Annotated in this window: 56 protein-coding genes and 12 pseudogenes (1 of these 68 only partly in view); 21 read left to right on the top strand and 47 right to left on the bottom strand. The window is 55.9% G+C overall.

Going from position 1 to position 55,587, the window contains the following annotated elements:
* From FHS21_RS30900 to FHS21_RS23795, 5 genes and pseudogenes are all read right to left on the bottom strand, one after another.
* On the bottom strand, positions 1-341 hold the 5' portion of the coding sequence (locus tag FHS21_RS30900) for an ATP-binding cassette domain-containing protein (RefSeq protein ID WP_246411183.1). It extends 109 nt beyond the left edge of the window; the window shows 341 of its 450 coding nt (coding positions 1-341); the start codon lies at positions 339-341; its stop codon lies off the left edge, out of view.
* Between the two features lie 45 nt (positions 342-386).
* Positions 387-578: pseudogene (locus tag FHS21_RS30895) on the bottom strand (ABC transporter ATP-binding protein); the annotation flags it as partial.
* Positions 579-619: 41 nt separating this feature from the next.
* Positions 620-1,036: a glycine betaine ABC transporter substrate-binding protein gene (locus tag FHS21_RS30890; RefSeq protein WP_312879924.1), complete on the bottom strand. Its 417-nt coding sequence runs from the start codon at positions 1,034-1,036 to the stop codon at positions 620-622.
* Positions 1,037-1,266: 230 nt separating this feature from the next.
* Positions 1,267-2,205 (bottom strand): LysR family transcriptional regulator, encoded by a 939-nt coding sequence (locus tag FHS21_RS23800; protein ID WP_183664387.1) that lies wholly within the window; start codon positions 2,203-2,205, stop codon positions 1,267-1,269.
* A gap of 448 nt (positions 2,206-2,653) precedes the next feature.
* Complete coding sequence (locus FHS21_RS23795) at positions 2,654-3,505, bottom strand: alpha/beta fold hydrolase (protein ID WP_183664385.1); 852 nt, start codon at positions 3,503-3,505, stop codon at positions 2,654-2,656.
* A gap of 238 nt (positions 3,506-3,743) precedes the next feature.
* Between FHS21_RS23795 and FHS21_RS23790 the strand changes: the two genes are divergently transcribed.
* Positions 3,744-4,301 (top strand): MOSC domain-containing protein, encoded by a 558-nt coding sequence (locus FHS21_RS23790; protein WP_312879922.1) that lies wholly within the window; start codon positions 3,744-3,746, stop codon positions 4,299-4,301.
* Positions 4,302-4,462: 161 nt separating this feature from the next.
* Here FHS21_RS23790 and FHS21_RS23785 read toward each other — a convergent pair whose 3' ends face one another.
* On the bottom strand, positions 4,463-5,494 hold the full coding sequence (locus FHS21_RS23785; protein WP_183664477.1) for an IS110 family RNA-guided transposase: 1,032 nt from the start codon (positions 5,492-5,494) through the stop codon (positions 4,463-4,465).
* A gap of 49 nt (positions 5,495-5,543) precedes the next feature.
* Between FHS21_RS23785 and FHS21_RS23780 the strand changes: the two genes are divergently transcribed.
* Positions 5,544-6,863: an FAD-binding oxidoreductase gene (locus FHS21_RS23780; RefSeq protein WP_183664381.1), complete on the top strand. Its 1,320-nt coding sequence runs from the start codon at positions 5,544-5,546 to the stop codon at positions 6,861-6,863.
* Positions 6,864-6,959: 96 nt separating this feature from the next.
* The gene (locus FHS21_RS23775; protein ID WP_246411173.1) at positions 6,960-7,607 is read left to right on the top strand and encodes a flavin reductase family protein; all 648 of its coding nucleotides are present in this window, start codon (positions 6,960-6,962) and stop codon (positions 7,605-7,607) included.
* Between the two features lie 421 nt (positions 7,608-8,028).
* Here the strand turns inward: FHS21_RS23775 and FHS21_RS23770 are convergent, their stop codons facing one another.
* Positions 8,029-8,646: a CGNR zinc finger domain-containing protein gene (locus tag FHS21_RS23770; protein ID WP_183664379.1), complete on the bottom strand. Its 618-nt coding sequence runs from the start codon at positions 8,644-8,646 to the stop codon at positions 8,029-8,031.
* A gap of 138 nt (positions 8,647-8,784) precedes the next feature.
* On the opposite strand from FHS21_RS23770, the gene FHS21_RS23765 reads away from it, so the two are divergent.
* From FHS21_RS23765 to FHS21_RS23745, 5 genes are all read left to right on the top strand, one after another.
* Positions 8,785-9,369 carry a TMEM175 family protein gene (locus tag FHS21_RS23765; protein ID WP_183664377.1) on the top strand — a complete coding sequence of 195 codons (585 nt, stop codon included), beginning with the start codon at positions 8,785-8,787 and terminating at the stop codon, positions 9,367-9,369.
* 79 nt (positions 9,370-9,448) lie between these two features.
* On the top strand, positions 9,449-10,147 hold the full coding sequence (locus FHS21_RS23760) for an alpha/beta hydrolase (protein ID WP_183664375.1): 699 nt from the start codon (positions 9,449-9,451) through the stop codon (positions 10,145-10,147).
* 111 nt (positions 10,148-10,258) lie between these two features.
* Positions 10,259-11,146, top strand: coding sequence for an alpha/beta fold hydrolase (locus FHS21_RS23755; protein ID WP_183664373.1), 888 nt, complete (start codon positions 10,259-10,261; stop codon positions 11,144-11,146).
* Entirely contained in the window at positions 11,067-12,503 is a 1,437-nt protein-coding gene (locus tag FHS21_RS23750; RefSeq protein WP_246411172.1) for an LLM class flavin-dependent oxidoreductase, read from the top strand. Before FHS21_RS23755 ends, FHS21_RS23750 begins: the two co-directional genes overlap by 80 nt.
* Before the next feature lie 74 nt (positions 12,504-12,577).
* The gene (locus FHS21_RS23745) at positions 12,578-13,474 is read left to right on the top strand and encodes a LysR family transcriptional regulator (protein ID WP_183664371.1); all 897 of its coding nucleotides are present in this window, start codon (positions 12,578-12,580) and stop codon (positions 13,472-13,474) included.
* Positions 13,475-13,599: 125 nt separating this feature from the next.
* Here the strand turns inward: FHS21_RS23745 and FHS21_RS23740 are convergent.
* The 5 genes and pseudogenes from FHS21_RS23740 to nthA form a co-directional block, all read right to left on the bottom strand.
* Positions 13,600-14,038: pseudogene (locus FHS21_RS23740) on the bottom strand (LysR family transcriptional regulator); the annotation flags it as partial.
* A gap of 171 nt (positions 14,039-14,209) precedes the next feature.
* Positions 14,210-15,352 carry an MFS transporter gene (locus tag FHS21_RS23735; RefSeq protein WP_183664369.1) on the bottom strand — a complete coding sequence of 381 codons (1,143 nt, stop codon included), beginning with the start codon at positions 15,350-15,352 and terminating at the stop codon, positions 14,210-14,212.
* 248 nt (positions 15,353-15,600) lie between these two features.
* Positions 15,601-15,906, bottom strand: a complete 306-nt coding sequence (locus tag FHS21_RS23730) for a hypothetical protein (protein ID WP_183664367.1) — start codon at positions 15,904-15,906, stop codon at positions 15,601-15,603.
* Positions 15,907-16,045: 139 nt separating this feature from the next.
* Positions 16,046-16,708, bottom strand: a complete 663-nt coding sequence (nthB, locus tag FHS21_RS23725; protein WP_183664365.1) for a nitrile hydratase subunit beta — start codon at positions 16,706-16,708, stop codon at positions 16,046-16,048.
* Positions 16,705-17,355 (bottom strand): nitrile hydratase subunit alpha, encoded by a 651-nt coding sequence (nthA, locus tag FHS21_RS23720; protein WP_183664363.1) that lies wholly within the window; start codon positions 17,353-17,355, stop codon positions 16,705-16,707. Before nthA ends, nthB begins: the two co-directional genes overlap by 4 nt.
* Before the next feature lie 218 nt (positions 17,356-17,573).
* Here nthA and FHS21_RS23715 point away from each other — a divergent pair, with 218 nt between their 5' ends.
* The 3 genes from FHS21_RS23715 (at position 17,574) to FHS21_RS23705 (ending at position 21,263) form a co-directional block, all read left to right on the top strand.
* Positions 17,574-18,344 carry an SDR family oxidoreductase gene (locus tag FHS21_RS23715; protein WP_183664361.1) on the top strand — a complete coding sequence of 257 codons (771 nt, stop codon included), beginning with the start codon at positions 17,574-17,576 and terminating at the stop codon, positions 18,342-18,344.
* 78 nt (positions 18,345-18,422) lie between these two features.
* Positions 18,423-19,817 carry an FAD-dependent oxidoreductase gene (locus FHS21_RS23710; protein ID WP_183664359.1) on the top strand — a complete coding sequence of 465 codons (1,395 nt, stop codon included), beginning with the start codon at positions 18,423-18,425 and terminating at the stop codon, positions 19,815-19,817.
* Between the two features lie 627 nt (positions 19,818-20,444).
* Complete coding sequence (locus FHS21_RS23705; RefSeq protein ID WP_183664357.1) at positions 20,445-21,263, top strand: AraC family transcriptional regulator; 819 nt, start codon at positions 20,445-20,447, stop codon at positions 21,261-21,263.
* Here FHS21_RS23705 and FHS21_RS23700 read toward each other — a convergent pair.
* The 4 genes and pseudogenes from FHS21_RS23700 to FHS21_RS23685 form a co-directional block, all read right to left on the bottom strand.
* Complete coding sequence (locus FHS21_RS23700; RefSeq protein WP_312879920.1) at positions 21,256-21,696, bottom strand: DUF2000 domain-containing protein; 441 nt, start codon at positions 21,694-21,696, stop codon at positions 21,256-21,258. The genes FHS21_RS23705 and FHS21_RS23700 overlap by 8 nt on opposite strands.
* Positions 21,697-21,709: 13 nt before the next feature.
* Positions 21,710-22,942: an MFS transporter gene (locus FHS21_RS23695; RefSeq protein WP_183664353.1), complete on the bottom strand. Its 1,233-nt coding sequence runs from the start codon at positions 22,940-22,942 to the stop codon at positions 21,710-21,712.
* 485 nt (positions 22,943-23,427) lie between these two features.
* Positions 23,428-23,583: a hypothetical protein gene (locus FHS21_RS23690; RefSeq protein ID WP_183664351.1), complete on the bottom strand. Its 156-nt coding sequence runs from the start codon at positions 23,581-23,583 to the stop codon at positions 23,428-23,430.
* Positions 23,584-23,624: 41 nt separating this feature from the next.
* Positions 23,625-25,438 (bottom strand): annotated as a pseudogene (locus tag FHS21_RS23685) (helix-hairpin-helix domain-containing protein); the annotation flags it as partial.
* A 53-nt stretch (positions 25,439-25,491) separates the two neighbouring features.
* Here FHS21_RS23685 and FHS21_RS23680 point away from each other — a divergent pair.
* A pseudogene (locus tag FHS21_RS23680) lies at positions 25,492-25,902 on the top strand (LysR substrate-binding domain-containing protein); the annotation flags it as partial.
* A 127-nt stretch (positions 25,903-26,029) separates the two neighbouring features.
* Here FHS21_RS23680 and FHS21_RS23675 read toward each other — a convergent pair.
* Complete coding sequence (locus tag FHS21_RS23675; RefSeq protein ID WP_183664349.1) at positions 26,030-26,179, bottom strand: hypothetical protein; 150 nt, start codon at positions 26,177-26,179, stop codon at positions 26,030-26,032.
* A 407-nt stretch (positions 26,180-26,586) separates the two neighbouring features.
* On the opposite strand from FHS21_RS23675, the gene FHS21_RS23670 reads away from it, so the two are divergent.
* On the top strand, positions 26,587-27,159 hold the full coding sequence (locus tag FHS21_RS23670) for a hypothetical protein (RefSeq protein WP_183664346.1): 573 nt from the start codon (positions 26,587-26,589) through the stop codon (positions 27,157-27,159).
* A 105-nt stretch (positions 27,160-27,264) separates the two neighbouring features.
* The gene (locus FHS21_RS23665; protein ID WP_246411171.1) at positions 27,265-27,708 is read left to right on the top strand and encodes a hypothetical protein; all 444 of its coding nucleotides are present in this window, start codon (positions 27,265-27,267) and stop codon (positions 27,706-27,708) included.
* A 147-nt stretch (positions 27,709-27,855) separates the two neighbouring features.
* On the opposite strand, the gene FHS21_RS23660 is transcribed toward FHS21_RS23665, so the two are convergent.
* The gene (locus FHS21_RS23660; RefSeq protein WP_183664344.1) at positions 27,856-28,350 is read right to left on the bottom strand and encodes a ferredoxin reductase domain-containing protein; all 495 of its coding nucleotides are present in this window, start codon (positions 28,348-28,350) and stop codon (positions 27,856-27,858) included.
* A 32-nt stretch (positions 28,351-28,382) separates the two neighbouring features.
* Here FHS21_RS23660 and FHS21_RS23655 point away from each other — a divergent pair.
* Positions 28,383-28,529 (top strand): annotated as a pseudogene (locus FHS21_RS23655) (Lrp/AsnC ligand binding domain-containing protein); the annotation flags it as partial.
* Between the two features lie 437 nt (positions 28,530-28,966).
* On the opposite strand, the gene FHS21_RS31240 reads toward FHS21_RS23655, so the two are convergent.
* From FHS21_RS31240 to FHS21_RS23615, 7 genes and pseudogenes are all read right to left on the bottom strand, one after another.
* The gene (locus tag FHS21_RS31240; RefSeq protein WP_281386146.1) at positions 28,967-29,089 is read right to left on the bottom strand and encodes a hypothetical protein; all 123 of its coding nucleotides are present in this window, start codon (positions 29,087-29,089) and stop codon (positions 28,967-28,969) included.
* Between the two features lie 245 nt (positions 29,090-29,334).
* The gene (locus tag FHS21_RS31645; RefSeq protein ID WP_376772196.1) at positions 29,335-29,619 is read right to left on the bottom strand and encodes an NrsF family protein; all 285 of its coding nucleotides are present in this window, start codon (positions 29,617-29,619) and stop codon (positions 29,335-29,337) included.
* Positions 29,517-29,888, bottom strand: a pseudogene (locus FHS21_RS31640) (NrsF family protein); the annotation flags it as partial. The pseudogene FHS21_RS31640 and the gene FHS21_RS31645, both read right to left, overlap by 103 nt.
* 150 nt (positions 29,889-30,038) lie before the next feature.
* Positions 30,039-30,194 carry a hypothetical protein gene (locus tag FHS21_RS23630; protein ID WP_183664487.1) on the bottom strand — a complete coding sequence of 52 codons (156 nt, stop codon included), beginning with the start codon at positions 30,192-30,194 and terminating at the stop codon, positions 30,039-30,041.
* A complete protein-coding gene (locus FHS21_RS31635) occupies positions 30,130-30,489 on the bottom strand; it encodes a sigma factor (protein WP_376772199.1) in 360 nt (119 codons plus the stop codon). Before FHS21_RS31635 ends, FHS21_RS23630 begins: the two co-directional genes overlap by 65 nt.
* A gap of 157 nt (positions 30,490-30,646) precedes the next feature.
* A complete protein-coding gene (locus FHS21_RS23620; RefSeq protein WP_183664334.1) occupies positions 30,647-31,558 on the bottom strand; it encodes a haloalkane dehalogenase in 912 nt (303 codons plus the stop codon).
* 1 nt (position 31,559) lies between these two features.
* A complete protein-coding gene (locus FHS21_RS23615) occupies positions 31,560-32,462 on the bottom strand; it encodes an alpha/beta fold hydrolase (RefSeq protein ID WP_183664332.1) in 903 nt (300 codons plus the stop codon).
* Between the two features lie 362 nt (positions 32,463-32,824).
* Between FHS21_RS23615 and FHS21_RS23610 the strand changes: the two genes are divergently transcribed.
* Positions 32,825-33,103 carry an MOSC domain-containing protein gene (locus FHS21_RS23610; protein ID WP_246411169.1) on the top strand — a complete coding sequence of 93 codons (279 nt, stop codon included), beginning with the start codon at positions 32,825-32,827 and terminating at the stop codon, positions 33,101-33,103.
* Between the two features lie 374 nt (positions 33,104-33,477).
* Here FHS21_RS23610 and FHS21_RS23605 read toward each other — a convergent pair whose 3' ends face one another.
* Positions 33,478-33,771, bottom strand: coding sequence for a ScoMcrA-related endonuclease (locus FHS21_RS23605; protein ID WP_183664328.1), 294 nt, complete (start codon positions 33,769-33,771; stop codon positions 33,478-33,480).
* A 428-nt stretch (positions 33,772-34,199) separates the two neighbouring features.
* A complete protein-coding gene (locus FHS21_RS31630) occupies positions 34,200-34,346 on the bottom strand; it encodes a DUF3037 domain-containing protein (protein WP_183664326.1) in 147 nt (48 codons plus the stop codon).
* Positions 34,347-34,493: 147 nt separating this feature from the next.
* On the opposite strand from FHS21_RS31630, the gene FHS21_RS23595 reads away from it, so the two are divergent.
* On the top strand, positions 34,494-34,805 hold the full coding sequence (locus tag FHS21_RS23595; protein WP_183664324.1) for a carboxymuconolactone decarboxylase family protein: 312 nt from the start codon (positions 34,494-34,496) through the stop codon (positions 34,803-34,805).
* Positions 34,806-34,947: 142 nt separating this feature from the next.
* Here the strand turns inward: FHS21_RS23595 and FHS21_RS23590 are convergent, their stop codons facing one another.
* The 4 genes and pseudogenes from FHS21_RS23590 to FHS21_RS23575 form a co-directional block, all read right to left on the bottom strand.
* Positions 34,948-35,172: a DUF2798 domain-containing protein gene (locus FHS21_RS23590; RefSeq protein ID WP_183664322.1), complete on the bottom strand. Its 225-nt coding sequence runs from the start codon at positions 35,170-35,172 to the stop codon at positions 34,948-34,950.
* A gap of 86 nt (positions 35,173-35,258) precedes the next feature.
* Positions 35,259-36,227 (bottom strand): annotated as a pseudogene (locus FHS21_RS23585) (D-2-hydroxyacid dehydrogenase); the annotation flags it as partial.
* The gene (locus FHS21_RS23580; RefSeq protein ID WP_246411168.1) at positions 36,220-37,572 is read right to left on the bottom strand and encodes an MFS transporter; all 1,353 of its coding nucleotides are present in this window, start codon (positions 37,570-37,572) and stop codon (positions 36,220-36,222) included. The gene FHS21_RS23580 and the pseudogene FHS21_RS23585, both read right to left, overlap by 8 nt.
* 61 nt (positions 37,573-37,633) lie before the next feature.
* Positions 37,634-38,539 carry a halocarboxylic acid dehydrogenase DehI family protein gene (locus FHS21_RS23575; RefSeq protein ID WP_183664318.1) on the bottom strand — a complete coding sequence of 302 codons (906 nt, stop codon included), beginning with the start codon at positions 38,537-38,539 and terminating at the stop codon, positions 37,634-37,636.
* A 133-nt stretch (positions 38,540-38,672) separates the two neighbouring features.
* Here FHS21_RS23575 and FHS21_RS23570 point away from each other — a divergent pair, with 133 nt between their 5' ends.
* Positions 38,673-39,290, top strand: a complete 618-nt coding sequence (locus FHS21_RS23570; RefSeq protein ID WP_183664316.1) for a TetR/AcrR family transcriptional regulator — start codon at positions 38,673-38,675, stop codon at positions 39,288-39,290.
* Positions 39,291-39,373: 83 nt separating this feature from the next.
* On the opposite strand, the gene FHS21_RS23565 is transcribed toward FHS21_RS23570, so the two are convergent.
* Positions 39,374-39,697, bottom strand: a complete 324-nt coding sequence (locus FHS21_RS23565) for a hypothetical protein (RefSeq protein WP_183664314.1) — start codon at positions 39,695-39,697, stop codon at positions 39,374-39,376.
* Between the two features lie 88 nt (positions 39,698-39,785).
* Between FHS21_RS23565 and FHS21_RS23560 the strand changes: the two are divergent.
* Positions 39,786-40,062: pseudogene (locus FHS21_RS23560) on the top strand (transposase); the annotation flags it as partial.
* A gap of 142 nt (positions 40,063-40,204) precedes the next feature.
* Here FHS21_RS23560 and FHS21_RS30880 read toward each other — a convergent pair.
* Positions 40,205-40,627: pseudogene (locus FHS21_RS30880) on the bottom strand (autotransporter outer membrane beta-barrel domain-containing protein); the annotation flags it as partial.
* A gap of 35 nt (positions 40,628-40,662) precedes the next feature.
* On the opposite strand from FHS21_RS30880, the pseudogene FHS21_RS23550 reads away from it, so the two are divergent.
* A pseudogene (locus FHS21_RS23550) lies at positions 40,663-40,770 on the top strand (IS6 family transposase); the annotation flags it as partial.
* A gap of 279 nt (positions 40,771-41,049) precedes the next feature.
* On the opposite strand, the gene FHS21_RS23545 reads toward FHS21_RS23550, so the two are convergent.
* The 13 genes from FHS21_RS23545 to FHS21_RS23485 form a co-directional block, all read right to left on the bottom strand.
* A complete protein-coding gene (locus tag FHS21_RS23545; RefSeq protein WP_183664312.1) occupies positions 41,050-42,642 on the bottom strand; it encodes a gamma-glutamyltransferase family protein in 1,593 nt (530 codons plus the stop codon).
* Between the two features lie 12 nt (positions 42,643-42,654).
* Complete coding sequence (locus tag FHS21_RS23540; protein WP_183664310.1) at positions 42,655-43,773, bottom strand: PLP-dependent cysteine synthase family protein; 1,119 nt, start codon at positions 43,771-43,773, stop codon at positions 42,655-42,657.
* A 56-nt stretch (positions 43,774-43,829) separates the two neighbouring features.
* Complete coding sequence (locus FHS21_RS23535) at positions 43,830-45,353, bottom strand: class I adenylate-forming enzyme family protein (protein ID WP_183664308.1); 1,524 nt, start codon at positions 45,351-45,353, stop codon at positions 43,830-43,832.
* Positions 45,350-46,135 carry a VOC family protein gene (locus FHS21_RS23530; protein WP_183664306.1) on the bottom strand — a complete coding sequence of 262 codons (786 nt, stop codon included), beginning with the start codon at positions 46,133-46,135 and terminating at the stop codon, positions 45,350-45,352. The genes FHS21_RS23535 and FHS21_RS23530 overlap by 4 nt, the downstream gene beginning before the upstream one ends.
* Before the next feature lie 7 nt (positions 46,136-46,142).
* Entirely contained in the window at positions 46,143-46,550 is a 408-nt protein-coding gene (locus tag FHS21_RS23525) for a PaaI family thioesterase (RefSeq protein ID WP_183664304.1), read from the bottom strand.
* A 14-nt stretch (positions 46,551-46,564) separates the two neighbouring features.
* The gene (locus FHS21_RS23520; protein ID WP_210283607.1) at positions 46,565-47,569 is read right to left on the bottom strand and encodes a quinone oxidoreductase family protein; all 1,005 of its coding nucleotides are present in this window, start codon (positions 47,567-47,569) and stop codon (positions 46,565-46,567) included.
* Between the two features lie 260 nt (positions 47,570-47,829).
* On the bottom strand, positions 47,830-48,579 hold the full coding sequence (locus FHS21_RS23515; RefSeq protein WP_246411167.1) for a GntR family transcriptional regulator: 750 nt from the start codon (positions 48,577-48,579) through the stop codon (positions 47,830-47,832).
* A gap of 34 nt (positions 48,580-48,613) precedes the next feature.
* On the bottom strand, positions 48,614-49,237 hold the full coding sequence (locus tag FHS21_RS23510) for a UbiX family flavin prenyltransferase (protein ID WP_183664300.1): 624 nt from the start codon (positions 49,235-49,237) through the stop codon (positions 48,614-48,616).
* 1 nt (position 49,238) lies between these two features.
* Positions 49,239-49,826 carry a TIGR02444 family protein gene (locus tag FHS21_RS23505; RefSeq protein WP_183664298.1) on the bottom strand — a complete coding sequence of 196 codons (588 nt, stop codon included), beginning with the start codon at positions 49,824-49,826 and terminating at the stop codon, positions 49,239-49,241.
* A 12-nt stretch (positions 49,827-49,838) separates the two neighbouring features.
* The gene (locus tag FHS21_RS23500; protein ID WP_246411166.1) at positions 49,839-50,669 is read right to left on the bottom strand and encodes an ABC transporter ATP-binding protein; all 831 of its coding nucleotides are present in this window, start codon (positions 50,667-50,669) and stop codon (positions 49,839-49,841) included.
* A complete protein-coding gene (locus FHS21_RS23495; RefSeq protein ID WP_183664297.1) occupies positions 50,660-51,463 on the bottom strand; it encodes an ABC transporter permease in 804 nt (267 codons plus the stop codon). The genes FHS21_RS23500 and FHS21_RS23495 overlap by 10 nt, the downstream gene beginning before the upstream one ends.
* Before the next feature lie 11 nt (positions 51,464-51,474).
* Positions 51,475-52,440, bottom strand: coding sequence for an ABC transporter substrate-binding protein (locus FHS21_RS23490; protein WP_183664295.1), 966 nt, complete (start codon positions 52,438-52,440; stop codon positions 51,475-51,477).
* A 154-nt stretch (positions 52,441-52,594) separates the two neighbouring features.
* Positions 52,595-54,205 (bottom strand): UbiD family decarboxylase, encoded by a 1,611-nt coding sequence (locus FHS21_RS23485; protein WP_183664293.1) that lies wholly within the window; start codon positions 54,203-54,205, stop codon positions 52,595-52,597.
* A 283-nt stretch (positions 54,206-54,488) separates the two neighbouring features.
* Between FHS21_RS23485 and FHS21_RS23480 the strand changes: the two are divergent.
* Positions 54,489-55,159, top strand: a pseudogene (locus FHS21_RS23480) (IS6 family transposase).
* 227 nt (positions 55,160-55,386) lie between these two features.
* On the opposite strand, the pseudogene FHS21_RS23475 reads toward FHS21_RS23480, so the two are convergent.
* Positions 55,387-55,587: pseudogene (locus tag FHS21_RS23475) on the bottom strand (hypothetical protein); the annotation flags it as partial.

Genomic DNA, 55,587 nt, shown 5'->3' with positions numbered 1-55,587 from the left:
AGGCTCTCATTGATGGGGATTTCACGGCTGGTGAGTAGGCCTTGTGACGCTACCATTACATCCTCAACCGTGAAGAGTTCGAGTCTCCGGAGAGCACGGACATCGCCAATAAAATCAGCGACAAATTTGTTGGCAGGATTCTGAAGGATAGTGTTAGGGCTGTCTTTCTGGCTGATCTTGCCGTCACGCATAACAGCTACGTTGCTACCAAGCTTGAGAGCTTCGTCAATATCGTGCGTGACAATCACAACGGTTTTGCGGACCTTTTTTAGGATAAGTTTCAACTCATTCTGCAGTCGGTGGCGGGCGATTGGGTCGATCGCTCCAAAAGGCTCATCCATCAGTAGGATCGGGGGATCGGCTGCTAGTGCGCGGGCTACTCCTACTCTCTGCCATTGCCCGTCAGACAGGTGTTTAGGATATCGTCTCGAGAACTCTCCAGCATCAATACCCACAAGCTCCAAGAGCTCGCCAGTTCTGGACCGAATTCTCGCCTCTGCCCAACCCAAAAGCCTTGGCACTAAAGCGATATTCTCTGTCACTGTAAGGTGTGGGAAAAGTCCGACATTTTGGATCACATAGCCAATCTGTCGTCTGAGTGCGATCGGATCGCTTTCCGCTATATCGATGTTGTTGCCAAGAAGTGCGCTATACCGGAAATTAGGACTAGCGAATTCTTGAACTCTTTAAATACGATCCGGTAAACCCGCTTTAGAGCCGGCAGACCATCCGTCCTGTCCGAGTAGCCAGCCTCGGCGCCAAAAATTAGCTCCTTCGAAATCGCGCTCAGGTCCGTCAATATTGCAAGCTTGTATTTTTCTGCGAGCTCAGGCTTAACAAGCATGGCATAGCCATTGTTGATGTTTGAGGGCTTCAGCCAAGTCAGTTGAAACTTCTGTTCGTAGAATTGTTTTACATCATCATAAATCTTATTCGCTGAGCCCGACAGATCGCCTTTGACAACCGACGCCATTGCGGTTCCGGTATACTCCGGATAAAAATCTATATCGCCGTGAATCAATGCTGCCTGAGCGATGGCCGTGGCGCCCAGATTGAGATGGCGTTCGACTGTGAAACCCGCCTTTTCGCTTAGGCATAGATTTCTGCCACAACAAACTGCTCAGTAAAGTTCTTGCTCCCGATTTTCACGTTCTCCGCAAGAGCCTTGGTGGTGGCGCTTGCGTTCAGAAACAGCGTTGCAGCTACCAAGAGCCCTAGTTGAACTTTCGCGATTATTGTCCTTGCTCCGATTTTTCAAATTCGCTGTTACGCTGCGTTTGCTTTAGAGGCGCCGGCGTAGGCATTCGCGAGATCCTGCGCGATGGCCTGAACCACCGGTAGATTCTTCGACTTCGTGCGGAACACGACGTAGGTCGACGTTTCGATGAAGGGTTGCTCCACCGGGACGCGGACCATTTTCCCGTTTTGCACCCATGGGTCTGCGGTATGCTCTGTAAGCACACCTACAAATTGGCCACTCAAGATTAATTGCACAGTTGCCTCTTGATCGTTCGCGACCGCGGAAGACCGCCAACCGAGACCAAGCAAAGAATGTTCTCTTCGCTGATAAGCTCGCGTGACAATATCAAGATCGTCGATTTCACTGAGGGCAGTTCCCGGTCGAATAGAGGCGAGCCGGTGGCTTGTGGCCGCGTATAATGCTGAGCGGTGCACCGCAAGCGCCTTATACGTTAATCCCGGCAGACCACTATTTGACGATGTCACTGCTACATTGGCAAGTCTCGCCGAAACCGCTTCTTCCGCTTCTCCAGGACCAGCCGTTGAAACATTCAACGTGACTCCATGCGACCTTTGAGAAAACTTCTTCAATGCGGTGGCCACCGGATTTCCGCGCTCCAGGTGGAGGTTGTCCATCAAGCACAAATCTGCAGCGCCAGTCAGAACACCTTTGGCGGCAGAAACCTGCGCTCGAAATTGATCTAACGCGTCCAACAGCTCGATGGTGGCACGGTAGACAGTTTCGCCATAAGGAGTGATGCTAAATCCCGAACGCCCTCTCTCGCAAAGACGTACCATCAATCGTGCTTCAAGGTCCGATAGATGCTTGCTTATCGCGGACCGACCCACCCCAAGTGTATACTCGGCCGCCGAAAGGCCGCCGCATTCGACTACAGATTTGAAAATACGCAGAAGCCGTATATCAACATCATGTATCGGTGGAATGTTCTGCTTTGGAACATTCATGACTGCCTCCATCAGCCATCCCCAAGACTAGTCTTTATGGCAATCCCCATATCGCAATGACTGTCAGTGATGTCGTTGGATCTGGGAGCGGCAGAGAACATCGGGATCGCCATAAGTCCTACATTCATTCCGAATCACGTTTCGCCGTTGTGTTCGAACCAGACCGCTACAATGAAGACCGCAAAGACTGGAGAGCCGCCTTAAAATCGAAACACCACCGAGCACAGAGGCCGCCGCCCGACAACATACTCCACGCACACGAGCGCCGTCTTGTATCCTATTGCACATCCCACTTTCTCCGGATCCTAGTGGCTCGAAGGTATCCGCGTCGGAACAAATTTCTTGTGAGTGGCCTCGCTCTTGCTGGACCTCAAAGGTCAAAGCCGACCCTGACGTGCTGCCTTCGGAACGGGATCAGCAGAGTGTGCTGACCCCGTAACGGCTATAGTCAAGCGAAGACAGACTTAATGGCCGCTGCAATCTCGTCGGCATGGGTTTCAAGCGCGAAATGCCCTGTGTCAAAGAACCTGATATCTGCATCTGGGATATCGCGCTTAAAAGCCTCCGCACCTGGCGGCAAGAAAAACGGATCGTTCTTTCCCCAGACTGCAAGGAAACGTGGTTTGTTGCTTCGGAAATAAGCTTGGAACTCCGGATAAAGCGCCACGTTGCTCTTATAATCGCCGAAGAGGTCCAACTGCGCCTCAGTGGCGCCCTCGCGAGCCAGGTAATAATTGTCTAATGAGTAGCCATCCGGCGAAATCAAAGACTTATCTGGCACACCATGAGTATATTGCCAAATTGTTGTCTCGGGTGCCAGGAACCCTCTCACAGCGTTCCGGTTGGCTTCAGACGCATCATTCCAATAAGCCTTGATCGGATCCCAGCCATCGCTCAGCCCTTCGACGTAAGCGTTGCCGTTCTGAGAAATTATCCCAGTGACGCGCTCCGGATGCCAGGCTGCGATTCGGAAGCCCGTTGGAGCTCCGTAGTCGAATACGTATATCGCAAACCTGTTAAGGCCTATCACTTCTGTGAAGCGATCAATAACCCTCGCGATATTCTCAAATGAATGAGTGAATTCGTCACGGCCACGGAACTCGGTCTGGCCGAAACCCGGGAGATCCGGAGCGATCAAATGAAAATCCTCAGAGAGTGCCGGAATTAGGTCGCGAAACATATGACTTGAGCTCGGGAATCCATGAAGCAGCAAAAGCGCCGGTTTCTGGGCATCTCCCGCTTCGCGATAAAAAACGCTCAGTCCATCCACACTCACTCTATTGAAACGTACTTTGGTCATCTGCGTTCTCCGTAACCTACAAGAAAGTTCAATAATGGTTACGGCGATTACCGTAACCTGTCAACACCTTTTTTAAAGGTTACGCCGATGCGCGCGTTCCCATGCGCAGAAGATTGCAAACCCCTTGACCTGAGTCTGTTTCGATCTCGGCACGTAATGTTGAAGCTTTTGGAACCTGAAATATCTTGGGATTGCAGCATTCTACCAGCCACGACCTTTATCCGTTGTCGAATGTAAGATGGCTTGGGGGAAACTTTCGATGGCCGATCGACTGGTGTCTGTGAATGTTGGACAGCCCCGGGAGATACGGTGTCCCGATGGCCGGCGCGTCAAAACCTCGATCTGGAAGACACCTGTTCCAAATCGCGTTTTCGCAAGACGACTTAACATTGACGGAGATCGGCAAGCTGACTTGAACGGCCACGGAGGTGAGCAGCGGGCCGTGCTCGTGTATCAGTCGAGTTCGTACCAATTCTGGGAAACGCTTTTATCCCGGCCCACGATGCCCTGGGGTCAATTTGGCGAAAACCTGTCGGTGGAAGGTATGTCGGATGACGAGGTCTGTATTGGAGATCGCTACCAAATCGGAACCGCTATTTTTGAGGTCTCGCAACCCCGTGTGACCTGCCACAAGCTTGCTATTCGTCTCGATCAGGCTGACATGCCGTCGCTGCTAGTCCGTCACTCGAGACCGGGCTTTTACATGGGGTTCTCTGATCGCGGAGCTGATTGCAAGCCCTTTTTGCCGTATCCGTGGTTCCTGCCGACTCTGTGGTTCTCTTCGCGGTTAACATAAGGTCGCCGCATGTTAGCGTTCAGGACGTGGGTGCCTCAATGTAATCGACGCAGTACCTTAAATTAGGGCTGCCTCCCCATGTACGAGGTCACCGACGCCATCGTCCCGGCAGGGACATGACACCGCCGAAAGGGCGGATGTGCTATTGGCTTAGCCAGTGATTACGCGTTCGCCCCCTCCTTCGACCAGCGGAATTCGCTGCCGTCGATCCAGATTCGATGCATGATGACCGCCAGTTTGCGGGCGAGAGCCACACGGGCTTTCTTGCTGCCTATCCGGCGAGCCAAGCGCGCGCCCCATGCTTTCAGCGCAGACCATCTGGCTACCCGCGACAAGAGAGTACCTGCGGCCTCGAAGAGATAGGTGCGAGTGAGTGCATCACCGCATTTTGACACCGACCCGTCACGATCGACTTCTCCGGATTGATACCGTCTCGGCGTCAAGCCGAAGTAAGCACCAACACCCGATGAGCGCACAAAGCGCGCTGGATCATCCACCGCCGTGACGAAGCTGACGGCCGTCAAGACGCCAATGCCGGGCACCGTCATCAACCGACGGCACGCATTGCTGTGTTTGGCGAACCCGAGAATGCGTTCTTCCAAAGCTCCGATTTCTTGCTCAATGCGTGCGCGGACAGCCAGCAACGCTGCAACAGCCACTTCAAGCCCAGGCTCTCCCGCGCAGAGCTCGCGAACGGATTCCTCATATTTCCTTCCACCAACTTTCCCGACAATCCTGCCGAATGTCTTCAAGAGCCCACGTATCTTCGTTCCGAGATCGCGGCGCATATTGACGAGCTGGGCACGGGAGGAAAGCAAGCTCCGCACACGATGGCTGTCGAGGCTCTTGACCGCAACTTCCTTATACCAGCCGCTCCGAATAATCTGGGCTAAGCCGTAGGCATCATTGTCATCAGTCTTGTTCAGCTGAACAGACAACGCCGCCTTCGCATGCCTGGCATCAAGGCAGACCACAGGAAGGCCGTTTTCCCGGAGGGCATGCCAATGCCAAGTGCACAACGGGCCTGTTTCCAGGCCAATCTTCACAACTGATGCTGCGTGTTTGCGAATGGCTTCAGTCAAGGCTTCTGGTGTCGAGGCAACCTTGCCACGCCACACGACAGCGCCGGCTTCGTCAAGAACGCATACCGACGTCAGGTCGAGGGAAACATCCAGACCAACAAAGTGTTTCATCATTCCATTTCTCCACATGGTTGAGGGCAAATGTCAGCAGTCTAGCTGAGTGCTGGATGCTCCGCGATCACGCCATGTAATCGAGGAGGGCGAAATTGGCGTAGGTGACATCATTCTTAAAATCGCCTCCGGACCGGTTCGCCGTATGACTGTATCATTCGTAAACCGCTTGCTCTATGGATCGGTGCATCCACTTGAGCACTTGGAAGCAGCTGCTTCACTAGAAGCACTGAGCCCCGGTTGGAAAGAGTCTTATCAATCAATGCTCGACAAGTCGCCGAATCTACTAGGGAACGTTGGACTTAGTCCGATGAAGCTTCAGCCAATTGCTTGGCCGGGTTTCAAGCCACTGCGAGTAGTGGACATTTTCTCCAGCGGCTCGAGCATCAAAATCATCGAATTTGAGGACAGGGCTGGCCGGGACCTTCCCGGGTATGTCGCTGGACAGCATATTGTGCTTCGCATCCCTACTAGGGACGGTAACATCTTCCGATCCTACTCACTTGCAGGCGACAGCTCCAATGGCCGATATCGTATTGGAGTTAAGAAAGTCCCGAATGGCATCGCCGGCGCCTATCTTCATGATGAGATCTCTGCCGGTGATGAGATCTACTGCAGCGCTCCCAGAGGTACGTTTCGCCTGATCGATCCGATTTCGATTCCGTTGGTTCTCATCGGTGCGGGAATTGGCATTACACCGCTGCTTGGAATGCTGCATTTCGCCACCAGAAACCAACTGCGAACTGCACCGATTTGGTGGGTATACGGCGCCAGAAACAGTCAGTCGGCGCCCCTCAACGACGAAGTGCGGGAGCTTCTTGAGATCTCTCCGACCGTCACAAGATACACAGCCTACAGTCGCCCCTTGAATGAGGATCGATTGGGCGTCGACTACGACTTTGATGGGCACATTAAACTTTCAGAATTGCAAAAATCGGGGGTCCCGAAACAAGCCGAGTTTTACCTTTGCGGCCCCGAGCCAGTCCTTCGCCAACTCATATCTGATCTTCGGTTTTGGGGTGTCGACAGCGCTCATATTCACGTTGAATCCTTTGGTGCGGAGGGAACCTCCTCGCCGGCTTTGGCCTCGACACCAACAAGAGTTGATGGAACCGGTCCGATCGTCACATTTCTCAAAAGCAATAAATCAGCTCGATGGGATGAAAAGTACGCCTCGCTCTTAGAACTAGCCGAAGCGTCAAATGTTTCCACAACCTGGTCGTGCCGTGCGGGTGTATGCCATCGCTGCGAAACATCCCTGATCGGAGGTGAAGTGGCATACGATCCCGACCCAATTGACCTGCCCCCAGTTGGCACCATCCTTATCTGCTGTTCAAGACCCCGGACGGATGCACAACTTGACCTATGAGTACGATAACCGCCCATAAACTATTTGACAGGTTACTGACAGGAGTGAGATAACCTTTCTACGACAGCAAGGCGGTTAGGAAAAGGAGAGCTCGCCATGACCCTGAACATTGGAAAAATTCTGGTCAATGAGATAATGACCAAGGAAATCGATTTGACACTGGGCCAGGTGCGCAAGGATGGCAACGTGGGCCTAGCGGGGCGCGAAAAGACGGCAACAGAATTCTGGATTCCGGAATCGTTAGAAGTTAGCCCAGATGCAACATCGGCAGATTACAAGTTAGCGATGAGGCTTTTGGCAGGCGGTGTCGCTGCGATAACCGTGGGGTCCGGCGCAGAGATGACAGGCTTCACTGCCACGTCGGTTGTCTCATTATCTGCAGAACCGCCTCGGCTGATGTTCGGTATAAGTCAAACGTCTTCATCATGGAAGGCATTGACCGAGGGCCGCGCGTTTGCCGTGAACCTCCTGAACTCAGACGCGAACAATGTGGCAGATAGGTTTGCGGGCAGGGCCGGCGTCAAGGGCATCGCGCGATACGATAATGCTGAGTGGAAGACACGGAAAACCGGTGTTCAGACCCTTGCATCAGCGATGGCGGGATTTGACTGTGAGGTCGAGGAAATTCTCTTGCGCTACGATCATGCGATCGTCATAGGACGGGTTAAGGAAGCATGGATCTCGCAAAACCAGACTGAGGAACCGTTGCTTTATTGGCAAGGCGCATACGGCACGTTTTCATAAGAGCGCAACGGGACGCGGGCGTCAGAGGCAATACCATCTCAGTGGCACCTTCTGCATCAATGGGCATAGGCTCCCTACGGACAATGCCAACCAGGCGTTATCCTGCCCGAGAGTGTGGGGTATCCGTTTTTGGGCGGGAGTCATATCCTAGTCTTTCAAGACCGGAAGTTGCCTGCGGGGACAGCGATCTGCGGGAGCTGTTAAGCTAGCCCATCGTATAGTCTAGCGAATATGGACGAAAGCGAATAAAGGCAGCAAATGCTGCCATTATTGCGGTGGCTGACGACGCAACGACAAACATACTCGTAGCGGCGAAAGTCGGTGTACTGGTTGAGCCCGCAGGACCGATATTCGGAGGCATTCTCCGTGATATCCCAGCACAGAGAGCAAGCATCTCCGCTAGAGAAGCGCTGAAGCTTCGCTAAAGTGTCTTAGCTCTAAATGCGGCTTGTTTGGCTCGATTTCCGCAAACGGCCATACTGCACCAGCGCCGGCGCTTGCCTCGAGTCCGGTCAACAAATAACAACGTGCAGTCATGCCCTTCGCAGGCTTTGACGTCAGTGAACTCCTCGTTACACACGAAGTCTCCAATCGCCTCGGCAATAGGTGTGAGCAGTGTTTCTGGAGACTTCCATTGCCGCTCCTTTTTCCACTGCAAACCACTTCTCGTCTGCACGCCGTTGGCCACTGAGACTTGGCTAAATTGCTCGTCTCGCGCAAGAAGTCGATTTAACGGCTCTAGCTCTTCAATTGCATCAGCGGTTAAAGAACGCCCTCGGTGTCCTTCAACAAATCCTCTAAACCATTCGCGCAGCGACCTTGCTTGACTCGCCACAGCATCCAACTCTCCTGGCATTGCATTCTTTTCTACAGTCTGCAGCGCTCTTTCTGAGACTAGACCTGACTCACGCAGCCACTGCATAAGGCCTTCGCCATCAGCAAGCCACTCAACCACCGTGTCCACTGGCATCGCTCGAGAGTTCAAAAAATCGAGACCTGTCGCATCGGCCACAAAAATTGCTGGACAGTCACGCTTCATAAAAACCTACCTCATGACCCGGCTGTAATCGCGGATCTGTGTTCCAACTACTGAAATAGTGCTTTACAGGAATAACCCTTAATAGTCCAGTAGAAAGGTTAGTTCGGAAGTGCTAACTCAACACGATGGAGAAAGAAAATGGCAAGCGAGAAACTAACAGCCGATCGGGTGAGCCTATTTTCCGACGGCGTATTTGCAATCGTCATTACATTGATGGTGCTGGAACTCCGCCCGCCTCATGGCAGTGAAATCGGGGACCTAATTGACCTGTGGCCGGGATTCTTGAGTTACAGCATGAGTTACGGTTTTTTGTCGGTTGTCTGGATAAACCACCATCACATCCTGAAGTATGCTGAGAAGGCAACTCAGCGCCTGATTTGGAGCAATTTCGCCCATCTCTTTATGGTCTCATTGATCCCCTTCACGACGAGTTGGGTGGCCGAGACAGATTTAAAGTCGGGGGCTGTATCGCTCTACGCTTTGGTGTTCGTGGGTGTGAACATTACATACCTCGCCCTTTGCTGGGAGGCGATCGATCGACCGCGCGGCGAGCCTGTCTCGGTGCGGCTACAGCAGATGTTGAGGGTGCGTTCGCTGATTACAATCGTGTTGTTCCTGATCGCAGCTGTGATTGCACAGTGGTTCCCCTATGTGGGGTTCGCGACGGTAGTTTTTTGTCTGTTGCTGTATACGCGACCTGATGTTTCCGAGGTCAATATCTGACGTAGAGATGAGTGCGTTAACCTCTGCGGGCGGGCAAATAGGGCCTGCCTACTTTTTTGACTAGGCTGGGAGATGCGATGTGTCGGCAAAGAGAGCAACTATTATTTTGGCTCACGGAGCCTGGGCAGATGGTTCCAGCTGGACGAGTGTTATCCAACCACTTCGCGACCTCAGCTTCGACGTGTTTACTGCTCCCCTACCCCTAACCTCCCTTTCAGATGATGTGGAGGTGATGAAGATTTGCCTGGACAGAGCCTCCAGCCCGGTCGTGCTGGTCGGCCACGCCTATGCTGGAGCTGTCGTGTCATCAATTGACGATGAGCGGGTAAAATCCGTTGTATTAATCGCAGCGCTTGCTCCGGAAGTTGGAGAGACGGTGGCATCAGTGTTTTATCGCGAAGAGCCGGACGCTAAAGCACCGAAACTTGCCCCCGATGGAAACGGTTTGATTTGGATGCCTGAGGAAGGCTTTGAAACTGCGTTTGCTCAAAATGCCAAAGAGACGACCAAAAGAAATCTTTGGGCAATTCAAAGACCCATTTCACTTGCATGTATTCAGGAACCAGTCACGTTCACGAACTGGACGACGAAGCCAAGCTGGTATCTGCTTGCCGAGCAAGACCGAATGATAAAACCTTCGGTCCAGCGTTTTATGGCCGAGCGAATGAAAGCCAAAATACGGCCCTTAGATTGCGACCATACGCCTTCGATCACGGCCCCACGAGCCGTCGTGGAGATCATAGCCGAAGCAGTGACTGACCATGAGATTCCGAGGTAGCAGCGGCCATTCATATTTTGGAATGATCTATTCCATCTAAGTCTTATTGCGAAGATATAACCTCTCACGCACTATTTTCTAGGTTACAATCTAGCAAAAATGGAGATTGAGATGCCAAAGACACGGTACGCTACTGTCGACCTCGAGGGATTTGAGGTTTTCTACCGGCAAGCTGGAGACATTGATAATTCGACAATCCTTCTGCTGCATGGCTTCCCATCAGCGAGCCATATGTTTCGAGATCTTATCCCATTACTGGCTAAACGATATCATGTCGTAGCGCCCGACTTGCCGGGTTTCGGCCAATCGGGAATGCCGCCAGCGCCAGACTTCCCTTATTCGTTCAAAGCTGCTGCCGATCTTATGACAAAATTTGTTGAGGCGTTGGGACTTGGCCGGTTTGCTATGTATCTGTTTGATTACGGGGCTCCCATAGGTCTAAGGATGGCTCTACAGCATCCGGAGCGTGTTCAAGCAATCATCTCGCAGAATGGAAATGCATACGAGGAGGGCCTGGGCCCTGGTTGGGAGTCGATGAAGGAATTTTGGCGCGACCCCACCACCGAATACCGGGAGTCGCTTCGCGCAGCTTTCATTCCATCAGCAACTTCATATCAGTATGAGGTAGGCGTGCTGGATAGAGGCCTTGTCGCTCCGGATGGACAAAACCTTGATAACTACTACCTCGCTCGGCCCGGCGCTCATGAGCCACAACTGGCTTACTTTTTGGACTACGCCTCCAACGTTGCTCTCTATCCCCAATTTCAGAGCTACTTGAGGGAACGGCAACCACCAGTACTGGCAATCTGGGGGGAATATGATCCGTACTTCATTCCCGCCGGGGCCAGTGAGTTTAAGCGCGATGTTCCGGATGCGGAAGTTACGCTTCTTCCAACCGGCCACTTCGCTCTGGAAACTCATGCAAGCGAGATCGCAGAGCTCATTACAAATTTCCTTGGTCGGAAGTTGGCCGGCACTAGACCGGGCAGAGCCGATTAACGTTGATAGGAGAAGAACGATGACAAATAAACGGATGATCCTGAGTGCCTTCTTCTTTAATCCACAGGGCGATCACCGCATGTCTTGGCGCCATCCGGCTGCGCCGAAAAGTGAGATTTTTACGCTCGACTACTTTCGCCGCCTTGCGTCGGCTGCAGAGTTAGCGAAGCTTGACGCGATTTTTCTAGCAGATCACGTAGCTATTTGGGATAGTTACGAGAGCAACGTTGCACATTATGCGAATGTGCGGCTTGAACCTCTCACGCTGCTTTCGGCGCTCGCTGCAGTGACTCATGACATTGGCTTGATATCGACCGCCTCGGCGTCCTACACAGAACCTTACAATCTAGCCAGAACCTTTGCCTCGTTGGACCATATAAGCAACGGCCGATCTGCTTGGAATGTTGTCACGTCAGGAATGAACGAAGAAGCGATGAACTTCGGGCGCGACGGCAATATCGAACACGCGTTCCGGTACGAGCGGGCTGCCGAGTTTTTGGAGACGGCCAAAGCCCTCTGGGATAGCATCGAAGATGAAGCTCTCCTTTTCGACAAGGAAAGTGGTTTCTTTGCTGATCCCAAAAGGGTCCATCGCATCGATCAAAGCGGTAAGCACTTTAGAGTGCGAGGCCCCCTCAATGTTCCTCGCCCGATTCAGGGCCACCCGGTGATTGTTCAGGCGGGCTCCTCAGGTGATGGCAAAACTCTTGCGGCAAAGCATGCGGAGATCAATTTCTCGCTAGCTCGCTCGATCGAAGAGGGAAAGCAAAACCGTGCTGATTTCGACGAACGTTTGGCACAACACGGACGCAAGCCCGAAAGCCTTAAAATCTTGCCGGGCATCCTGCCAATTGTAGCCGCGTCCAGATCGGAAGCTGAAGAAAAACGAGATCTGCTTGAGAGCTTGACACCGGCGCGAGTGGCTATCGACCTTGTGTCGAGTTGGGTCGGGATGGATCTGTCAGCATTCCCCGCCGATGGCCCCGTACCAAACCTTCCAGATGAGGCGACTTTCAATGGTCAGAGAACAAACCTGGTTCGAGTAAGGAATATGGCTGAACAGGGAATGACAATCAGGCAAATCGCCAGTCAGGTGGCGAAGGCTGGCACAGCCCCGATGATGGCTGGAACACCCCAGCAAATTGCTGACGAGATGGAGGCGTGGTTCACCGAGGGCGCCGCAGATGGCTTCAATCTAATGTTTCCCGTTCTCCCAGAGGATTGGATGGATTTCACAAGCTCCGTGGTGCCAGAGTTGCAGCGCCGTGGACTTGTCCAAAGAGAATATGCTCCTGGGACACTCAGGGATAAACTTGGCCTTGAGCGACCGGCAAACATTTTTGCATCGGCACGCTGACACTTCCACACGCAGGATTTAATGATAGCCTGGGCGCAATGCGCTCAGGCTTCAACCGTTTTATAGGAGGAGTGATGGATCGCTGGTCGTCGATGCGTATCTTCGTCAAGGTCGCAGAAGAGAAAGGATTTGCGGAGGCTGCACGTCAGCTAAATCTGAGCCCTCCCGCTGTAACAAGAGCGATTGCCTTCCTCGAAGAAATAACAGGGGCGCGACTTTTTGTTCGCACCACACGCAATGTAAAGCTGACCGACGCCGGCGAACGCTACTTGGCAGATTGCCAACGCATATTGACGGACATTGCGGAAGCTGAGGCCTTGGCAGGCGGCGCCCACGCGAAGCCGACGGGAAGTTTGTCGATCACGGCGCCTGTAATTTTCGGAAACATGTTTGTCATGCCAATCTTGACCTCTTATCTGGCAGAGCACACCGAAGTCACTGGCCGAACTCTATTTGTCGATCGACTCGTGAATATCGTCGATGAAGGTGTCGATGTTGCTGTGCGGATCGGACACCTTCAGGACTCGGGACTTAGTGCCATCCGCGTGGGAACTATTCGAAGGGTTGTGTGCGCGTCGCGGGAGTATCTTGACGCGACGGACACTCCAGTCAAACCTGAGGATCTTCAACATCATACGATCATAGCCACGGTTCCAACCGGGGAAACCGTGGAATGGCAATTCATCCACGGCACGGCGTCGGTGAGCCTTAGGCCTCGTCTGTTTTGCAATACAAACGAAGCCGCACTCAGTGCGGCTCTTGCAGGCTGGGGAATAACACGCGTGCTCTCATATCAGATAGCTGCCGCGACTGCGGACGGACGTTTGAAGACTGTCTTGACCGAATTCAGTGAACCTCCTCTCCCGGTCCATGTTGTCCACCCGGAAGGAAGAATGGCTTCCGCGAAAACACGTGCTTTCGTTGATCTAGCGGTCGAAAGGCTCCGGAGCGATCCCGCCCTGAGAGCATAGAAAGCCGGTGGTTCTGCCAGAATGCGTTACGCGGGATGTAACAATCCGTTCCGCAATATCTAGCGGAATTGGAGAAATTAGGCAAAATCATCTCATAGCAACAGAGGAACAGGAGACAGCTATGAGATCAGATAGCCGGGTGCCGGTTCCCCAAACATGTTGATCCCATGCCGGTCGAGATCGTCGATCGACTCTGGTTCGCCGTACCGAGCCGAATAAGAGGGAGACGCGAAGAGATGTAAATGGATGGTGAAGAGCTTCCTTTGAATAAGATCGGGCTGCTGAGGCTGCCGTAACCTAATCGCACAGTCGGCGCCTCGAGTTTCAACACGAAGTCGTAGGCTGTCCTGTAAAGCAGTTTTCCCCGCTCGGTAGCACCTCTCCTCGAGCATGACGGTAGAACAGGCGTGAACCCAACTCCTGCTCCAGTGCGCTGACTTGCCTGCTCACCGCAGACCGGGACAATCGTAGTCGCTCCGCCGCATGAGTGAACGACCCACATTCCGCCGCCACTTGAAAAATTCTGAGCCTATTCCAATCCAGAACCGCGCTACCGGCTAACATAAATCCCCCGTTTCTCATTCATCATACACATAGTAGTTGACCGCTACCGAGCTACCTCGCTCCAGTGGGTTCGTCGGCTCGACACTTTACCTTGTTGCGCTCGTCGCGCTCGATGCAGACAAGGGCAGCAGCGCTGAGATAAATCAGGAATTGTCAGTTCAGCACCACCACCTAAAGCTGCCTGGGTTTCAAAAACGGGGCAAGAAAGGTCATTAGCGCTGCACATCCCGCCAGCACCAAAAGTGACATCTCGAAATCACCGGTTTCATCTCTGAGATAGCCACTCGCCAGGGGACCGATTGCTGCTATGACATAGCCAATGAGCAATACGAAAGCATTCCACGAATTGGCTTCATCTGCCGTTGAGGTATTGTCGAGAGGAAGCGTCATTCCTAAGGTAAATGTACCACCCAAACCGAACGCACACAGCGGCACGAAGAACAACGGCAATGCATTAGGCGCTAAACCTATTACAGCCATGCCCACAAAGGCCATCAAACCAGCCGAAAACAGCCAAGGCCGTCTGTCATGCGACCTAGAGAGAAATCCAAATATGGGATTTGCGCACATGAACGCGAAAGTGAAACTGGCAAGAATGAAACTCGCCCCAGACGCACTTCTACCAGCCTCCTGATAAACAGAGGGCAGCCATGCAAGGATTGAGTAAAAAAGCAGATTGTTCATAGCGAAAAAGATTGCAATTTTCCATGCCTTGCCGCTCCGGATCGGTAGTCGATGCACGACCGACGGCGCCATGCCTGAAGTGGAAAATTTGTTTCCAACTAGCGCGACTGCGAGCCACGCTACAGCTCCTATCAGCGCCAAAACGGACCACACGCCGATCGCGATGCGCCACCCGCCGGCCAATACAGAAAGAGGGCCAGTCGCCGCAGCTGCCACTGTGCTCCCCACCGACAGAGCCGTCGCGTAGACACCCATTACGGCCGCAGCATGCCCGGAAAACCGCTCTTTGATAAAGCCCGCTATAAGCGCCCCTGCAATAGCAATCCCCGCTCCTACTCCGGCCGTAGTCGCGAGAAGCAACGCAATATCGGTAACGCACGCCCTGGCAAGCGTTGCGACCCCTAGAATAATCAAAGCCGCGAGAATAACGCCGTCCCGCCCCAGACGCCGCGCAATTAACGGTGCGACAAGTGCTAGGAGACCCATCAGCAATTCAGGTATTGCTGTTAGTAACGACGCCTGAGCATGTGTCAGATTGAAATCGAAGATCACCCTCGGCAGCACAGGTCCCACCGAGACGATCGAAGGACGTAGGCTAAGCGCGACAAGGACAATGCCGCCGATTGCCATCCAGCCAGGAATACGAGCTGCAGTAACGCCATCTAGCTCGCGTGGCTGCAGGTTCGCTTCAGCCCGCCCTTGCCGTGGCGCTTCGAAACTAATCACCTCAGGGTCGGTCCTCACAATACCCGCTCCTCAAAAAAGCTATTTTGTCACAACTAACCCCTATTTTGCCAATTAGACAGTTACTTAAAATGAAATGCACCATTTCCAAAAGCGACAAAAAAGCTCGAGACGCTCGCCCAGTAGAGTGAATTTTATAGGACTAAGTCGGCATGATGTTGCCGATGACGGCAACCAAGGTTGCCGTCATCGGGAGGCAAAACTTGCAATCTCAAATTGATGAAGAGGCGAAGATACACGCTGGGCATCATGTCGCCATCGATTAGGCTGAGCGGCACGCGCGGAGTACGGCTCACCTGAAGTTTATCATCCGCATTTCTTCGATTGAGAGCAACCCTTAGGTTCCCAAACGCCAGACCAACAGAAACGAATGCCGCGCTCATAGGGAATGTGATGCCAGTTTTGATCATACTTGCCCTTATAAAATATTGCTGACGCATATTACGCCTCTTGAGATCGTGTTACGTTATGCTGGCAGCTCTCTCTACATCGCAAAACGGGAGAAAAACATGATTCGATTCAAATTTTACTTAATTTTCATCAACTAATTCACTCGACCTATCCGAAGAGCTTCAAAAATCACGCACGAGAAAGATAGCTTTCGAATGCATCGATTGAAATCGTCAGGGTGGGGTCCGCACCTTCTCCCCAAACTTCGCGTCCGCTAAAGACCACCGTGTATACCCACTGTGGATTCGCCCCTAGGCCATGAGCGTTCGTGTCGGGAAAGGCGTAGCTTCCCTGCACCCTTTCGATCAGGCCCCGCTTACTGCGCGCGTAACCAGGCAGCCTAGTGTGACCTTTGGGGTTCAAGTTCTTTGTCTCTACCCTGTCCCCCACCCTGAAGGCGGGCGGTCGTCCACACGTTCGCTCACTTGGCCCAGAAGAAAGCATCTCATCTACATCAGAAGGTCGAAGCACGATGAGCGCGTTATCTCCTTCGGAAAAAAACCGGGGCTCTGTGCCATATATCTCTCCCACTGCTACAAGTCCGTTCTCAACCAAAAGCGTGTCAAGACCACGCATCCAGATCTCATAGTAGCTTGCTCGTAAATAGGCGCGTGGCGAGATGCGCTCATAGGCATGCCTGCTTTCATCTATAGTCCATTGACCAAGGCATGCGGCACACAGTGAAAGACCCAGGGCTCGCTTTTCCCACTCGTGATGAAAAACAGGTTCGTTGCGCTCAATGTTGAGAGCACCAAATCCCATCATCCCGCCTAGGTCATGTATCCCATTCATGGGCTTGGTTTCACCGTTGTAACGAGCCCGGTGCCTATCATTGCATCTCGGCTCACCAATTTCGCAAGCTCTCTCTCATCCATACACTTGGCCTCGGTTGGACGCGTCGGGATGACCAAATATCGAAGTTCCGCTGTCGAATCCCATACTCGTATGCGCGTAGTTGCGGGAAGCGTCACGCCGAACTCGGATAGGATGCTACGCGGATCCATTACTGCACGCGACCGATAGGCCGGAGATTTATACCAGACTGGAGGAAGACCAAGGACTGCCCAAGGATAGCAAGAGCATAGAGTGCAGACGACCATATTGTGCTCGTCTGCGCTGTTGAAAACGGCTCGCATCCGAGATCCATACCGTTCCCCGAAGCCAAGGCTCGCGATTGCACTCGTCGCATCCTTCGCAAGCCATCCAGCAAAACCCGCATCAGTCCATGCCTTCGCAACCACTGCTGCTCCGTTGCGAGGACCAACTCTTTTCTCGTAAGTCTCAATGATCTCCGAAATGGCAGCCGGGTCGATCATTCCTTTCTCCGTGAGCAAAGTCTCTAACGCCCGAACACGCGCTTCCATGTCCGAGTAATGGTTCTCGTGATCATTTTCCAAGTGGCTGTGGTCATTATCATGACCACCATGCGAGTTTGTCATCAGAGATTCCATCTCAACTGGGGGACGGAGTTTGAAGCGCCAAGAGCGGGTTGGCAACATCAAACGTGAACACCTTAGTTGCCCGAAATGGCAACAATCGGCCAACGTGAACGATGCTAAACAACTCACGATGAGAAAAATGCGGCTGTAACCCCGTACTACAGGTTACTGTATTCTATTTTCAGGAATTCATACCAAATTGAAGACGGAGATCTGACATGACGAAATCGGTCGCTATTGTGACTGGCGCGAGCTCCGGGATTGGAAGAGCGACAGCAATCCGGTTGGCTGGGGATTTTTCGGCGATAGTCGTCGCCGCCAGAGGCGGTGAAAAGCTGGGTGAAGTCGCTGAAGCCATCACGGCCATGGGTGCGCAGGCACTTCCGATTGAGATTGATCTGTCTGAACCTACGGCTGCCGACGTCGTGATTTCTAAAGCACTTAACACGTATGGCCGCATTGACGCATTGGTAAATATCGCAGGCGCTGTCCCTGGAATTGATCTGTTCGACCTGACTGACGAGCAGTGGGATGTTGCAATGGCTCTTAAGTTTCATGGGGCTCGCCGCCTAACTCTTAAAGCATGGGCTTCTCTGAAAAGTACGGGGGGCGCGGTAGTGTTCACGTCGGGCACGGCGGCAGTCACACCAGTTGCGGCGACGGCCGCTATCGGCACCATTAATGCCGCGATCGAAGCATTGGCGAAAGCATTCTCTGATCGGGGCATCAAAGACGGAGTTCAGGTAAACAGTGTATCACCGGGCCCAGTCATGACGGCACGTCGACAGGGGCTGATTGCGAAGGCGGCGGGTACTAAAGGGATTTCCGTCGAGCAGGCAAAAGAGAAATTTCTTGAGCAAGCCGGTGTCGCTCGCTTTGGCGAGCCGGAAGAGCTTGCTGAACTGATGGCATTTGCGGTCTCGCCGGCGGCGCGCTGGATGACGGGCACCGTCCTTCGCATGGACGGTGGTGAAACCAAGTCAGTTTGAATTAGTAGTCTGCTGCGTTTGCCGATCGCGAGAACCAGATTTCTCGGAAATGCCTGCAAAAACAAGCAAGGAGTTTTGATGATGGAAGTGCAAGAGTACGATGTCGTTATCCTTGGGAGCGGACAGGGCGGCAAGCAATTGGCTTGGCACCTTGGACGTGCGGGCAAGAAAGTTGCCGTCGTGGAAAGGCGTTGGGTGGGGGGAGCCTGCCCAGCGGTGGCCTGCCTTCCATCAAAGAACGAACTCTGGAGTGCCCGAGTTGCGAATCTCGTTAAAAATTCCGCCCATTTCGGTACCCTCACGACAGGGTTTAGAGTCGATATGGGCAAGGTTCGCGAACGAAAGCAGGCGATGATCGAGCGCGAAATTGAGCTGCATCTCGCCGCTTACAAGGCAAGCGGCGCTGAATTGATCATGGGGAGTGGGCGTTTCATCGATAGCAAGGCTATCGAAATCGCCCTCAATGAAGGTGGCACCCGTATCGTCAAGGGGAACGAAGTGGTCATCAATGTTGGCTCTCACGCTGCGATTCCGGACGTCCCCGGTTTGATCGCGGCGCGAGCTCTTACACATATCGAGGCTCTTGAGCTTGAGTATGCTCCCTCACATCTGATTGTACTTGGCGGTGGCTACGTTGGTATAGAATTGGGACACGCCTACCGGCAATTTGGCAGCCGGGTGACGATCATTGAGCCTGGCAAGCAATTGGTTGCTCGAGAAGATGCCGATGTGGCAGGCGAACTTGCGACGATTCTTCGCGATGATGGCATCGAAGTGCTGATGGGCGCGCAGCCAGTCAGCGTGCATGGTTTGTCTGGCGACGAAGTTACTGTTACCGTCCGGATGGCTGATGGTGAGCGCCGGATAGAGGGCAGCGATCTTTTGGTGGCGGTTGGCCGAATCGCCAACACTTCAGACATCGGGCTCGACAAGACCGGCGTTGACCTTACAGAACGCGGATTTGTCCGTGTGAACGATCGGCTCGAGACTACCGCCCCAGGCATATGGGCGATCGGTGAGGCCGCAGGCAGCCCTCAATTCACTCACGTGTCGGTTGATGATTTTCGCATCGTGCGTGACAACATGGCGGGCGGCAATCGAAGAACTTCGGAACGGCTCGTCCCCTATGTGATGTTCATCGATCCTCCACTTGCGCATGTAGGTCTGTCCGAGGCGGAGGCTTCGTCACGAGGAATCCCTGTTCGCGTTAGCAAGATACCGATGACGCGTGTTCTTCGCACTCTCGCGACCGACGAAACGAAGGGCTTTATGAAAGTTCTCGTCAGCTCGGACGATGACACCATTCTTGGATTTACAATGATCGGTTCGGAGGCTGGCGAAGTTCTGGCGGCCGTCCAGATTGCGATGCTTGCGAAACTGCCCTATCCAGTTCTGCGCGATGCGGTAATATCCCACCTCACCATTGCTGAGGGCCTCGGGCCGCTGCTAGCCGGTGTCCCTCCCCGCCCATAATATATTGGAATGCGGGATCTTCAACAACGGCTCCCGCATTTTGCTTGGTGGAGCGTTTGTAGGCACGCCCGGCGGTAGAGATTGCGCGTTCCGTGAGCAGCACGTTGGCGAATTGAGAGTGGACTCCTCCTAACACTCGGAATATTGCTCCATCCTTCTCAAGTCGTCGCTCATGCGAAACAAGACAAACGGCCGAAAACCGCGGCTTTACCCTGAATGTAATTCTTGGTCACCTCGACCTGTTTTTCGGCGAGCGTGAAGTTTCGCATAGCAGTCAAACCCCTGCCCCGATAATTTGATTCTAGAGAGTGAAGAGTCGTCGGATACCATCCGGCAAGAATTTTACACACGACGGCGCCGATCATTTGCAACCGAGCCAAATTGAAATATTCCATAGAACCGAACGCATGACGTTAATATTTTTCGCGTTATTCCTCCAAATGCTTCCTAAACGTGAAACCAATGTATGCGGTTTGGAACGTATGCGTAGTGCAATCGCCGCGAATAAAGCGCAAGAACGAGCGTTTCTGTGTCTTGCCGAACAGGCATCTAAGTATTGGGTGGTTCGGATATGATCCGTCAAGGTGGGAGATTGGCAAGTCTCAACGGAGCGGATAGAATCAGCGCATGGCCCAGAAGACAAAGATGTGGAGGTCCCGGAATCTGAACGCAGAGTTTCTGTCTGGTCGATTCGCCGATTTCGCATATGACATGCATTCACACGACACCGCTTGCCTATCACTCATCACTGAAGGCGAGATCCGCATTCGGATGCGTGGTATGGAATTTACTGCCCGGAAAGGGGATCTCTATGCAATCGATGCCGACGTTGCTCATGCTGGCTGGCCGGTAGACGGGTGCGGATGGAGCCTCAAAACAGTTTATGTGGAAAGCTCAGCCATGAGGGTGTGGGCATTGCATGATGACAAACCGCTTGCAGAGGTTGGCATTGCAGGTCCAATTATACAGGACAATCGCCTCCGCGACGCCTTTCTGCGCCTTCACAGCTTGGCGGATGAGCAGGGTACCAGACTTGCTTATGATCAAGCGGCAGCTGACTTTGCCGACTACTTTTTGTCCCGCCATATCAGAGAGAGTGTCAATCTGCAGACCGACGGATTGGAAACGATCGGCGTTCGCAGGGCTAAGGAATTTTTGTCCTCCAACGTTACTGAAAAGGTTTCGTTAGCAGATCTCGCAAATTTTGCTGACCTGCCCCCATTTCGGCTCTATCGGGCTTTCCAGAGGGAAGCAGGAATGACGCCCCACGAATTTCAGCGCCAGGCCAGAGTTCGTGTCGCCACCGAAATGATACGCAACGGCGACTCCCTGGCCGACGTAGCCGCCGCCGCGGGCTTCGTTGATCAGGCACATTTCACCAAGACCTTCGTTAAACATCTGGCCATTACTCCGGGGGTCTACCGCGACATGCCAGTTGTTATGTAAGCAGGTCGAATTTACCTACTACTTTGCCTACGAGCTTTCTTGGCCCATAGACTCCGACACCAACGTAGGAGAGCGCTTCTGTGGGTACTTGAGATACAGCCCCCATGAAGGCAGCATAGTCGTTTGTCTGCTGACCCTGCACCGGAAAATCGACCACTGACAAGCCTCTGGCGATTGCTTTCTCTCGAACACTGTTCAGTTCGTCAGCGGCGGCGCCGAGAACCGAGATTCCGATCGGTATGAGACCGGGGTGAGCAAAGCCTGCTCCATCAACGAGGTCGGCGCCAGTGAGCTCGGCGTGCATCTTCCCCATTGTAAGCGCAATTACAGCCGCGGCATTAGCGCATCTGCCTACAGGCAAATTCTTATCAACGATGATCGTGCATCGAGCCGCTTCGATTTGCGCCTCATTTGCATCAGCGTTCTGAAACACCGTTCTTTCTCGTTCACTCTGCAGGCTGAGGGTGGGCGACGCCTGTGTTGGCAGCATTCTTGCCGGAGCGTGGATCAACAACCGAGAGAGCTAGGACGGCAGAAACCGCAGCAAGCCCAATCGACAGAACCCAAACCCAGTCGTATTTCATGAAAAGATCGAAGATATAGCCTCCCGCGAATGCGCCGCACGCGGCTCCGATGGAGTGTCCGACAGTCAGCAAGCCAACGATGAGCCCCAGATTCTGTTTGCCGAAATGGGCAGCGGAAAGCCCCATTGTTGCTGGGAATGTCGCGTAGAATGCCACTCCTACAAGAACACTAAACCCAAGCAGAAGCGTAAAGTTGTTACCGACATATAACGGGACCACAAAAGCTATACTGCGCAAGACATAGATCGCGACAAGGAGGGCACGCCTGTCGATCCGATCCGACAAGTAGCCGGCGGTCAGCATTCCCAAGAGGTTTAAGGCTGCGAACACTCCATAAGCAAAGCTGCTGGCAACGGGTGTGAAACCGCAGACTTCCGCGAACGGAATGAGATGAGTTTCAACAATACCAGTTGAGGTAAAACCACAGAAAAGAAAGCTCCAAAACAGACCATGGAACGCACGGCTCTTCAATACGTCCAGAGCCTTCAATTCCGTTACACGGCCTGCCGCCTGAATACCCGTCCGATCGCCTTTGATTAATACGAATGCAGCCACAGCCAAAGCTAACAATGCGAAGGCTGCAAAAGCGGCTCGCCATCCGACAATGCCGAAAAGCGCAGCCAGTCCTGGGATAATCGCAAGCTGCCCAGCCGTTGTCCCCGCAGTAGCTATACCCATTGCCAACCCGGGTCGGGAAGCACCGCTTCGCGCAACCAGGCTTGCCGCAACCGGCAGAGACGCCAAGCCAAAACCAACTCCACCTGCCACGGCGTAGCCCATCAAGAATTGCCAGTACGAGGACATGATACTGACGCTGGCCAAAGCCACTGCGAGCACCAATCCACCAGTTGCAAGCACGCGCCGCGCACCATGGCGATCGGCGTAGTATCCCGCCATGGGGACTACGATTGCCATGGTTATCAATGCAACTGATCCCGCTGCTGAAATATCGCTTTTCGTCCAGCTGAGATCGGTTATCCATCGCTGCATACCCAGTCCAAGTGACGAGCGGGCGGCAAAGGACACCGCGAGTATAGAAAACACAACGCCAATTGCCATGCGGGACGAATCGCGTGAGGGAACTTCATCGGTCATGCGGGCCAACGTAGGCTATCGTTCTGATCCGGTATTGTACCCTATTGCGCCCGCAACGCTTCGGAGCAGCGCTACAAGTCTTCCGACAGATCGGATTACGGCAGATTCCGCATCGGTTTTCGTCAAGATAAGATGGCGATCGCCCGCAGGGACACGAACTCTCGCAAATGAGACTCCTAGGGGCGGACGATTAGGGCCGTCCAAGAAGACCTTCCATGCGTCATGCCTGCCGGCTGGGTAGTAGGTCTGCTGATGGACAAGGATGAACAGCCTAGGCGGTTTTCCGTCTAAGTAACTCCGCCGATCCATTAATCACATTTTCCCCAGCTTCATATGAAGTGTAACGGAGAGTTGCGAAGCCGCCAGCGCCGCAACGTGCCAATGGAGCAAAATGGACTGGGCATCAAGCAAGTCAAACCGGGTGCCCACTAGGCGACATTCGTTATGCTATCCAGCGGCACCCCAAGCGAAGGTCGTACAGACGGTCAGCTCGTAAAAATACTGCGCTCCTCAAGCTTCACAGGGATCGGCGTCGGGAAAGAACCGAAAGCGGCGACACCCGAACTATTGATGGTGACCACTTTGCCGCTGAAGTTCTCGAATGCCCATACCGGCCCATCAATATCGTCGGCGAACTTCAAGGCTTGCTCCTGCACATCGCCTAGGCTACTGCCTCCCTTAGTCTGAGAAACGAGACCGGGTGCGCTCGCAAGGTGAGACCAGTGTGCGAGTAGTCCTCGACGACCTCCTGCCCTCCATCATCGATTTTAGCGCCACTTCAGGCTCCTGCATCTCGGCGATCACACTGGCTTGGCGCTCGGCAGCAGCCGCCCGAAGCTCCAAGGGTTCATCCCGGAGCGCTTTGATATTTCAGAGTGCCTGCCGCCGTTTCAGTTGCAGCGACGGTAGGAATGCATCAGCTTCGGCCAGCTTAACCAGTGACGACGGAGACACGCCGCTTCGTCGCCACATGTCATCGGCCGATACGAGCGGCTGTTCGGCACGCGCCAGGATAACTCGTGCGGCGTCGTTGGTGGACAATCCTCCGACAACACGCATGCCGAGACGAACAGCAAAGCGGTCGGAATTGCCGGTCCGTTCCATGGTGCAGTCCCAGCGCGAGCGGTTGACGCAGACCGGCGGACTTCGACCCCATGGTTTCGGGCATCCTGGACAATCTGGGCAACGCTGTAAAACCCCATCGGCTGACTGTTGAGCAGGCTTTCGCAAAAGACATCCGGGGGTGACACTTCATCCAGGAGCTTGCATAAGCAATCAGCGCGAAGCTCGCGGCGTGGCTTTCCGGGAAACCATAGCTTCCGAACCCTTCGAGCTGCGTGAAGGTCTTCTCGGCAAATTCACGCGTATAGCCATTCTTGACCATGCCTTCGACAAGCTTGTCCTTGAACTTGCTCACCCCGCTTGTGAACTTGAAGGTGGTCATGGCGCGGCGCAGCTGGTCGGCTTCGCCCGCCGTAAATCCCGCACATGTCATCGCAACCTTCATCGCGCTCTCCTGAAAAAGCGGAACGCCGAGCGTTTTGCCAAGTGCGGCCTCGAGCTCGGGCGTCGGATACTCGACCTTTTCCTTGCCCGCACGTCGCCTCAGATATGGATGCACCATGTCGCCCTGGATGGGTCCCGGCCGGACATGGCCACCTGCACGACAAGGTCGTAGAACGTGCGTGGCTTCAGGCGTGGCGGGTCCTCCTGCTCGACATCGGACAGGTCCATGGGAATGTTCTTGTGGTCGCGCAGCAGATCGAACGATTTCGCCATGCAGGTCAGCATGCCGAGCGCCAGCACATCGACCTTCATGAATTGGAGGGCCTCGATATCGTCTTTATCCCATTCCACCACCTGACGGTCTTGCATGGTCGCCGGTTCGATCGGCACCAAATCGTCCAGCCCGTCCTGAGTCAGAACGAAGCCGCCCGGATGCTGGCCAGGATGGCGCGGGGCGCCCATCAGTTGGGAAGAAAGGTCCAGCGCCAGCTCCAAGCGGTAGTCGGCGGTGTTCATGTTGTTTTCCTTTAGCCGCTTCTCATCCACGCCTTCCGACCAGCCCCAGACGCCGGAGGAAAGCTGGGTGATCAGGTCTTCAGGCAGTCCCAGCGCTTTTCCGACATCACGTAGCGCGCCGTTGGCGCGACAGCGGGTGACGGTGGAGCAGAGCGCCGAACGCGAGCGGCCGTAGGTCTAATATATCCACTGGATGACCTCCTCGCGGCGGGCGTGCTCGAGATCGACGTCGATATCCGGCGGTGCGTCGCCTTCCATCGACACAAAACGCTCGAACAGCAGGTCCCCCGTTTCGGGGTTGATGCTGGTGATACCAAGGCAGTAGCAAACGGCCGAGTTCGCTGCCGACCCCCTGCCCTGGCACAGAATGCCTTGCGACCGGGCAAACCGGACGATGCTATAGACGGTGAGAAAATACGGCGCCTATCTCATCACCCGGACGAGATCGAGTTCATGAAGGATCGCCTTGCAGACCTTGGTATCGCGGTGACCTGTTCCAATAGCAGCTTTACTGGCCGGTTGGAGCGCATCGCTTTGCTCTTTACGCGGCGGCGGACCACATGCTCGCCCGGATGCCTCAGGCGACGCTGGCGACGGATCTTGCAGATCTCGACATAATCACGCGTGCATACCTCCGGCGGGAGCGGCCGCTCCTGCGGGGTGGGCGATCAATGGGGATTGCGAATGATCTTGAAGCAAGTGTCGATCTCATCTTGAGTGGTCGCCTTGTTGGCATTCTTTCCGAACATTTTGCAAAGCCGTGGGTGACTACCGGCCAAATCGTCAGGCTGCCGACGTCGGTCGTGCCCGCACACGAGGAAACCTTTGTCGTCTACCGTTCGAAATCAAGGAATTTACCGGTGATTCAGACAATCGCCGAGGATGTCGTGAGTGCGTACACACGAACAAAGGGACGTGCGAGCCAGCCCGGAAAATAGTGTGGCTTTGTTGAATGGAGTAGAAACAGATGTTTCCACGTTCTACATCTCTCCGTCAACGCCGATCTCCCGAGCGTGGCCGCCGTCAGGCCACCATTGGTGCACGACACAGTATGGCAGGAACGTTCTAGTTCACGTGCTCAACAAGGGTCGTTGTGATCTGCACGACGTGGTCACCACCCTGCTTGAGCATTGCTTTGATCGCATGCTGGATCGGAATTGCCATCTCTCTGGCGGGGGCGGAAAGGCTACCCTTCTCAACTGCAACGAGTAGCATTGACCGGCCTCAAAAGCTATCCGCCGAAACTCCCAATGAACTAAAGAAGCAGTTTAATGCCTGGTCGTCTCATCGCGTTCACCGGCCACAACCGAATCTGTTGCAGCGGACTCGTGCGCGCAACCCTAATCCCACCTGAAAAACCGCCAGTGGTGAACACTGATGTTTCTGGAGTAGCAGATCGAGCGAGCGTCCGACAAAAAGAGACATTCAGATCGCCGACGGATCAGCATTGGCCTTCTCCTCCCCCTGCACTGCCGCCTCCAGCAGCATTTTCATCGAGGTTCTTGGGGCCTGCCAATTCGATTTCGTGCTGATCAGATCTAACAGTACCTTGCGATGAATCCCGTAGTGGTGCATTTTAGAACAAGCGAGCTAAAACGCAAGAATGCATTTGGGAAGTCTAGATGATCTTAGAGGTCAATGACGTTGTCGGCGCTGTGTCGGAGCTGGTTGGACGCGGCTACTTCGGCGAGTACCGGATCAAGGATGGGCAACTCTACGACCTCTCCGTCGATAAGCCTGTCCCGGTAAGCGACATACATGTTGATGTTTCCGTGCGATTCGAAAGCGATCCTGAGACTGGTAGTGGGACGAATATCTTCGCGATCTCCGACCGCAGCACCCATCAGAGGGGTCTTCTGGTCGATGCCTTCGACATGTTGGTTCAGGAGTGCTCAAAAGAGCTTTTCGAGCGCCTCAAGACAGGGCCCCGCGAGACTCTCAAGAGTGAAGAGAATGTGCCAAGTCGTTACGGACTTCGGAAGGTCTATAAGAGCGAGTTCGACGAAGATCCAGACCGCTTCGTTTTGCGGGTCGGCTTTCCGGACTTTCCTCCCTGCCCCTTTGCGCAGTCGTTCTCCGTCCTGGGTTTCGACACCGCCGAGCAGCAATATGTCTGGCTCGTGACCACTATCCTCCGGGATTCCCGGCTAACCCGCGTACCCTATCAGAACGCTGACACGCCGGATACTGATTGAGCAGGCGAATAACCTCCCGCAGTCGGGAACCAATCGTTGGATTGCAACACGACTCCAAGTTTATGAATGTCGGCGGGCCAGAAGGGTAACCACGAGGAGATGAAAATGGACAAACACCTTATTCGGGAAACGATGCTATCGTTGGAAACGAGCGCGCTCCAAAGCGCAAGGGAGAAATACCTGGACTATGTTGCCAGCGCGCTGCTCGACCGGAGCGAACCCATCGAAAATGACGAACAGGCCCAGGCCGAGATGGCGAGCCATCTTTCCGAAGCCCTAGACGACACCGTTCACGACCACACAGACAAAATCGCACAGTTGGAGATGATCGATTTCGGATCCAAGTCGAGGGTGGAAGAGGGAGCGCTCATCAAGCTCTCCGGTCATCATTTCGTTATCGCCGTCTCTACGGGAAAGTTCTCCTGCGATGGGCGCGAAGTCATGGGAATTTCAACTATGGCGCCGATCTACGCCGAGATTAAGGGCTTGAGGGCAGGTGAGAGCCTCCGGTTCAAGGGGAGGAAACTCGTCGTCGAAGAGGTTGCTTAGGAGCGCCCGTCCCCTGGGTGCTAGATAGCGGATATCGCTGCATATCCGCTGTCGCATAGCCTTCCGACGGTTAACGACCGGCTCATGGTGAGCGCCATCGTCTACGGGTCTCGTCGATTGTCCCCCGAGTGGATCAAATGAGCCAACCTAAGCACCGTACCGCTCCGTCTTGATTGAGGTCGTATCCATGCCGGCGGCAAGCGCGCCGTCCACAGCAACTTCGACGAAACTGTTCGAGCCGCAGATGAATATGTGGCCGGGCGGTGCAGGAAGCCTTCCGGTGACGTCGGCGACCATCGCTGCGTCGATGCGCCGGGCAAAGTCCGACCGGCGGGTCGTCGGTTCGCGCGTGAGAGCCAGGACAAAGGAGAAGCCGGGGTGGATCTTCTCAGCAGCTGATAGCTCGTCACGGAAGAGCACGTCGCGACGCGTCCTAGACGACAGGAGCAAGGCGGTCGGAGCAGCCTGTGCCGTAGCGTATCGGTGCCGGATCATCGCTGCAAGCGGGACGACGCCGGATCCGGCGCCGATCAAAAGCACCGGCTTTCTTGTGTCGTCGGGCCAAACGAAATGGCCTCCTAGCGGCCCTCGCAGCTCAATCTCGTCCCCCACCTGGGCGACGTCATGGAAAAAGGGGGACACCTCGCCGTCCGGTCACAGGTGAAAGCGCCATGCTACTTAAGGTAAGGACGCGGGACACGCAGGCGCTGGAAGACCTTCTCGAGCGGATCCATTCCATAGAGGGCTTCACCGGAACCCGCAGTTACATCGCCCTGTCGACCTACCTTGAGCGTGGGCCTAGTCCGGTTTCGACCGAGTGAGGCTGACGTGACAGTCGCAGGAACCATCACGTTGCTGGAGGACACCGATCGGACTGCCTTCATCCAACGGCCGGCTGACAGGGTGGTTACCATGATTCGGAGTAACGGCGCCGGCAGACAGAAACCAAGCGCCGAGATCAATGGCTTAAAGATCAGAGGAATATCAAGCTCAGAGATGGATTCGAAAATGTCGACTTGACCGCCAGACTCGATCACACGTTTCTCGACGTCGAGACCGCGGTGGACCCGTTCAGCTTTCGTCCGGGAACAGATGTGTCGCGTGGGTGATCGCTCTCCCAGCGCGGATGGCTGCTGAAACCAGCGTTGCCTGGGTTAATTGCTCGTCATTTGCTCCGGCAGCGCGAGCCGCCTTTGTATAAACTTCAAATGCAAAAAAGACATTGGGTTGTTAGCGCGACAGCGACCGTCATAAGCTGTTATTGCAGGGTTGTAAGAGCCCCGTCCGCGAAGACCGCTTTGTCAAATTTCCAGAACGCATTCATCGATTCCGGTGTTTCCCCCAGCTTTATCAAGCGGCTCAGATTTTTAATATCGAACATTTTGTACTCCTGTATTGCATGCAGCACGCATTCAATATTCGGTGTTTGGGCGGGGTTGATACGTCATCACGTCAGCGTGATTGTTGAAACAGCCGCTCGGCGGCGACGTGGACGTGAGGTTGCCTCCTCGAACGTGTAGAATCTGCGTGCCGATTGACAGAGAGGACATTTAACAACGCAATGATCGGCTGTTGGTTGGTAATGAATGACATTGACCTCCGGAAGCGGTTATTGCTCTACTCTCATCACCACCGGCAAAATCTGGCGAAATGGCTGCATCGTTCTGAGGCGAAATAGAGTCGCCATCTGAGTATTAACCGACCCATAAAAGCACCGGCTAATCCTCGGATCACAACGCCCAGCGTGTACCAGATGGCGACAAAGGGCATCGCGCGCTCGTCGCAGTGAACGAATAAATCAGTAGGGCGATCGCCATGGCCTTGGTTGGGCGCGTGCGCGCATGCCCTCGCAGGATCCAGATATTTCCCGCCAGCAAAGGGACCGATAACATTGCAATATAGAACGTACACACCTTTGGTGTGGCCGGCAATTATTAAAGCGGGTGTCATGGCCAGTTGGACACCGGAAAGCAAATAGTCCCGACTGTCGCAATGAACAGGACAGTGCTGAACCGCACGCTGCCAAGTGGATAGGCGATGCACTTGACTGCCGAGGCACCTGCAAGCGCGAGCGCCAATGTGTAGGCAAGCTTTAACCAGAACGGTATGGTGTCGGCCGCTGCTATGAGATCGGGGCGAGGCCCGGAGCCAGACGAGCATGAAAATGGTTGAAATCCCAATCTTGGTGCCAAGCCCGATACAGAAACGTTGAAGCGCGGCGGTAGGGGATACCAGTTTCAAATCGCCGGCCAGGCGTACGATCAGAACATTGGTCGTCATCGCACGTCCTTCCAGTTTATTGGCGATAGCCTTTATTCCCTGTATGCCATTTAGACCGAGGATTCCGACAGTCCGGTATTCTGCGCGACCTCGGCGATGGACTGGCATTCATTGGTGCGGTAGATGAGGGTGAGCGATTTCTCAGGATCCGTTTGCAGCAGCTCCTCCACGTCCATATAGTCGGCTCTCACACCGGACCTGGTCATGCGCAACCAGATATTCCATATCGTCGAGCGGTACCGTTGCTCGAATGCGATTGCGCCGGAAATGATCGATCAGCTTAAAGCGCCCGATTGCATGCAGCCAGGCGGAGAAAGGCAGGTCCGTTTCATATGTCGCCCGCCGCGCATGCAACGCCATCAGCGTCTCCTGCACAAGATCGTCTGCGTCGCCTTTATGTGCATCTGGAAGGCGCTGCCGAAAATAAAAACGAAGATGCTTTGCGACGTCATTCAAAAGAATGGCATAGCTACGTGCATCGCCATCCAGGCTTGCGAGCATCAATTGTTTCAGGTGCGTTTCGACGGACTGCACTCCGTTCATCTCCTTATTCGCGGCAAGTCCGAAAGGGTTACATTTGAAATGCAAATGAACCAATGGGCGAAAGCGTGATCCGCGCCGCCTGCTCGGTATAGGCGACGTGCCCCCTGACAAAAACTCATTTTGCGCGGTGGAATTGCAACTCAGCCATTCTGGCCATCCAGTCAACGATGGCCGTTCCGATCTCGTCCGGCGAATCCTCTTGGACAAAATGGATGCCTGAGACCTTCACCTCGGTCAAGTTCGGCCAGCTGCGCACGAGACCGACCAGATCCGGATTGACCAGGATTGCACCCGGTTCCACCTTGAAGAAGAGCTTGGGGATATCGGTCGTCCCCAGCCATGCAGCATATTCTTTAACGATCTGCGTCACGTCAGCGGGATCGCCATCGATGGGGATTTGCCGCGGCCACGTCAGCGTCGGCCGCCGGTCCTCACCGCGTCGCATGAACGGACGCCGATACTCCTCCATCTCTGCGTCGGAGAGGTCGCGCAGGATCGCGTTGGGAAGGATTTCTTCGATGAAATAATTGTTCTCCAGCACCATTTGCTCGCCGGCTCCAGAACGCAGCGCAACAAGCGCATCACGCATGCCCATCGCGTCCCAATGGTCTGCACCCTGTGGTGCGACGATCGCTTCCATGAACGCGATGCCCTTCACGGCGTCGCGATGTCGATTGGCCCAGTCAAAACCGAGCGCAGAGCCCCAGTCATGGACAACGAGGGTGACGCTCTTGCGCACCTCGAGGGCCTCCAATAGAGTCTCGAGATAGTGGCGGTGCTCGATGAAGCGATAGGTGCCAGGTCCGCTACCGGGTAGCTTGTCAGAGTCGCCCATGCCGATCAGGTCGGGAATGATGCAGCGGCCGAGTGGCTCCAGATAGGGCACGATGTTGCGCCAGAGATAGGAAGAGGTGGGATTGCCGTGCAGCAGCACGATCGGGTCGCCATCCCCCACTTCCACATAGGCCATGTCGTGGCCGTGGACCCGCTGCCGCTTCTTCTGATACGGAAATGCTGAAGAAATCATGTCATATTCCTTTCTCTGATGGGTTGCTCTGATCACGCGCTGTGCCTGCCGCTGGCGTCAAGAAGTTCTTGATATCGCGTGCGATCTCCTCAAAGTGCGTCTCCAGCGCGAAATGGCCGGTGTCGTAGAAGCGGACGACGGCTGCCGGCATGTCGCGCTTGAACGCTTCGGCGCCGGCCGGGAGAAAAAACGGATCGTTCTTTCCCCACACCGCCAGGAACGGCTGCTTGCGAGTGCGGAAGTAGTTTTCGAAATCCGGATAGAGCGCCACGTTGCTCTTGTAGTCACCGAAGAGATCGAGCTGGGCCTCGTCTGCACCGGGACGCGCGAGATAGTAGTTGTCCAGCGAGTAGCCGTCCGGTGAGACGCGTTCCTTCATGCTCTCCGGCAGGCCGTGCGTGTACTGCCAAACCGTGGTCTCGGGTGAGAGGAACGCACGCAGGCGGTTGTTTTCAGACGGTTCGTTCCAGTAGGCCTGGATCGGGTTCCAGCCCTCGCTCAAGCGTTCTTCATAGGCGTTTCCATTCTGGGCGATGATGCCGGTGACGCGATCCGGATGCCAGCATGCGATCCGAAAGCCTGTCGGCGCGCCATAGTCGAATACGTAGATGGCAAAGAGCTTTAGACCGATTACCTCGGAGAAGCGGTCGATGACCCTGGCGAGACTGTCGAACGAGTAGGTAAACTCCACGTGCGGGCGCAAGTCGGTTTGGCCGAAGCCCGGCAGGTCCGGGGCGACCAGATGGAACGTGTCAGCCAGGGCGGGAATGAGATCACGAAACATGTGACTGGCACTCGGGAAGCCATGAAGCAATAGGATCGTCGGTTTCGACCGGTCGCCAGCCTCACGATAAAAGACACCCAAGCCGTGGACATCAACTTTATGGAAACGCACCCTGGTCATCGGCTTCATCCTTCGCTGTAACCGTCCTAAAGATGTGTAACAGGTTGCAACAATAGGATAACCGGTCAAGATGCTTTTGTGAGGTTATAATGTAAGTTGCCTAATGCCCCATAAAACAAGCTAACAGAGGGCCGAGGCGAAGTCTGTTTCGAAATGGGAAATCAATGTTGAAGTTTTTGGAAATCGATGATGTCGCTTCAAGACGTGATAAGTTCTGAGCGGCGCAGATTCGTGATGAATCAGGCAGGAAAATAGACCGACGTCCCATCTGCGTTCCGTGGACGTTGGCCGACCGAGAGATGATCGCAAACGGTCGAATGATCCGCACCGCAATCTGGAAAGCCCCAGTAGGCGGCCGGGTGATGGCAAGGCATCTAAACATCGATGGTGATGAGCAAGCGCGGGGTATTGAAGGTCATGGCGGCGAACAGCGGGCGGTTCTCGTCTATCAGCTTCAGTCCTACCGGTTCTGGGAACAGTTCCTTTCGCGCGATCCGATGGAGTCGGGTCAGTTCGGGGAGAACCTAACTGTCGACGGCATCCTGGACGATGATGTCTGTATCGGGGATCGAATATCGTTTTGGACAGGAGCTTTCCAGAGGGCGGTCCGCACGGCCCTTCCCTGCCATCGGACCTCCTGAGGCATTCCGACATTGCGGATACAACGGGTCGCAATCGCTCTTTCTCCTGGCTGGAACAGCTATGGCGTTGACGCCGAACTCCCTCAGCGAAGACCAGGGACAAATACTTGCATCTGGAGGCTCAACGGGACAGCGTCGACGGCCGACCCTTCGCCATGGTCCGAGGTGAGACGATCCACACGGAAAAACTGCATGAAATAGCCACCGCGGCGACGTCATAGTTTGTCAACTGGATTCCTTTTGCCACGAGCAGAATACCCACTGTGGGGCGGAAATGGACACGAGCAACCAGCTGGTAGCTACAACTGCACTCACCTCAAGATAACGGGAATCGTCAAGACAGGCGAGCTATCGACCCTGACGATAGCGCCGTCTTACCTAGCTGGCGGTAGCTTCTCCTTGACGATGAATCCTAATTGTCCAAGCACCTTCACAGCGCCAGTTTTCCCACCCTCGAAGTCACTCGAGGCAAGTCGCTGGCCGGTTGCGAACTCATAGGCTGTTCCCAAGATCGCTTTTGGCGGATAAATGCGTCCTTCCCAAGACAGTTCGTAAGTCGTGGTAGGGGCGAAGCCGTGCTCCGAGAAAAAACGCTCTGCCCCCAGTCGGTCGTACTCCTTCATAGCACGCAACACGTCAGCATGGGTTACTTCCATCCAGGCTACCATGTACTCATTCCTCCGCTGTGTGCTCTAAGTTGATGCGGCCGAGATGCCGCGAATGATATCGCAATCCGTGACGTTAAGAGCGCTCGACGCTACTGAAACAACGCATCAAAATTACATTGCGCCCCGCGAGCGGCAACGGCAACCGCTTTTCCAAACTGCTCCCCACATGCCGGCGTGAAGGCGTCTCCTATAGGATGGGCCGCAGCATACAAGGTTGGTATATCCGCAATTCGATCTGTCTTTTGATTCATCCGGCAATTCAATATGAAGTGCTTTGAGTGTGGTTTCGAATGTCAAGCGAGCATTTCTCATCGCAAGAAACGAGTTTGAGTCAGGTCGACATAAAAGGTTTGAATCCCGAGTAAATATTTCCACCAGTTTTCTCTATGTGGGCGGCTTCGAACCAATAACGGGTCTTTTCAGAACGATCAATTGTCTGCACCAGTTGAATTAAATCCCCCAAACCGAATATCCGTACGGTCTGGATGGAATACCACCAGCCCGATGTTAACAGTTTCGCCTCGTATTCGGTCCGGTACAAGTCGAACGACCGCGTAATCATAGTAGGTTTCCATTTTCTATAAGGTCCCTAATTCTTGTTAACCGGGCCGCACGGTGCCATTGCCCCTGTTCCACCAATCTGTCGATCGGCCCGCAGAATCTACACGTTCGGAGGCAACCTCAAGCCCCGGTCGCCGAGCAGCTGTTTCAACAGTCACAAAATGTTCGATATGAAAAATCTAAACCGCTTGAAAAAACTGGACGAAAATGCCCCGGATTCAATGAATGCGTTTTGGAAATTTGACAAAGCCGTCTTCGCAGACGGAGCTCTTACAGGACAGCAAAAACAGCTTATAGCGGTTGCTGTTGCGCTAACAACCCAATGTCCCTATTGCATTGAACTTCATACGAAGGCGGCTCGCGCTGCCGGTGCAAACGACGAGCAACTTACCGAGGCGGCGCTGGTTTCGGCAGCCATCCGCGCTGGAGGAGCGATTACCCACGCCACGCATCTGTTTCCGGCCGAAAGCTAATCTCACACTCACCCGTCTAACATCACCGAACGCTCTCCTTCTAGTGAAGGAGGGCGCCCCGACTCCATACGAACGGGCTATGCTACTGACGAAAACGACAGCGCTTGGCTGTAAGGCAGAGGGGTCATGACGAGCACGAATGCTACTTCGTCAGACTGTCGGTCAGGCGGCGAATGGATGGCGCGGCAAGCACGACAACTGGCAGCATCAACCCCCATGAGATCATCCAGGAACTCATCCAGTGCTGCGTAAAACTGTGCTCGTCCAAGAACGGAAAACTGGCAATTGCAGCCGCTACCGCGCACGTTAACCCCGATTGCAGTATACCAAAAACAAAATGATGATAGCGGCGTGGAATTCTGGGCATGGCTCGATCACCCATTATAATTCACCACCAATCGAACGGCGTCTTGTGCTTCGCGTGAGTGTCCCTCCTGTCGTGCTCTTGGGTGTCACAAGATTTGTTGGAGTTCCGGATACGGCTGCCTCAATATTGTCGATGAGTTGGTCTGCAAGCGCTTGCATCGCTTCGTCGCTTGCCCAGGCAACATGGGGTGTCAGAATCAGATTGAAAAGTTCAAGCTGCAGCAACGCATTGTCAGCTGGTGGGGGTTCCATTGATAAAACATCGATTCCTGCACCCGCAATAATTCCCTCTTGCAGTGCAGCGGAAAGGGCGTTTTCGTCAATCAGTTCGCCTCGAGCAGTATTGATCAACAGCGCATTTCGCTTCATTCGTTTAAGTTCTTTGGCTCCGATCATATTCCGGGTCGAAGGAGTGAGTGGAACGTGCAAGGAAATCACGTCGCTCTTTTCAAGAATACCGTTGAACGAAGTTTTCGCCACGTCATTGTCGTGAAAGGGAGACGCGTCAAATGCCAGAACGTTCATCTTGAAGGCTCGACCCAAAGCAGCAACCGACCTGCCCAACGTGCCATAGCCAATCAGGCCCAGATTCGACCCCGCGAGTTCCTGCATGGAGTGCGAAAAATGGCAAAAGAATTTCGACCTGGTCCATTCGCCTTTTTCAATCGCATCCCGATGGAAGTTCAAGCTGCGCCGTAGCGCAAGAATCATGGCAAAGACATGTTCGGGCAGTGAATGGTTGGCATACCCTCTCACATTCGACACCGAAATACCCATCTGCGAGCAGGCTTCAATGTCAACTATGTCGGTTCCAGTCGCAGCCACGGCGACGAACTTAAGATGAGGTAACTGACTGAGAGTGGTCCTGGTCAGCGGGATCTTGTTTGTGATTATGATTGTCGCGTTGTGGGCGCGAAGCACGATATCTGCCGGATCGGTTGTCTCATAATCTTGCCAATGATGCGGAAATTCCGGCTTCCGCACTTTTGCCTGCAGGCTTGCCCTGTCCAAAAATACAATCTTTTCAGGAGTACGCAATCTCGTACGCTCATCCATGACGATAACCTTTGCCGGGTGCAGGAGAGGCTTTCATCCCAAGATCACAGCCTGCCGTTTCGGGAGCGAATGCCAGAGACAGAAGCGTGATCAGAGAGACGCCGATCAGCCATAGGGATATGGGCCATGAAGCTCCCGCAGTTGCGGCGATTGCTGCAGTTGCAATCAAGGGTGACGGTCCTCCCGCCACGATTGCTACAAGCTGAGCCCCAATCGACATACCGGAATACCTGACCTGAGGTTCGAACAATTCAGAGAAGTACGCAGCTTGGGGCGCATACATGGCAGACCAGCCGACTGATAGTGCCAGAACAACGGAAAGGGTTATCAATACGGGGTCGCCGGTTTGCAGAAGCCAAAAGAATGGAAAGGCGAAAAGCCCGGTAAACGCGGCTCCTGCCATGAATATTGGCCGACGCCCGAAGCGGTCAGTCAGGCTAGCAAACAAAGGAATCGTAACCATGGTGACAAGGGCAGCGATGACCACAGCCATGAGTATCGTGCCTTTACTCACGTTGAGATATTTCGTGGCGTAGGAAATGCTAAAGACACTGAAAATGAAGAAGGAGCCGTTTTCAGCGAACCTCGCACCTATCGCCAACAGTACGGTTTTCTTGTTCTTTTGCAGTATCTCAAGAGCAGGAAATCGCTTTAGCGCCCCCTTCTGCTCCATATCCGCAAAGACCGGGGTCTCTTCGATGCTGAGCCGGATAAACATGCCAACGGCGACAAGCAAGATACTGATCAAAAAGGGCACCCGCCACCCCCACGCTTCGAACGACTCCACAGGCATTGATGTAAACAGTGCCATAACACCTGTTGAAAGCACTAATCCAGCCGGGACACCCAACTGCGGCCATGAACTATGCCAACCACGTTGGTTTGCCGGGGCATGTTCGACGACCATCAAGACGGCTCCGCCCCATTCACCCCCGAGCGCGATGCCTTGAGCAATTCGCATCACTATGAGTAATGTGGGTGCCCAAAAGCCGATCTGATTGAAGGTTGGCAGCAGGCCGATCAAGAACGTCGAAACGCCCATAACCGTCAGGGTGATGACTAGCACGGTGCGCCGTCCAAGCCGATCGCCGAAATGTCCGAAGATGATGCCGCCGAGGGGCCTTGCCACAAAGCCGACGGCAAAGGTACCGAATGCTGCCATCGTCCCCGCCAGTTCGCTCGACTGCGGGAAGAATAACTTGCCGAAGACCAGGGCTGCGGCGGCCCCATAGATGAAAAAATCGTACCATTCGATAACCGTGCCAATAAAGCTCGACAAACGAGCTCTTTTCAACATGCCGGTTTGTCGGATCAGATGATCGCCTGATGCAGTTTCAATTGTCATTTCGTCCTCCCTTTTGTTGCAAAAAGGCGCCGGCGTTCCTCAAAACCGGCGCCTGCTTTTATCAGACTGGAAATTTGTTCTCGGTCGCGTCCTCAGCACCGCTGAACGCTTGTTTGAGCCGTATAATCGCAATCGTGATATCGGGGATGAAGCGGTTGTACATAAAGAGCAGTCCCGTCAAACCTGCGATCTGCTCAGCAGACAACTTGTCTGTCATGTCCCGCCATGCGACGCCGCCAACCTTATCGAAACCCTTAACATGCTCGCGAGCGATCTTGCGAATTCGGCGGGCAGTTTCATCATATTCCGCACTCAGCGCTACCGGATGGAGAGAGTCGCGTAGCGCAATTTCGAGATAATCCGGCCATGCTGCCAACGCGCGATAGTCGCTTGCTGGACCATGGTGGAGAGAAGCATCACGAATGTCACGAAGTACGATTTGTGTCCGCTCGTCGACCTCGTCGGGATCAAGCAAATTCAACTTCTCCACCCCTTTCGGCAGACCATAAGGGATGGCTTCTGCATCCCTGCCTTGCAGAGTGTTGCCGGACTGTCCACCGGCATCGCGACCATGCCATGCCTCATTCAAGGCAGTGATTAAAATGGCATACTTGGGATTGCCGTAATTTAGTACGTCCAATGTATGCTTGAGTTTATCGATTTTCTCATGGGTCCAGCCGTTCCTTAGAAGCTTTGGCGTAGGATTTGGCATTGCAGGCCCGGGGATGATCGAGTTCAGACGAACGAGATCAGCCCCCTCTTCCGCATATCGAGTGGAAATCTGCGGCTTCAGGGCTGCCCATGCTTCCGGAATGAAATGCTGGAACTGCGACATGACGCGAATGCCGAATGCCACCCAAGGGACGCGCAGCGTGTTGTGAATGTCTTCGTAAACGGCGGCGAGCTCACCAGAAGCCTCATGATGGTCCACCTGGGGGAATTTTGCGAGTATCGGGCGCTGCGTCATGATCTTTCCTCCTCTGCATAGCGACAATATAGATACGATAACGTAGCGTATCGTATTGCAAGAAGAGAATTTACGCAATAGAATTCTCTGTACGGCTACGTTGCCACATGCGAACGTAAACGAGGGTTCTGAAATGAGACTGATCCAAGCAGACGTATCGCGACCTGTGGTAGGGCGCCCACGCGATCCACGAACACAGCAAGATATTCTGAAGGCGGCGGCATCTATCCTCCTGGAAGAGGGCTACCGCGCGCTAACAATGGAACGGTTGGCCGTCCGGGCCGGTGTTGGCAAAACAACGGTGTATCGGCGTTGGAAGTCAATGTTCGACCTGGTTTCGGATCTCCTCGATGAGGCCAACAGCGCCTGGCCGATGCCGCAGGCAAAGTCAGACAATATTACTGACGACCTGCGAACATTATATCGCAGCTGGATTTCCGGAATGAGTGGAGCTGGCAAGATCATCCCGATCTTGATTGCGGAAGGCATCCAGAATCCGGAGCTTGCCAACCTCTTGCACCAACGATTTATATTGCCTCGCCGCCTACTGGCAGTGGCGATGATAGAACGAGCCATTTCCAGGGGGGAGATTTCCAGCGCTGTGGACAGTGGTACGGCGATAGACATGTTTATGGGGCGTCTTTGGTATCGGCAACTCATCACAGGGCAGGAGATCGGAGAGGATGACGAGAGCAAAGCAATATCGCTAATGCTGTGGGGACTTCGCGGAAACGGAAGCCGGCCTGATTGATTGCATGATCACGCGAAGCCCATCAACGACGAGACTTGGGACAGGTACCCTAGCGTCTAGAACCCGCAGTGCGGCCAAGTTATTCACGACGAACAGTTTTTGTAGGTCCAAAATCGGGGCACGCCCCACACTACATCCGCTCGAGGATTGTCCTTTTCGGCGAGTAGTCGCGCCAGAATTACGCCTGGGCTATCTCGCAGCCATGCGATCGTGACGTCGGGATGGGCTTTCTGGAATGCCGCTGCATAGGGAGCGAGTTGCTCCTTTTCGAGTGCGGTATAGACCGTTATGGTTTCGTTGGCGGAGGCCATTGGCATAGCAATAGCTATGCTTGCGCTTGTTAGCATGGCTAGCAGGCGGCGACGCGTCAATCGTAAACCCTGTGACGTTTCAAAAACTGTCCTCATTACGCTCCCCTTTTCTTTTCTTACGCCTTTATGGCGAAGCCTATTGTCGCTTTGCCTTTAATTCGGTTCTGCCTCAATTTCTGTGACGCGTACTTTGGCCACGCGTTTCAACGGCATCTTGCGAGCCGGCGTATCTGAGCCGCTGGACGCTTGGATCGAAGTCGCTATGGATTCGGGTCTGCGACCGATCGTGCGGTTCGCCAGAGTGCTCGGTCGAGACATCGATGCCGTTCGTAACGCAATCGAGCCACCGTGGAGCAACAGACAGGTGGAGGGGCCTGAAGACCCTAAAGCGCGCGATGTACGGCCGCGCTGGCGTCGAACTCCTGCGCGCTCGTATGCTCCCTTATCATCACAGAAATTGAGGCAGAACCCAATAAAGTGCAGTGCGACAGCGGTATCGAGGGTTCCCGCAGCAACGGCGGAGCTTCGGGCAGCCGCGCCGATGTTCAGCGTGCCAAAGCTGCCGACACCAGCTGCCAGCGTCGTCGACAGTGCCGAAACGACTCCTTGGTCCGCGACTGTTATCACGCCGGTGCCTCGGCCGCCGGCGACGAGGTCGCCGGAACCGGCCCATGAGGAACTCGTTCCCGACACTACAACCGCGCCGCTGGAACCTGAATTGGCACCGACAGTTCCGTCGACGCTGGTGACATCGCCGCCCGCTTCGACTTTTAGCGCAGCGGTTCCGTCAGAGCCGACGAAGAGGCTGCCGGAGATTAGCCATGAGCTGCTTGTTCCCGAAACGGTCACCGTGCCTGTGGCCCCTGACAAGGCACCGATAGTGCCACCCGTGTTGGTGACGGTGCCGCCATCAGCAATGCGTAATTCGCCGGTGCTAACGCGGCCCACCGTAAGGGTATCGGCGTTTTCCCATAAAGAATTGGGTCCCGATACGGAAACCGATCCTGCTGAACCCGCAATAGCCAATATAGCCGATATCGTTGGTGACGGTTCCGCCCGTTTCTCTCGGAGGCATCGAGATGGTTCACATGATGCGCAAGGGTCAGGGCCGTTTCGCCTACAATCCTGACCCGTCACTCAAGGACCAATTCGAGGCAATCGCCGCCTGATTTCCGTCGAGAGCCGGTCGACTTGTGATCGTTAAATATTTTGCAACAGAGCCCAGGCAAGTCGAGGCGTTGTTCGTATTCGCGGTGCCAGCCCCTCAGGGCATTCTTGGTTGGGTAACCAAGCTGACGAATGGTCGCCATGAGACGTTTGCCGAGCTTGATGTAGAGCTCGACCGCTCGGATCCTGTCTGCGTATGAATACATGAACTACCTCCTTGATAGTCCAAGTTTTCGTCCGCACCCCCTTATGCGCCTAACCGGCTCAGTTCCGCGTGGAAATCAACAGGCCAAGGCCGCTCCATCCTTGCGGGTGTCACTTCCTCCGGCATAGCCATCGTCCATGACATGGATCAGCTGCGCACCACCGAATGCAAAGCTGTTATCGGGTGTTTCGCGGACGATGACGTGCCCGAGTTCCGTGAGCTTTGCGAGGACCTCTTCGGCGATTCCCTGTTCGACGGCGACCTTCCGGCCGGCGACAAAGCGCCAACGAGGTGCGTCGCTCGCCATTTGCGGGTTCTGGCCGAAAAGCTGCGTCCGCAACAGCATCTGGACATGCCCTTGCGCCTGCATCGGGCCACCCATCACGCCGAAGGACATTTGCGGCAATCCATTTTTGGTGACGAAGCCCGGAATGATCGTGTGGAACGGGCGCTTGCGTGGTCCGACCACGTTGGAATGGCCGTGCTCGAGCGTGAAGCCGGCACCCCTGTTCTGAAGATGGATGCCCGTGCCCTCGACCACGACGCCGGAACCGAAACCTGCATAGTTCGACTGGATGAAGGAGACCATCATCCCCGTCTCGTCGGCCGCGGTCAGATAGACCGTGCCGCCGAGCGTCGGGGCGCCGGCGCCCGGATCCGCGGCTTGGCCCATATCGATATGCGCCGCGCGCTGCGTCAGGTAGGTCTTGGACAGGAGGTCGGCCACCGACAACCGCATATGGTCCGGATCGCCGACATAAGCATCCACATCCGCGAACGCGAGCTTCATGGCCTCGATCTGAAGATGCAGGGACTCCGCGCTATCGACCGGGTAGTCGGCAATGTCCGTATGTTCGAGTATGCCGAGAGCCATCAACGCGGCGATTCCCTGTCCGTTCGGCGGGATTTCATGAAGCTCGACATCGCGAAACCCGGTGGAGATCGTCCCGCACCAGTCGATCGTGTGCTCCGCCAGATCCTGTTGCGTGAGCACACCCCCATGCGCGGCGGCGGACGCGGCGATCTTTTCCGCGAGCACGCCGTGATAGAAGGCTTCACCCTTCGTTTCCGCGATCAGCCGCAGGCTTTCGGCGATCGCCGGATTGCGGAAGAGCTGCCCCGGCAGAGGCGCCTTGCCGCACGGGAGAAAGTGATTGGCGAATCCCGGCTGCTTGCCGAGACGGGCGCCACCGAGCGCCCAAAGTCTCGCAATCGTCGGAGACACGAGGAAGCCCTCGCGCGCATAGGTCAGGGCGGGCTCGAAAAGGTCCTCGAAGGGGAGCTTGCCGAAACGCTTCGAGAGGGCGGCCCAACTCGAGACGGCGCCCGGAACCGTTACGCTGTCCCACCCGGCTTCCGGCATCTTCGCCAGTCCTGCGAAACGCTCGGGGTTCCAGCCTGCCGGCGAGCGTCCAGACGCGTTGAGGCCATGAAGTTCCTTACCGTCCCAGACGATAGCGAACGCATCCGACCCGAGGCCATTGCCGGTGGGCTCCACGACCGTCAGCGTGATCGCCGCAGCGAGTGCCGCATCTACCGCATTTCCCCCCCGAAGTAGCATGCGGATGCCGGCCTGAGCGGCGAGCGGCTGCGAGGTCGCGACCATGTTGCGGCCGAAAGTCGGCACGCGATGCGTCGGGTAACGCGCATCGTAGGAAAAGTCTGTCATCGCAAAAGCCCTTCAGTCGATGTTGCGCCATTGGCCCGTCTCGAGAAAACTGGTGAGCATCTCCCGATAAGGCTCGATATCGATATTGTTGTCCTTCAACCATTCCGGATCGTAATAGGTCGAGGTGTAGCGGTCACCGCTATCGCAGATCAGCGATACGATCGAGCCGGCCTTCCCCTCCTTCATCATGCAGCTGGCGAGCCAGCACACGCCGAAGAAATTCGTGCCGGTGGAGCCGCCGACCCGGCGATAAAGCCGCTCCGACAGAACATGCATGGCCGCAATCGATGCCGCGTCCGGCACCCTGATCATGTGGTCGACCACGCCCGGAATAAACGACGGCTCGACACGCGGGCGGCCTATTCCCTCGATCCGGGAGGAATTTGCGCATGTCACCGTCCTGTCACCCGAGAGCCAGGCGTCGTAGAAGACGGAATCCTCCACATCGACCACGCACAACCGGGTCGCAAAATTGCGATAGCGGATGTAGCGGCCGATCGTTGCCGACGTGCCCCCGGTACCGGCGCTCATCACCACCCATGTCGGTTCGGGATGTGCCTCCTCCTTCATCTGCTCAAAGATCGTCTCGGCAATATTGTTGTTGCCGCGCCAGTCCGTCGCTCTTTCGGCATGGGTGAACTGGTCGAGATAATAACCGCCGGTATCTTCGGCAATCTGCGCGGCGGTGTCGTAGAGCGCGCCGGCATCCTCGACAAAGTGGCAGCGGCCGCCCAGACGTTCGATCGCCTCGATCTTCTGCCGGCTGGTCGAGTGGCGCATCACCGCGATGAACGGCAGGTCGAGAAGGTGGGCGAAATAGGCCTCACTGACGGCCGTCGAGCCGGACGAGGCCTCGACCAGCGTGGTGCCCTCGCCGATCTTGCCGTTGCATATCCCGTAGAGGAAGAGCGAGCGCGCCAGACGATGCTTCAGGCTGCCGGTGGGATGCGTCGATTCATCCTTCAGGTAGATGGAAACGTCTTTCAGGCCGTTGAAAGCCGGATTGACGAGATGGGTATCGGAAGAACGCCGCCCGTCGCCCTGAAGAATGCTGATCGCGCGCCGTGTCCAGCCTCGATCCTCGCGTTCCTGCATGCGGACGATCGACGGACAGGAGGCGGTCGAGTGCATCGATGTTTTCCTTTTCGGAGAGAACGCGACATAGCAGTTCGGCAAAGCTTCGCCGATCAGATTGTGGCAGGGGAAAGGCTGGCGTCCGCTTCCGCCGCTATTCTTTCGTGGACGATGTGGGCGACGGCCCGGCGGTCGATCTTGTTGGTCGCGGCCAGAGGCAGCCTGTCGACGAACCAGATCCGGCGTGGATGCTGATAGGCGGGTGCGTTGGTAAGCACGTATTGCTTCAACTCCTGCTCAAGCCCGGGATGAACCTGCCTGGCTACCACCAACGCGACCGGCTTCGTCCCCTTGATATCGTCATCTATCGGAATGACGCAGGCCTGCATGACTTCGGGATGTGCTTCCAGGACATTCTCCACTTCACTCGGGAAGATATTTTCTCCCCCCGACACGAACATATCGTCAACACGTCCGACGAAGGAATAGAACCCTTCGTCATCGCAGTGGAAGACGTCGCCGGTATCATAATAGCCGTCACGGGTCATCGCATCGGCCGACCGGTTGAGATAGCCGAGCATCATGCCCGGGCTGCGGATCTGCAGCGTGCCCCGTCGCGGTGCGGCGTCACCCACCAGTCGAACCTCGACCTGCGGATGAGGATATCCGACAGAGCCGGCCGAGATCGGAAGCCCGGCCGGATGCGCACCGAACACGACGGGACCGCCCTCGGTGGTGCCATAGGCATTGATGATTTGGGCATTGGGCAGGATGCGCCGGGTCTGGGCGATGAGCTTCTCGTTCAGCGGCGCCGATCCCATGCGGATCGTCTTGACGATCGAGAGGTCCGCACCGGCAAGTGCCGCAGTCTCGCGCAGCATCATCGCGATCATCGGGGGCACGGCGGTCAACCAGGTGCATCCATAGCGCGTCAACGCATCGATATAGCTCTTCGCCTGAAAGGCAGGAAGAATGACCGCGCTCGAACCGCTGGCGCAGACCAGCAGGGACAGCGCGAGCGCATTCATGTGGTAGAGCGGCGCTGCGATCAGCACCCGCTCGTTGCGCAGCCCGTACTCATCGACACGCGTCTCCGCCACCCAGCGATGCGCCGCGTGTGACAGCAGCACGCCCTTCGGCCGCCCCGTCGATCCGGAGGTATAGAGTATCATGGCAGCCTCGTCCGGCCGCGGCGTGATCGCTTCGAATGGACCGTAATCGAGAAAGCCATCCAGATCGGCGTCCAGCGACACCAGACGGAAATCTCCCATCTCGCCCGGCAACTCGTTCAACCTCGGTTGATCGCAGAAAAGAACGCGGATGCCGCTGTCGGCAACGATGTAGGCGATCGTGGCGGCCGGGAATTTGTAGTTGATCGGAACGGGGACGATCCCTGCCCGCATCGCGCCGAGAACCACCGCGATATACTGCGGACTGTTGGCCGCCAGAATGCCGATCCGGTCGCCGCGCTGCAATCCAGACTGCACAAGCCCCCTTGCCGTGGCGGATGCCTTTGCGTCGACGTCCCCCGCCGTCATGATGGTTTCGCCGCCGGCAAAGTCATAGCCGATGAACAGCGGTTTGCCGGGATGCATGGTGGGATCGATGATCATGCCCAGATTGTCGAATGACGTCATGATGCTCTCCTGCAGTGCAGTGTCACGTGTAGCGATGGAATATCGAGGGTGGTGCTACCATCGGGCCAGTCTTTCCAGACGAGGTCCGGTTGTGCGGATGCGCGCATACGGATGACGTCCAGTTCGTCGAAGACGAGCGTAATCGCGCGGAACGATGCTTTGGCGCCCGTGATGAGATCAATGGTGCAGCCGTCGATGGCAAGCCGCGCACCGTTTTCCAGCGGCATCGCAGGTCTATCGCAGACCTTGGCATATAGCCCGATGTCCCGGGCCATGTCTGGCGTGTCGACTGTCAGCGTCCCAAATCCGAGGAAGCCGTTGGGGTGATCGAACCATTCCGGCCGCCAGACATAGTCCGGCGTCAGGTGCTCGCAGAAATAGACGCGTCCCGCCGGAAACATCGCCGAAGGCAGGCGCACGATCCGGAACCTTGCCATCGCTTCGGCGCCGTCGATCGTTACCGGCCGGGAAAATCCCACCGGGTGCGACGGCTCCAGACCGAGGCTCGCCAGATCGCGATATGTGCCATCCGCATCGACACTCTTCAGCACCAGGCCGTTCAGGCCCGGCGGGCTTTCCAGCACGTCGGCGCGCTGCAAACCCGTGGGCGGGACGCCCACGAGTTCGAGATAGGCGCCGCGGGTCATCATCAGGTGGTTGAGCGAACCGAGAGAATGATAGCCGCGCGGCGTCAGGTTGAAGCCGAGCGCTTCGAACAACGCAGCCGCGTCATCCATCTTCGTCACGGTATTGATGACGATATGGTCGAGCGTCCCCGTCATCCTCGCGTCACTTCGCTGCAGGCGTCATGTAGACGCCACGACCACTGGCAAGCAGCCGACCTTCGCCATCGAAGATCTGCGCCTCCGAGACGGACAGCGTCTTGCCCGACTTGATGACCTTGCCGACGCATTTCAGGTCGCCCTGCATGGCGGCACGATGATAATCGACACGCAGGTCGACGGTCGGCACGCCCTTGCCGGTCTCCGAAACCAGCGCCCAGTCGGCCGTCAGGTCGATCAGGGTGGCGAGGATGCCGCCATGGGTATAGCCGCCCGCAACGTTGACGACCCATTCAGGCCGCCAGGTTGCCAGAAGTTCGATTTCGCCTGCCCCGACGGAAATCACCTTCAGGCCAAGCCACTGGTGGAAAGGACCCCTCAACAGGAGGGCTTCGACGTCTTCCTTGTTCATCATGTCAGATCCTCAGTTTACGGAGTGACGACGATCTTGCCGATCACCGACCGGTCCTGGATCATCTTGAGACCGGCAGCGGCCTCGGTGAGCGGCAATACCTTGTCGACGGCGGGCTTCAGGTCGCCCTTCTGGATAAGGTCCATGAGCGCCTTCAGATTGTCGTCGTAGAAACTGTTGGAGCCGAGGATCTTCAGTTCGAAGCTCCAGATGTAGCGAAGATCCTCCTTCGGATCGAAGCCGGCGGTGGCGCCGCAGACCAGCAGCCGGCCGCCTCGTTTCAGGCACTTCAGCGACGGCACCCAAGTATCGCCGCCGGTGAAATTGATGACGACGTCGACGCCGCCTTCGAAATTCCGGCGCTGCGGCTTGCCGAAGGTCTGGATCGCCCATTTCGAAAAGTCGGTATCGCGATAATTGACCACGTGATCGGCGCCCATGTCCTTCAGCGCCTGCATCTTGTCGTCGCTGCCGGCGCAGGCGATGACTTCCGCGCCGAGATGCTTGGCAAGCATCACGCAGCCAGTCCCGACGCCGCCGCTGGCGCCGAGAATGAGGACGCGGTCGCCGGCCTTGACGGTGTCATGCGTCACCAGCATGCGGTGGGCGGTGCCATAGGCCACCGGCAGCGAGGCAGCGTCCTCGAAGCTCACGCCGTCGGGCATGGCGATCAGCTGTTCGGCGGAAACTAGGCAATACTCCGCCATGCCGCCGTCGAGCATCTCGCCCATCAGCCCCTTCTCCTTGTTGAGCGGATTGACCAGCACGCGGTCCCCGACCTTCCAGCCCGAAACGCCTGCGCCGAGTTCCGAAATCTCGCCGGCCATGTCGAGGCCGATGATGACCGGAAGCGGCACCTTGATGCCGGGCATGCCCTGCACGGTGAACACGTCGTGGTAGTTGAACGACGATGCGCGAACGCGGATGACGACATGCCCTTCCGTCGCCTCCGGAACCGGCTTGTCGTCGATCACATGGAGATTATCGACGCTGCCATGTTCGTTTAGAATCAAGGCCTTCATTGTTTTAGTCATGCTCTTCCCTCTTGATGATCACGTTGTTTGTTCACGCAAAGCTTCGTCGTGGCCGGTTGAGTTCGGCTGCGAGGCTTGCCTGTATTTGCTGAGGTCCGGTGGACCGTTAACGGCCAGTCGAGCCGGTTCCGTCATAGACAGAAGGCGCCGCAACACCCTGTTCGCAATCCTATAATCGCGAAGCATCACCGTCTGTCTGTTTGGAATTCAGGTCCGGATCGGACTAGTTGAAATGTCTCATGCAGATGTCATCGCGACTCCTCCATGGCGAAGGGCGCAAGATTCTGAAGCGTGAAATTCGGAGCATCCCGCAAGGTGCTGACGACCTTCTGGATCGTCATGTCGCGAAACACCTCGATGTGCTGGCGCGCAATTCGCTCGGCGGTATCGGCATCGCCCGATACCAACGCATCGATGATCTGATTGTGGTCGTTGTCGATATTGGGGCGAATGCCCTGCACACCGAAACCCAGCGCCACGAGCCTGGACATCTCGTCGTGGAGATTGCCGAGCGTCCGGTAGAGACGCTCGTTGTCGGCCGCCTGGACGATGGCCATATGGAAGCTGCGATTGGCCTCAAGGAAGAAATCGATCTGGTTGCCGATATCGGCCGAACTACGTACCCGGCACGCAGCTTCCAGTCTTTCGAGACGCTCGCGGCTGACTTTGCCCGTTGCGCACCGCACAGCATATGGCTCGAGCAGCAGCCGCATCGAAAAGACATCGTCGACATCCTTCAGGGTGATCGGCGCGATACGATATCCCTGTCGGGGCACCGAGGTCACCAGTCCGTCATGGATGAGGCGCTGCAATGCGACCCGACAACTGGCCTTGGCAATTTCGAAACGCTGCATCACCTCAGGCTCGCTGAGCAGCGACCCCGGCATCATGCGGCAGGAAACGATTTCCCGTCTCAGCACATCATAGGCGCGATCGCCCTTCTTGGTGCCGTCCATGATGGATATATTGTCCATATCGCTTTTGGTGGTCCCCATCATTGTTCCTTTCAGTCGTGAGCATCCTACAACAATTTCATGGGATGTTCAATGATTTCTTGCCCGCAAGTTCAATTTTTGCGACATCCGCCCCATGTTTTTCCCCCGTCCAGCGCTTGGTTTCGCCAATCGAGATGTAAAAAAGATCAAGGGCACGGCCGACACTCTGATCGACGATGTCGAGCACCGTCGCCGGCCGGTGATAAAAGGCCGGGACCGGCGGCATAATGATCGCGCCGCTTGCCGTCGCCTTGGCCAGCAGGTCGATATGTCCTACGTGAAGCGGCGTCTCGCGCAGCATCAACACCAGCCGGCGGCGCTCCTTCAGGCATACGTCGGCAGCCCGCACGACAAGACCTTCGTCATAGGAATTGGCGATACCGCTCAGCGTCTTGATCGAACAGGGCGCGATCAGCATACCGGCGGTGATGAATGACCCCGAGGATATCGACGCGCCGATATCCTTGGCATTATGGACTTCGTCGGCCAGCGCGCGAACCGTATCGATCGAATAATCGGTTTCGCTCGCGATCGTGCGCACCCCCGATGGCGAAATCACGAGATGGACCTCTATGTCGTCCCTCGGCTTCAGAAGCTCCAGAGCCCTGATCCCGTAAATGGCGCCGGAAGCCCCGGTTATCGCAATGATCAAACGCTTCATGTCACACGTCGCCCGATATGTTGTGCGTTGCCAGTTTCGCCGACCAGGTCATGCCCGCAAGCGCGATTGCCTCAACGGCGCGACGGTCGTTTCCATCCGCCCGATGAGCCGAACCACCGACGGCCGCTGCCCAGATCGATAGCCCGATGTCCTCGGCCGTACGAGGAACCGTTCCAGGCACGCCCGCGAGATCCCGGCTGAACTCGGCAAGCGCGTTGAGTTCGATGATCTCCGACTCGATCTCCACCGTCTTTATGGTCTCGCGCAGGCGGACAGCCTGCTCGCCCATGCTCGCATGGGCCTGATGTTTCAACAGCACGCGCACCGCCCGCAGGTTCCTGACGATGTCGCGGTGGCAGGCGGAGACCCGTGCGGCGGCCGATGCTGCCAGCGCGGCATCAACGTGCACATGACGAACACTCGACATCCATGCCCCCCAGAGAATGACATTGACGTCGGCATCGACGCTGTCCTGCAGATGCAGGCACGATGTCCTGACGGCCTCGTCGCCGTAGATGCCGAGCGCGAATGACAGCAGGTCGCCGCCGCCATTCGAGAATTTCAACCGTTCAGCAATCATCTGCGCCATCCCGTCGTCCCGTCACGAAGGCATCGCCAGATCGGACCATATCGCTTCAGTCAGTTGCGTGAAGACCGGGTCGCTGCGCATGGCGCGTAGATGCCGCGGCCTTGGAATATCGACCTTGTAGTCAGCGATGATACGGGCAGGCCGCGCGCTGAACACGACGACCCGGTCCGCCAGCGTCACCGCCTCCTCGATATCGTGGGTGACGAAGATGATCGAGCGGCGTTCCGCTTCCCAGACGCTCAGCAGTTCCCTGCCCATGGCAATCTTGGTCTGGTAGTCGAGCGCGCCGAACGGCTCGTCCATCAGCATCAGCGAGGGCTGATAGGCCAGCAATCGTCCCAGCGATACGCGCTGGCGCATGCCGCCGGACAGCTGGCGCGGCCAGGCATTTTCGAAACCTTCAAGACGCAGAAGCTTGATCAGCGAGGCTATGCGCGCTTCGTGCTGGTCGGCGGGCACGCTACCCAGCTCGGCACCGATGCGAATATTGCCGGCAACCGTGCGCCAGGGCAGCAGCGCATCCTTCTGGAACATGAAACCGACACCCGGGGGTGGCCCCGACACGGGCTTTCCGTCGACCGTAACCTCTCCGCCCGATGGCTTCAGCAGCCCGCAAAGAGCCCGCAGGATCGTCGACTTGCCGGACCCGCTCGGCCCGACGACGGCGACGAACTCACCTTCGGCAACAGACATCGATATCCCGGAAATGACTTCGAGCATCGACATGTCCGGCAGCGGGAAGGAAATCCGCAAGCCCTTGAGTTCCGCGCGCGGCGGCGAGGCATAGGCGGGTGCGACTACAGGACCCGTCTTGGCCTCTCTCTGGCTGGTCATCAGCGCCATTTGATAATCTTCCTTTCGATGAAACCGATCAGATAGTTGGCGACCATCGCCAGGATCATCAGCACCACGAGGCCGCTGAACACGCCGGTCGTATCGAGCTGCCCGCCGGAGCTTTCCACATACCAGCCGAGACCGCGATTGGAGCCGATCAGCTCGCCCACCACCGCACCGATCAGGGCAAGACCGACGCCGATCCGGAACGAGGCGAGTATCCATGGCACGATGGCCGGAAGCAGCACGGTCCAGACGACGTAAAGCCTTCCCGCCCGCATGGATTTCATCAGATCGAGCTGGTCCTGGTCGATCGTCCTGATCCCCTCCATCACGTTGAGAATGAAGATGAACAGGACCATCGTGAACGACATCATGATCTTGGAGAACAGGCCGATCCCGAACCAGAGGATGAAAAGCGGTGCGAGAGCGACGCGCGGCAGGCCGTAGAGCCCCATGATCACCGGATCGAGGAGACGTGCAAGCCGCGGTGCACGGGCAAGGCCTATGCCCGCCGGCACGCCGAGAAGTGCCGCCAGCAGAAGGCCGGCGCCGGCCTCCTGCAATGTCGTCGATGTGTGCATCCACAGATGACCGCTCACGGCAAGCTCCCAGAGACGCTCTGCGATCATGCTGGGGCGGCTGCCCCAGAACGGGTTGTAAAGGTAGTAGGACGCGAGTTCCCAGAGCAGGAGCAGCACGAAAATAAGGGCTGCCTGCGCGGGGACCGCCGACGAAGACCATGAGGACTTGCGGCGAATGACTGTGTCGGGGGCGTCCGAGGGCGTTCTGGTAAGGGCCATGGTCTGCGGTCCTACTGGATGGTCTTCACGACGATATCGTCATAAGCGGTGATCTTCACATTGGGATCGACCGTGCGCAACATGTCGCCGAGAACCGCGTAGCTTTCAGGTGGCATCACGCCATCCTTCGAGATCGCGCCATTGGTGACATCCTTGATGATCTGCTGGATGATCTCGTCGTTTTTGACCTCCGGGAACATTTCCTTGAGCGCGCCGGCAAGAACCATCGGGTCCTCCTGGATCTTCTTGAGTGCGGCCGTGAGGGCACGAACCACCTTGGCCGCCGTTTCCGGGTTTTTCTCGATCCAGGCGTCCGTTGCGATCAGGCCGTTCGTCGGATAGGCTAGATTGCGGAAATCCTCGACGATCTTGAAATCCTTGCTTTCGCCGAGGGTGATCTGGATGTCGGGCGTGGTGAACAGGCCCGCCGCGATGACGCCGGCCTGGATCGCAGCTTGCTGGGCGCCTGCGCGGCCAACTGCAATCAGCTCGAAATCGGTATCGGGGTCGAGGCCCAGCTTTCGGATCGCATAGCGCATCGTCGTATCGGTCAGGCTGCCCGCGGAGGTGATGCCGATTTTCTGGCCTTTGAGATCAATCAGGCTCTTGGCCAGTGAATCGGCTTTCGAAAGCATGGCATAGCTGTGGCGATCGAGAAGCGATACCAGCACCTTGCCGCCGAGGCCCTTCTCCTGCAGGCGAACCGCATGTTCCGCAGCGCAGATGCAAAGATCGATGCTGCCCGAAGCAAGCGCCTGCACGGCCGGCCCGCCGCCCTTGAAATCGAAGCGCTCGTAAGCCAGGCCTTCTGCCTTGAACAGGCCTTCCTGGTCGGCGACGATGACAGGCAGGGATCCGGAGGATACCTGCGCAGCGCCGATCTTCAAGGTGGTTTCCTGAGCCTGGGCCGTGGACATGAGCCCGCCCAAAGCCAACAGGGCACCGACGATTATGGATTTTTTCGATGTCGACATCATGCTGTTCCCTCTTAAAATTTGGAATGATTGTGATGCATGTTGATCGGTCTTCTCCCTGAGCCTTGGCTGGAAAGGTTCGGGCACAGGTCATCCTCTTCGCAGCCCGTTTTCGCCGCCTGCGTGATTGCTCGATATGACTTCGTTTCGAAGCAGTTCAGTTCGCGGCAGACCCGGGGGGCTTGACGGCGAATTTGGAATGTCTCTCGCACATGCGGCCACGGGCATCCTGCCACAGCATTTCCGAGACATGCAGCTGGCCGAGCGCGCGCGCGACCGTCTCGAAATTGTAGTGCGAAAAGGCCTCGGCGATATCCGTGTAATAGCGGGGCTCGACACGGATCATCTTCAGGATTTCTTCGGCAACCGTCGCGATATCCGCGTCTGCGGCAGTGGTGCCGACCGTGTCGGCCTTGCCGTCCACATAGTCCTCCAGACGCGCCGTTTCCGCATAGGCATAGGCGATGCGCTCGAAACGCTCCTTCGGAATGCCTTCCGAAATCGTCGCATCAATGCCGAGCTTGGCCGTGGTCGGCACCACGCCCGGCGGCATCACCGGCAGGCTCGGATCGAGCGGCTTGCCCCGGGCGCCGCTGATGACCACTAGGTCGCGGTCCGCCTGGACCCTTGTCGCGATCGCCCATTCGATGTCCGTCGGATTGAAGACGTCGATATCGTCATCGACGACCACGACATGCTTGAGATCCAGCACCGAAAGGGCCGCCAGCAAAGCGTTCTTGCCCTCGCCCGCCTGTTTCTTGATCGATATGACGGCATGCCAGAAGGCGCAGCCGCCGAGTGTGACGTTGATATCCTTCACGGCAACGCCTGCGGTCTTCAGTGCCTGACGGATCTGCGTGTAACGCGTCGGCGCTGCGAGCCAGGTGTTCTCCCAGGGCATGTGGAGGGCGTAGTACATCGCATCCTTGCGCATGCACACGGCCTTGATCCGCACGATCGGGTTCCAGTGGAGACCGCCCATCAGCCGCGTGAACTCGCCGAAACGACCTTCCGGATAGACCCATCCCGTCGGCAGGATCTCCGCCTCGATGACGATTTCCGCGTCGGCGATATAGGGCACGTCGATCGTCTTGCAGGGGGCTAGCTCCACGGCCTTGCCCCGAATGCCGCCAGCGATCGCCATCTCGTCGACGCCGAGCGGCGCGCGAAAACCGGAGCCCATGATTTCATATGGATGCGTCCCGATCGAAATCGAGATCGGGCAGGGTCTGCCGGCTTCGTAAGCCCGCTGGGCGAAAAGGCGCATGTTGTTCGGCGTCACGATATCGATGCCGGTAAGGTTCTTTTCCTTCACGATGAACCGGTAAATGCCTGAATTCAAGCCATATTCCGGATCGCGCGACAGGACGACGCCGGCCGTGATCATCGGCCCGCCGTCATAGATCGAACTCATCGGGATCGGCAGCTTGTAGAGGTCGACGTCGTCGCCTTCAATGACGATATCCCGCGTCGGCGAGGTCGCGACCATGACAGGCGGTATCGGGTTATCGATACCGCGCTTCAGCTTGGCTTCGATCTCCGGGTAGGTCTCACATTCCATCGACATGATGGCCCGTTTCTGCGACCGGATTATGCCGGAGACGACCGGCATGTCGTAACCGATGACGTTGTGGAACATCAGCGCCTTGTCCGACTGGTCGACAAGCGTCGCGATATGCCGGATATCGACCGGCTGCCTGAGATCCACCAGTTCTCCTGCGTTTCGCAGACGGTCAATGAAAGAGCGAAACGATTCTGCATCTTGCATGCTATGGGTTCCTACCTTGTAGACACGTGAAACGTCTGCGCACGGAGCCCGCGCACAACTCGAAATTTTCATTTCGGCAAACAACTCGATCGATTAACCCGCAAAACGAGCGCCGATCTCGTGAGAAGCCTACAAGCAGATCCTGGAATGTTCAAGAGGTTTATCATAAAATTTATGCAGATCGATTTTCTGCACTATTTTTGCGCATGATGGCTTTGCCACGTCTCGATGGGGCGTTATCAAGTTAACTTGGTGTCAGCTTATGCGGGATAGTTGATCTGGCATGAGCCGGGTCCCAGTCACTTACAAGCGCCATTTGCAGCCTGTATTACCGTTCCCGTTAAGCCTTCGTCTTGTCGAGGAAATGATGCTCGAGCGCGGCATTGTCGTCTCATATGAAGCGATCCGCCAATGGGGGAGGAGTCGGGCCCACCTATGCACACAGATTGAGCCGCAAGCAGCCAACAAATGCGGATGTCTGGCACCTCGATGAGGTTGTGATCTCAATTGGTGGAAAGAGACACTGGCTTTGGCGCGCCGTCGATCAGGATGGGTATGTTCTCGACGAAACCGTTCAATCGCGGCGCAACACCAAGGCTGCAAGGCGGTTACTGATGCGCCTGTTGAAGAAGCAAGGCATGACGCCGAAGCGCATGATTACCGACAAGCTGCGCTCCTACGGAGCAGCAAGTCGACAATTATGCCAAGTGTTGAACATCGTCGCATAAAGGGCTGAACAACCGGGCGGAGAATTCCCATGTGCCGCTACGAAAACGCGAGCGAGCAATGCAGGGCTTTCGATCGCCGGGAAGTCTTCAGCACTTCGTCTCAATCTTCTCAGCACTCAGAAATCTCTTCGTCCCAAACCACCAAAATCGATCCGCCGGCGTCATCCGAAATCATCGCCTCTGTGCGTTCGCGCAGTGGTGCTCCGCGACGGCAATCGCAGTCTGAGAATACAGAAACAGCGTCCTGTCGCTCCAAACCGACTTAACTTGATAAGGCCGTTTGAGCAATATCGGCCACAAGTTAAGGTTACAGTGCCCTAGGCGTCAGCGTTGATGAAGCCTGAGAACTACGGGTTTACTGGAGCACTATGATTCCTCGTTCGAAACCTGCCCCCGGCGCTCAGCATGGCGAGATTACACTTCGACGTTAAATTGGGTCGCCCCGGTTTGGCGTCACCTAATACGAAGATGTGGCTCACTCTTCATCAGGTCAGCCACAAACTCGACGAAGACCTTGATGGCGCCGGTCATGCGGCGGGTCCCCGAATTGATGGCATGCAGGGGAAAGAGCCGTGGCTTATAGTCGGTCAGCACTGGGAGGAGCCTGCCGGCCGCGATTTCGTCGGCGAACATCCAACTCGGTCCCTGAGCGAG

Origin of the sequence: Phyllobacterium trifolii (assembly GCF_014192095.1) — a bacterium.
GTDB classification, from domain to species: domain Bacteria; phylum Pseudomonadota; class Alphaproteobacteria; order Rhizobiales; family Rhizobiaceae; genus Phyllobacterium; species Phyllobacterium trifolii.
This window is presented reverse-complemented; position numbering and strand designations above follow the sequence as displayed.

Excerpts from the sequence above, each read along its gene's own strand:
- FHS21_RS23695 (WP_183664353.1), bottom strand. The coding sequence starts at position 22,942 with ATGACCGATGAAGTTCCCTCACGCGATTCGTCCCGCATGGCAATTGGC.
- FHS21_RS23595 (WP_183664324.1), top strand. The coding sequence starts at position 34,494 with ATGTTCGATATGAAAAATCTAAACCGCTTGAAAAAACTGGACGAAAAT.
- nthA (WP_183664363.1), bottom strand. The coding sequence starts at position 17,355 with ATGACAAACTCGCATGGTGGTCATGATAATGACCACAGCCACTTGGAA.
- FHS21_RS23545 (WP_183664312.1), bottom strand. The coding sequence starts at position 42,642 with ATGACAGACTTTTCCTACGATGCGCGTTACCCGACGCATCGCGTGCCG.
- FHS21_RS23790 (WP_312879922.1), top strand. The coding sequence starts at position 3,744 with ATGGCTTGGGGGAAACTTTCGATGGCCGATCGACTGGTGTCTGTGAAT.
- FHS21_RS23575 (WP_183664318.1), bottom strand. The coding sequence starts at position 38,539 with ATGACGCAGCGCCCGATACTCGCAAAATTCCCCCAGGTGGACCATCAT.
- FHS21_RS31630 (WP_183664326.1), bottom strand. The coding sequence starts at position 34,346 with ATGGAAACCTACTATGATTACGCGGTCGTTCGACTTGTACCGGACCGA.
- FHS21_RS23510 (WP_183664300.1), bottom strand. The coding sequence starts at position 49,237 with ATGAAGCGTTTGATCATTGCGATAACCGGGGCTTCCGGCGCCATTTAC.
- FHS21_RS23715 (WP_183664361.1), top strand. The coding sequence starts at position 17,574 with ATGACGAAATCGGTCGCTATTGTGACTGGCGCGAGCTCCGGGATTGGA.
- FHS21_RS23565 (WP_183664314.1), bottom strand. The coding sequence starts at position 39,697 with ATGAGGACAGTTTTTGAAACGTCACAGGGTTTACGATTGACGCGTCGC.
- FHS21_RS23610 (WP_246411169.1), top strand. The coding sequence starts at position 32,825 with ATGGCAAGGCATCTAAACATCGATGGTGATGAGCAAGCGCGGGGTATT.
- FHS21_RS23590 (WP_183664322.1), bottom strand. The coding sequence starts at position 35,172 with ATGCCCAGAATTCCACGCCGCTATCATCATTTTGTTTTTGGTATACTG.
- FHS21_RS23580 (WP_246411168.1), bottom strand. The coding sequence starts at position 37,572 with ATGACAATTGAAACTGCATCAGGCGATCATCTGATCCGACAAACCGGC.
- FHS21_RS23495 (WP_183664297.1), bottom strand. The coding sequence starts at position 51,463 with ATGGCCCTTACCAGAACGCCCTCGGACGCCCCCGACACAGTCATTCGC.
- FHS21_RS23630 (WP_183664487.1), bottom strand. The coding sequence starts at position 30,194 with ATGACCAGGTCCGGTGTGAGAGCCGACTATATGGACGTGGAGGAGCTG.
- FHS21_RS23525 (WP_183664304.1), bottom strand. The coding sequence starts at position 46,550 with ATGATGAACAAGGAAGACGTCGAAGCCCTCCTGTTGAGGGGTCCTTTC.
- FHS21_RS23765 (WP_183664377.1), top strand. The coding sequence starts at position 8,785 with ATGGCAAGCGAGAAACTAACAGCCGATCGGGTGAGCCTATTTTCCGAC.
- FHS21_RS23530 (WP_183664306.1), bottom strand. The coding sequence starts at position 46,135 with ATGACGGGGACGCTCGACCATATCGTCATCAATACCGTGACGAAGATG.
- FHS21_RS23670 (WP_183664346.1), top strand. The coding sequence starts at position 26,587 with ATGATCTTAGAGGTCAATGACGTTGTCGGCGCTGTGTCGGAGCTGGTT.
- FHS21_RS23620 (WP_183664334.1), bottom strand. The coding sequence starts at position 31,558 with ATGATTTCTTCAGCATTTCCGTATCAGAAGAAGCGGCAGCGGGTCCAC.
- FHS21_RS23730 (WP_183664367.1), bottom strand. The coding sequence starts at position 15,906 with ATGCGTCAGCAATATTTTATAAGGGCAAGTATGATCAAAACTGGCATC.
- FHS21_RS23710 (WP_183664359.1), top strand. The coding sequence starts at position 18,423 with ATGATGGAAGTGCAAGAGTACGATGTCGTTATCCTTGGGAGCGGACAG.
- FHS21_RS23520 (WP_210283607.1), bottom strand. The coding sequence starts at position 47,569 with ATGAAGGCCTTGATTCTAAACGAACATGGCAGCGTCGATAATCTCCAT.
- FHS21_RS23750 (WP_246411172.1), top strand. The coding sequence starts at position 11,067 with ATGCAAGCGAGATCGCAGAGCTCATTACAAATTTCCTTGGTCGGAAGT.
- FHS21_RS23755 (WP_183664373.1), top strand. The coding sequence starts at position 10,259 with ATGCCAAAGACACGGTACGCTACTGTCGACCTCGAGGGATTTGAGGTT.
- FHS21_RS23515 (WP_246411167.1), bottom strand. The coding sequence starts at position 48,579 with ATGATGGGGACCACCAAAAGCGATATGGACAATATATCCATCATGGAC.
- FHS21_RS23795 (WP_183664385.1), bottom strand. The coding sequence starts at position 3,505 with ATGACCAAAGTACGTTTCAATAGAGTGAGTGTGGATGGACTGAGCGTT.
- FHS21_RS23485 (WP_183664293.1), bottom strand. The coding sequence starts at position 54,205 with ATGCAAGATGCAGAATCGTTTCGCTCTTTCATTGACCGTCTGCGAAAC.
- FHS21_RS23800 (WP_183664387.1), bottom strand. The coding sequence starts at position 2,205 with ATGAATGTTCCAAAGCAGAACATTCCACCGATACATGATGTTGATATA.
- FHS21_RS23570 (WP_183664316.1), top strand. The coding sequence starts at position 38,673 with ATGAGACTGATCCAAGCAGACGTATCGCGACCTGTGGTAGGGCGCCCA.
- FHS21_RS23615 (WP_183664332.1), bottom strand. The coding sequence starts at position 32,462 with ATGACCAGGGTGCGTTTCCATAAAGTTGATGTCCACGGCTTGGGTGTC.
- FHS21_RS23605 (WP_183664328.1), bottom strand. The coding sequence starts at position 33,771 with ATGGTAGCCTGGATGGAAGTAACCCATGCTGACGTGTTGCGTGCTATG.
- FHS21_RS23735 (WP_183664369.1), bottom strand. The coding sequence starts at position 15,352 with ATGGCAATCGGCGGCATTGTCCTTGTCGCGCTTAGCCTACGTCCTTCG.
- nthB (WP_183664365.1), bottom strand. The coding sequence starts at position 16,708 with ATGAATGGGATACATGACCTAGGCGGGATGATGGGATTTGGTGCTCTC.
- FHS21_RS23675 (WP_183664349.1), bottom strand. The coding sequence starts at position 26,179 with ATGCTACTCGTTGCAGTTGAGAAGGGTAGCCTTTCCGCCCCCGCCAGA.
- FHS21_RS23505 (WP_183664298.1), bottom strand. The coding sequence starts at position 49,826 with ATGGCGCAGATGATTGCTGAACGGTTGAAATTCTCGAATGGCGGCGGC.
- FHS21_RS23775 (WP_246411173.1), top strand. The coding sequence starts at position 6,960 with ATGACCCTGAACATTGGAAAAATTCTGGTCAATGAGATAATGACCAAG.
- FHS21_RS23770 (WP_183664379.1), bottom strand. The coding sequence starts at position 8,646 with ATGAAGCGTGACTGTCCAGCAATTTTTGTGGCCGATGCGACAGGTCTC.
- FHS21_RS23540 (WP_183664310.1), bottom strand. The coding sequence starts at position 43,773 with ATGCACTCGACCGCCTCCTGTCCGTCGATCGTCCGCATGCAGGAACGC.
- FHS21_RS23665 (WP_246411171.1), top strand. The coding sequence starts at position 27,265 with ATGGACAAACACCTTATTCGGGAAACGATGCTATCGTTGGAAACGAGC.
- FHS21_RS23500 (WP_246411166.1), bottom strand. The coding sequence starts at position 50,669 with ATGGCGCTGATGACCAGCCAGAGAGAGGCCAAGACGGGTCCTGTAGTC.
- FHS21_RS23745 (WP_183664371.1), top strand. The coding sequence starts at position 12,578 with ATGGATCGCTGGTCGTCGATGCGTATCTTCGTCAAGGTCGCAGAAGAG.
- FHS21_RS23490 (WP_183664295.1), bottom strand. The coding sequence starts at position 52,440 with ATGATGTCGACATCGAAAAAATCCATAATCGTCGGTGCCCTGTTGGCT.
- FHS21_RS23705 (WP_183664357.1), top strand. The coding sequence starts at position 20,445 with ATGGCCCAGAAGACAAAGATGTGGAGGTCCCGGAATCTGAACGCAGAG.
- FHS21_RS31635 (WP_376772199.1), bottom strand. The coding sequence starts at position 30,489 with ATGCTCGCAAGCCTGGATGGCGATGCACGTAGCTATGCCATTCTTTTG.
- FHS21_RS31240 (WP_281386146.1), bottom strand. The coding sequence starts at position 29,089 with ATGTTCGATATTAAAAATCTGAGCCGCTTGATAAAGCTGGGGGAAACA.
- FHS21_RS23785 (WP_183664477.1), bottom strand. The coding sequence starts at position 5,494 with ATGAAACACTTTGTTGGTCTGGATGTTTCCCTCGACCTGACGTCGGTA.
- FHS21_RS23535 (WP_183664308.1), bottom strand. The coding sequence starts at position 45,353 with ATGACGTCATTCGACAATCTGGGCATGATCATCGATCCCACCATGCAT.